The 52,885-nt window shown below is 67.9% G+C and carries 61 protein-coding genes and 1 pseudogene (1 of these 62 cut by a window edge); 40 read left to right on the top strand and 22 right to left on the bottom strand.

Annotated elements, in window-relative coordinates; translation table 11 throughout:
- The 4 genes and pseudogenes from B0I00_RS06105 to B0I00_RS06090 form a co-directional block, all read left to right on the top strand.
- Positions 1-120 (top strand): annotated as a pseudogene (locus B0I00_RS06105) (succinate--CoA ligase subunit alpha); the annotation flags it as partial.
- Between the two features lie 94 nt (positions 121-214).
- Positions 215-997 (top strand): SDR family NAD(P)-dependent oxidoreductase, encoded by a 783-nt coding sequence (locus B0I00_RS06100; protein WP_100866524.1) that lies wholly within the window; start codon positions 215-217, stop codon positions 995-997.
- A 21-nt stretch (positions 998-1,018) separates the two neighbouring features.
- A complete protein-coding gene (locus B0I00_RS06095; RefSeq protein WP_100866393.1) occupies positions 1,019-2,278 on the top strand; it encodes an acetyl-CoA C-acetyltransferase in 1,260 nt (419 codons plus the stop codon).
- A gap of 26 nt (positions 2,279-2,304) precedes the next feature.
- Positions 2,305-4,353 (top strand): 3-hydroxyacyl-CoA dehydrogenase NAD-binding domain-containing protein, encoded by a 2,049-nt coding sequence (locus B0I00_RS06090; protein ID WP_100866392.1) that lies wholly within the window; start codon positions 2,305-2,307, stop codon positions 4,351-4,353.
- A 35-nt stretch (positions 4,354-4,388) separates the two neighbouring features.
- Here B0I00_RS06090 and B0I00_RS06085 read toward each other — a convergent pair whose 3' ends face one another.
- From B0I00_RS06085 to B0I00_RS06075, 3 genes are all read right to left on the bottom strand, one after another.
- Positions 4,389-6,137, bottom strand: coding sequence for a DEAD/DEAH box helicase (locus B0I00_RS06085; RefSeq protein WP_100866391.1), 1,749 nt, complete (start codon positions 6,135-6,137; stop codon positions 4,389-4,391).
- Positions 6,138-6,205: 68 nt separating this feature from the next.
- A complete protein-coding gene (locus B0I00_RS06080) occupies positions 6,206-6,697 on the bottom strand; it encodes a GreA/GreB family elongation factor (RefSeq protein ID WP_100866390.1) in 492 nt (163 codons plus the stop codon).
- On the bottom strand, positions 6,694-8,574 hold the full coding sequence (locus B0I00_RS06075) for an ABC-F family ATP-binding cassette domain-containing protein (protein ID WP_100866389.1): 1,881 nt from the start codon (positions 8,572-8,574) through the stop codon (positions 6,694-6,696). The genes B0I00_RS06080 and B0I00_RS06075 overlap by 4 nt, the downstream gene beginning before the upstream one ends.
- Positions 8,575-8,644: 70 nt before the next feature.
- On the opposite strand from B0I00_RS06075, the gene trhO reads away from it, so the two are divergent.
- Positions 8,645-9,613 carry an oxygen-dependent tRNA uridine(34) hydroxylase TrhO gene (trhO, locus tag B0I00_RS06070; RefSeq protein WP_100866388.1) on the top strand — a complete coding sequence of 323 codons (969 nt, stop codon included), beginning with the start codon at positions 8,645-8,647 and terminating at the stop codon, positions 9,611-9,613.
- A 65-nt stretch (positions 9,614-9,678) separates the two neighbouring features.
- Positions 9,679-10,257 carry a PAS domain-containing protein gene (locus B0I00_RS06065; RefSeq protein WP_100866387.1) on the top strand — a complete coding sequence of 193 codons (579 nt, stop codon included), beginning with the start codon at positions 9,679-9,681 and terminating at the stop codon, positions 10,255-10,257.
- A 16-nt stretch (positions 10,258-10,273) separates the two neighbouring features.
- On the opposite strand, the gene ispH is transcribed toward B0I00_RS06065, so the two are convergent.
- Positions 10,274-12,148 carry a 4-hydroxy-3-methylbut-2-enyl diphosphate reductase gene (gene ispH / locus B0I00_RS17155; protein ID WP_198519146.1) on the bottom strand — a complete coding sequence of 625 codons (1,875 nt, stop codon included), beginning with the start codon at positions 12,146-12,148 and terminating at the stop codon, positions 10,274-10,276.
- A gap of 100 nt (positions 12,149-12,248) precedes the next feature.
- Here ispH and B0I00_RS06050 point away from each other — a divergent pair, with 100 nt between their 5' ends.
- Positions 12,249-13,721, top strand: a complete 1,473-nt coding sequence (locus B0I00_RS06050; RefSeq protein WP_100866386.1) for a phytoene desaturase — start codon at positions 12,249-12,251, stop codon at positions 13,719-13,721.
- A gap of 29 nt (positions 13,722-13,750) precedes the next feature.
- Entirely contained in the window at positions 13,751-14,254 is a 504-nt protein-coding gene (locus tag B0I00_RS06045) for a sterol desaturase family protein (RefSeq protein WP_100866385.1), read from the top strand.
- Here B0I00_RS06045 and B0I00_RS06040 read toward each other — a convergent pair.
- Complete coding sequence (locus B0I00_RS06040) at positions 14,251-15,174, bottom strand: phytoene/squalene synthase family protein (protein WP_100866384.1); 924 nt, start codon at positions 15,172-15,174, stop codon at positions 14,251-14,253. The two genes, B0I00_RS06045 and B0I00_RS06040, sit on opposite strands and share 4 nt — an antisense overlap.
- Positions 15,171-16,319 (bottom strand): lycopene beta-cyclase CrtY, encoded by a 1,149-nt coding sequence (gene crtY, locus B0I00_RS06035; protein ID WP_100866383.1) that lies wholly within the window; start codon positions 16,317-16,319, stop codon positions 15,171-15,173. Before crtY ends, B0I00_RS06040 begins: the two co-directional genes overlap by 4 nt.
- A gap of 83 nt (positions 16,320-16,402) precedes the next feature.
- Between crtY and B0I00_RS06030 the strand changes: the two genes are divergently transcribed.
- The 3 genes from B0I00_RS06030 to msrA all read left to right on the top strand — a co-directional run bounded on the left by B0I00_RS06030 (position 16,403) and on the right by msrA (position 18,124).
- Positions 16,403-16,879 carry a DUF2141 domain-containing protein gene (locus B0I00_RS06030; RefSeq protein ID WP_100866382.1) on the top strand — a complete coding sequence of 159 codons (477 nt, stop codon included), beginning with the start codon at positions 16,403-16,405 and terminating at the stop codon, positions 16,877-16,879.
- Between the two features lie 76 nt (positions 16,880-16,955).
- Positions 16,956-17,453, top strand: coding sequence for a peptide-methionine (R)-S-oxide reductase MsrB (msrB, locus tag B0I00_RS06025; RefSeq protein ID WP_100866381.1), 498 nt, complete (start codon positions 16,956-16,958; stop codon positions 17,451-17,453).
- On the top strand, positions 17,453-18,124 hold the full coding sequence (msrA, locus tag B0I00_RS06020) for a peptide-methionine (S)-S-oxide reductase MsrA (RefSeq protein ID WP_100866380.1): 672 nt from the start codon (positions 17,453-17,455) through the stop codon (positions 18,122-18,124). The genes msrB and msrA overlap by 1 nt, the downstream gene beginning before the upstream one ends.
- 3 nt (positions 18,125-18,127) lie before the next feature.
- Here msrA and B0I00_RS06015 read toward each other — a convergent pair whose 3' ends face one another.
- Complete coding sequence (locus B0I00_RS06015) at positions 18,128-18,610, bottom strand: TlpA family protein disulfide reductase (RefSeq protein ID WP_232730125.1); 483 nt, start codon at positions 18,608-18,610, stop codon at positions 18,128-18,130.
- 115 nt (positions 18,611-18,725) lie between these two features.
- Here B0I00_RS06015 and argH point away from each other — a divergent pair, with 115 nt between their 5' ends.
- The 4 genes from argH to B0I00_RS05995 are packed head-to-tail and all read left to right on the top strand — an operon-like array spanning position 18,726 to position 22,387.
- Entirely contained in the window at positions 18,726-20,099 is a 1,374-nt protein-coding gene (gene argH, locus B0I00_RS06010; RefSeq protein ID WP_100866521.1) for an argininosuccinate lyase, read from the top strand.
- 8 nt (positions 20,100-20,107) lie between these two features.
- Positions 20,108-20,347 (top strand): hypothetical protein, encoded by a 240-nt coding sequence (locus B0I00_RS06005; RefSeq protein WP_100866520.1) that lies wholly within the window; start codon positions 20,108-20,110, stop codon positions 20,345-20,347.
- Positions 20,348-20,361: 14 nt separating this feature from the next.
- Entirely contained in the window at positions 20,362-21,627 is a 1,266-nt protein-coding gene (lysA, locus tag B0I00_RS06000; RefSeq protein ID WP_100866379.1) for a diaminopimelate decarboxylase, read from the top strand.
- Positions 21,628-21,631: 4 nt separating this feature from the next.
- Positions 21,632-22,387, top strand: coding sequence for a precorrin-2 dehydrogenase/sirohydrochlorin ferrochelatase family protein (locus B0I00_RS05995; protein ID WP_100866378.1), 756 nt, complete (start codon positions 21,632-21,634; stop codon positions 22,385-22,387).
- On the opposite strand, the gene B0I00_RS05990 is transcribed toward B0I00_RS05995, so the two are convergent.
- Positions 22,368-22,769 carry a PaaI family thioesterase gene (locus tag B0I00_RS05990; protein ID WP_198519145.1) on the bottom strand — a complete coding sequence of 134 codons (402 nt, stop codon included), beginning with the start codon at positions 22,767-22,769 and terminating at the stop codon, positions 22,368-22,370. The two genes, B0I00_RS05995 and B0I00_RS05990, sit on opposite strands and share 20 nt — an antisense overlap.
- On the bottom strand, positions 22,766-23,242 hold the full coding sequence (locus B0I00_RS05985) for a PaaI family thioesterase (RefSeq protein ID WP_100866377.1): 477 nt from the start codon (positions 23,240-23,242) through the stop codon (positions 22,766-22,768). The genes B0I00_RS05990 and B0I00_RS05985 overlap by 4 nt, the downstream gene beginning before the upstream one ends.
- Positions 23,243-23,362: 120 nt before the next feature.
- On the opposite strand from B0I00_RS05985, the gene B0I00_RS16995 reads away from it, so the two are divergent.
- Genes B0I00_RS16995 through B0I00_RS05975 form a run of 3 tightly spaced genes read left to right on the top strand, consistent with a single transcriptional unit; the run spans position 23,363 to position 25,396 of the window.
- Positions 23,363-23,515 (top strand): hypothetical protein, encoded by a 153-nt coding sequence (locus B0I00_RS16995; protein ID WP_157812477.1) that lies wholly within the window; start codon positions 23,363-23,365, stop codon positions 23,513-23,515.
- Positions 23,516-23,528: 13 nt separating this feature from the next.
- A complete protein-coding gene (locus B0I00_RS05980; RefSeq protein WP_100866376.1) occupies positions 23,529-24,509 on the top strand; it encodes a hypothetical protein in 981 nt (326 codons plus the stop codon).
- Complete coding sequence (locus tag B0I00_RS05975) at positions 24,494-25,396, top strand: transposase (protein WP_100866375.1); 903 nt, start codon at positions 24,494-24,496, stop codon at positions 25,394-25,396. The genes B0I00_RS05980 and B0I00_RS05975 overlap by 16 nt, the downstream gene beginning before the upstream one ends.
- Here B0I00_RS05975 and ruvX read toward each other — a convergent pair.
- Genes ruvX through pyrE form a run of 7 tightly spaced genes read right to left on the bottom strand, consistent with a single transcriptional unit; the run spans position 25,393 to position 30,705 of the window.
- Entirely contained in the window at positions 25,393-25,872 is a 480-nt protein-coding gene (gene ruvX / locus B0I00_RS05970) for a Holliday junction resolvase RuvX (RefSeq protein WP_100866374.1), read from the bottom strand. The genes B0I00_RS05975 and ruvX overlap by 4 nt on opposite strands.
- A complete protein-coding gene (locus B0I00_RS05965) occupies positions 25,860-26,969 on the bottom strand; it encodes a DUF3089 domain-containing protein (RefSeq protein ID WP_100866373.1) in 1,110 nt (369 codons plus the stop codon). The genes ruvX and B0I00_RS05965 overlap by 13 nt, the downstream gene beginning before the upstream one ends.
- A gap of 2 nt (positions 26,970-26,971) precedes the next feature.
- Positions 26,972-28,075, bottom strand: a complete 1,104-nt coding sequence (locus B0I00_RS05960; RefSeq protein WP_100866372.1) for an AI-2E family transporter — start codon at positions 28,073-28,075, stop codon at positions 26,972-26,974.
- A complete protein-coding gene (gene lepB, locus B0I00_RS05955; protein ID WP_232730124.1) occupies positions 28,075-28,995 on the bottom strand; it encodes a signal peptidase I in 921 nt (306 codons plus the stop codon). Before lepB ends, B0I00_RS05960 begins: the two co-directional genes overlap by 1 nt.
- Positions 28,992-29,396 (bottom strand): holo-ACP synthase, encoded by a 405-nt coding sequence (gene acpS / locus B0I00_RS05950; RefSeq protein ID WP_100866371.1) that lies wholly within the window; start codon positions 29,394-29,396, stop codon positions 28,992-28,994. The genes lepB and acpS overlap by 4 nt, the downstream gene beginning before the upstream one ends.
- Entirely contained in the window at positions 29,393-30,121 is a 729-nt protein-coding gene (locus B0I00_RS05945; RefSeq protein ID WP_100866370.1) for a pyridoxine 5'-phosphate synthase, read from the bottom strand. Before B0I00_RS05945 ends, acpS begins: the two co-directional genes overlap by 4 nt.
- The gene (gene pyrE / locus B0I00_RS05940) at positions 30,121-30,705 is read right to left on the bottom strand and encodes an orotate phosphoribosyltransferase (RefSeq protein WP_100866369.1); all 585 of its coding nucleotides are present in this window, start codon (positions 30,703-30,705) and stop codon (positions 30,121-30,123) included. Before pyrE ends, B0I00_RS05945 begins: the two co-directional genes overlap by 1 nt.
- Before the next feature lie 193 nt (positions 30,706-30,898).
- Here pyrE and coxB point away from each other — a divergent pair, with 193 nt between their 5' ends.
- From coxB to B0I00_RS05865, 16 genes are all read left to right on the top strand, one after another.
- Positions 30,899-32,038: a cytochrome c oxidase subunit II gene (gene coxB / locus B0I00_RS05935; protein WP_100866368.1), complete on the top strand. Its 1,140-nt coding sequence runs from the start codon at positions 30,899-30,901 to the stop codon at positions 32,036-32,038.
- Positions 32,039-32,067: 29 nt separating this feature from the next.
- Positions 32,068-33,762: a cytochrome c oxidase subunit I gene (ctaD, locus tag B0I00_RS05930; protein ID WP_100866367.1), complete on the top strand. Its 1,695-nt coding sequence runs from the start codon at positions 32,068-32,070 to the stop codon at positions 33,760-33,762.
- Positions 33,763-33,835: 73 nt separating this feature from the next.
- The gene (locus B0I00_RS05925) at positions 33,836-34,795 is read left to right on the top strand and encodes an alpha/beta fold hydrolase (protein ID WP_100866366.1); all 960 of its coding nucleotides are present in this window, start codon (positions 33,836-33,838) and stop codon (positions 34,793-34,795) included.
- 26 nt (positions 34,796-34,821) lie between these two features.
- Positions 34,822-35,733 (top strand): heme o synthase, encoded by a 912-nt coding sequence (locus B0I00_RS05920; protein ID WP_100866365.1) that lies wholly within the window; start codon positions 34,822-34,824, stop codon positions 35,731-35,733.
- A 4-nt stretch (positions 35,734-35,737) separates the two neighbouring features.
- Complete coding sequence (locus tag B0I00_RS17150) at positions 35,738-35,878, top strand: hypothetical protein (protein WP_198519144.1); 141 nt, start codon at positions 35,738-35,740, stop codon at positions 35,876-35,878.
- The gene (locus B0I00_RS05915; protein WP_100866364.1) at positions 35,875-36,465 is read left to right on the top strand and encodes a cytochrome c oxidase assembly protein; all 591 of its coding nucleotides are present in this window, start codon (positions 35,875-35,877) and stop codon (positions 36,463-36,465) included. The genes B0I00_RS17150 and B0I00_RS05915 overlap by 4 nt, the downstream gene beginning before the upstream one ends.
- 64 nt (positions 36,466-36,529) lie before the next feature.
- Positions 36,530-37,351, top strand: a complete 822-nt coding sequence (locus B0I00_RS05910) for a cytochrome c oxidase subunit 3 (protein ID WP_100866363.1) — start codon at positions 36,530-36,532, stop codon at positions 37,349-37,351.
- Between the two features lie 5 nt (positions 37,352-37,356).
- On the top strand, positions 37,357-37,752 hold the full coding sequence (locus tag B0I00_RS05905) for a DUF983 domain-containing protein (RefSeq protein WP_100866362.1): 396 nt from the start codon (positions 37,357-37,359) through the stop codon (positions 37,750-37,752).
- A complete protein-coding gene (locus tag B0I00_RS05900) occupies positions 37,749-38,342 on the top strand; it encodes an SURF1 family cytochrome oxidase biogenesis protein (protein WP_100866361.1) in 594 nt (197 codons plus the stop codon). Before B0I00_RS05905 ends, B0I00_RS05900 begins: the two co-directional genes overlap by 4 nt.
- 53 nt (positions 38,343-38,395) lie before the next feature.
- A complete protein-coding gene (gene thrC, locus B0I00_RS05895; protein ID WP_100866360.1) occupies positions 38,396-39,799 on the top strand; it encodes a threonine synthase in 1,404 nt (467 codons plus the stop codon).
- Positions 39,800-39,821: 22 nt separating this feature from the next.
- On the top strand, positions 39,822-40,682 hold the full coding sequence (locus B0I00_RS05890; protein WP_408635215.1) for a class I SAM-dependent methyltransferase: 861 nt from the start codon (positions 39,822-39,824) through the stop codon (positions 40,680-40,682).
- A gap of 9 nt (positions 40,683-40,691) precedes the next feature.
- Positions 40,692-41,063, top strand: a complete 372-nt coding sequence (locus B0I00_RS05885; protein WP_100866358.1) for a dihydroneopterin aldolase — start codon at positions 40,692-40,694, stop codon at positions 41,061-41,063.
- The gene (locus tag B0I00_RS05880; RefSeq protein ID WP_100866357.1) at positions 41,063-41,392 is read left to right on the top strand and encodes a Rossmann fold domain-containing protein; all 330 of its coding nucleotides are present in this window, start codon (positions 41,063-41,065) and stop codon (positions 41,390-41,392) included. The genes B0I00_RS05885 and B0I00_RS05880 overlap by 1 nt, the downstream gene beginning before the upstream one ends.
- Positions 41,389-42,381 (top strand): GTP 3',8-cyclase MoaA, encoded by a 993-nt coding sequence (gene moaA / locus B0I00_RS05875; protein WP_100866356.1) that lies wholly within the window; start codon positions 41,389-41,391, stop codon positions 42,379-42,381. The genes B0I00_RS05880 and moaA overlap by 4 nt, the downstream gene beginning before the upstream one ends.
- Positions 42,382-42,384: 3 nt before the next feature.
- The gene (locus B0I00_RS05870; RefSeq protein WP_100866355.1) at positions 42,385-42,621 is read left to right on the top strand and encodes a MoaD/ThiS family protein; all 237 of its coding nucleotides are present in this window, start codon (positions 42,385-42,387) and stop codon (positions 42,619-42,621) included.
- A 3-nt stretch (positions 42,622-42,624) separates the two neighbouring features.
- A complete protein-coding gene (locus B0I00_RS05865; RefSeq protein ID WP_100866354.1) occupies positions 42,625-43,068 on the top strand; it encodes a molybdenum cofactor biosynthesis protein MoaE in 444 nt (147 codons plus the stop codon).
- A 160-nt stretch (positions 43,069-43,228) separates the two neighbouring features.
- Here B0I00_RS05865 and B0I00_RS05860 read toward each other — a convergent pair whose 3' ends face one another.
- Positions 43,229-43,732: a hypothetical protein gene (locus B0I00_RS05860; RefSeq protein WP_232730123.1), complete on the bottom strand. Its 504-nt coding sequence runs from the start codon at positions 43,730-43,732 to the stop codon at positions 43,229-43,231.
- A 187-nt stretch (positions 43,733-43,919) separates the two neighbouring features.
- Between B0I00_RS05860 and rplU the strand changes: the two genes are divergently transcribed.
- From rplU to B0I00_RS05845, 3 genes are all read left to right on the top strand, one after another.
- Complete coding sequence (gene rplU / locus B0I00_RS05855; protein WP_100866353.1) at positions 43,920-44,342, top strand: 50S ribosomal protein L21; 423 nt, start codon at positions 43,920-43,922, stop codon at positions 44,340-44,342.
- Positions 44,343-44,361: 19 nt separating this feature from the next.
- On the top strand, positions 44,362-44,628 hold the full coding sequence (gene rpmA, locus B0I00_RS05850) for a 50S ribosomal protein L27 (protein WP_100866352.1): 267 nt from the start codon (positions 44,362-44,364) through the stop codon (positions 44,626-44,628).
- 221 nt (positions 44,629-44,849) lie between these two features.
- Positions 44,850-45,425: a GNAT family N-acetyltransferase gene (locus tag B0I00_RS05845; RefSeq protein WP_100866351.1), complete on the top strand. Its 576-nt coding sequence runs from the start codon at positions 44,850-44,852 to the stop codon at positions 45,423-45,425.
- A gap of 69 nt (positions 45,426-45,494) precedes the next feature.
- On the opposite strand, the gene B0I00_RS05840 is transcribed toward B0I00_RS05845, so the two are convergent.
- Positions 45,495-46,400 (bottom strand): metal-dependent hydrolase, encoded by a 906-nt coding sequence (locus tag B0I00_RS05840; RefSeq protein WP_100866350.1) that lies wholly within the window; start codon positions 46,398-46,400, stop codon positions 45,495-45,497.
- Between the two features lie 28 nt (positions 46,401-46,428).
- Here B0I00_RS05840 and B0I00_RS05835 point away from each other — a divergent pair, with 28 nt between their 5' ends.
- The gene (locus B0I00_RS05835) at positions 46,429-47,025 is read left to right on the top strand and encodes a TetR/AcrR family transcriptional regulator (protein ID WP_100866349.1); all 597 of its coding nucleotides are present in this window, start codon (positions 46,429-46,431) and stop codon (positions 47,023-47,025) included.
- Here B0I00_RS05835 and ygfZ read toward each other — a convergent pair.
- The gene (gene ygfZ, locus B0I00_RS05830; protein ID WP_100866348.1) at positions 47,013-47,723 is read right to left on the bottom strand and encodes a CAF17-like 4Fe-4S cluster assembly/insertion protein YgfZ; all 711 of its coding nucleotides are present in this window, start codon (positions 47,721-47,723) and stop codon (positions 47,013-47,015) included. The two genes, B0I00_RS05835 and ygfZ, sit on opposite strands and share 13 nt — an antisense overlap.
- A gap of 38 nt (positions 47,724-47,761) precedes the next feature.
- Between ygfZ and pyrC the strand changes: the two genes are divergently transcribed.
- Positions 47,762-48,805: a dihydroorotase gene (gene pyrC, locus B0I00_RS05825; RefSeq protein WP_100866347.1), complete on the top strand. Its 1,044-nt coding sequence runs from the start codon at positions 47,762-47,764 to the stop codon at positions 48,803-48,805.
- Here pyrC and rarD read toward each other — a convergent pair.
- Positions 48,802-49,701, bottom strand: coding sequence for an EamA family transporter RarD (rarD, locus tag B0I00_RS05820; protein WP_100866346.1), 900 nt, complete (start codon positions 49,699-49,701; stop codon positions 48,802-48,804). The two genes, pyrC and rarD, sit on opposite strands and share 4 nt — an antisense overlap.
- 302 nt (positions 49,702-50,003) lie before the next feature.
- On the opposite strand from rarD, the gene B0I00_RS05815 reads away from it, so the two are divergent.
- Positions 50,004-50,732, top strand: coding sequence for a hypothetical protein (locus B0I00_RS05815; protein ID WP_100866345.1), 729 nt, complete (start codon positions 50,004-50,006; stop codon positions 50,730-50,732).
- On the opposite strand, the gene astD is transcribed toward B0I00_RS05815, so the two are convergent.
- Together astD and B0I00_RS05805 are read right to left on the bottom strand one after the other, a co-directional pair.
- A complete protein-coding gene (gene astD / locus B0I00_RS05810) occupies positions 50,719-52,134 on the bottom strand; it encodes a succinylglutamate-semialdehyde dehydrogenase (protein WP_100866344.1) in 1,416 nt (471 codons plus the stop codon). The genes B0I00_RS05815 and astD overlap by 14 nt on opposite strands.
- 78 nt (positions 52,135-52,212) lie before the next feature.
- Positions 52,213-52,885, bottom strand: the end of a protein-coding gene (locus tag B0I00_RS05805) for a protein adenylyltransferase SelO family protein (protein WP_100866343.1). The gene runs 740 nt beyond the window's last position; only the last 673 of its 1,413 coding nucleotides appear in the window; its start codon lies off the right edge, out of view — the gene reads right to left on this strand; its stop codon occupies positions 52,213-52,215.

Genomic DNA, 52,885 nt, shown 5'->3' with positions numbered 1-52,885 from the left:
GTGTCGGGCGGCCAGGGCGATGCCGAAAGCAAGATCGCGGCGATGGAACAAGCGGGCATCCGCGTCTCCTCCTCGCCCAGCCTGCTCGGCGAAACCCTCGCCGAAGCGCTCAAGGGCTGATCGGCCGGGATGGCCGGAATTCGCGCATCGGCACTGTCGCGCCTTGCCGAACACGGGCTGGGGCGGCTGCGAAGCCATTGAGAAGGAGTTCCAGATGAAGATCGACAATTCGACCGCTGCCGTCGTCACCGGTGGGGCATCTGGCCTGGGCCGGGCGACCGCCGAGGCGCTCGCTAAGGCGGGCGTCAAGGTGGCCATCTTCGACCTCAACGAAGAAGCCGGCGAAGAGGTCGCGAGCGCGATCGGCGGCCTTTTCTGCAAGGTCGACATCATGGACGAAGCTTCGGTCGTCGCCGGGTTCACCAAGGCCCGGGCCGCCCACGGGCAGGAGCGCATCTGCGTCCACTGCGCGATGGCCAACCGCAAGGGCAAGACAGTCGGCCGCAACAAGGAAACCGGCGAACTGCAACGCTTCTCGACCGAGGATTACGAGTTCGCCATTCGCGGCATCCTCGTCGCCACCTACCGGGTCGCTTCGCTTTCGGCGCTTGGCATGGCGAGTCTCGAGCCGCTCGACGACGGGGAACGTGGCACCATCGTGCTGACCGCCTCGGTCGCGGCGCAGGACGCACAGATCGGCCAGGTCGCTTATGGTTCGGCCAAGGCCGGAGTCAACGGACTGACCCTGCCGATGGCACGCGACCTGATGGACCTCGGCATCCGGGTCAATGCGATCATGCCCGGGATCTTTGGCACGCCCCTGCTTGGCAAGCTTCCCGAAAAGGTGTTCGACAACCTGAATGCCTCGGTTCCGTTCCCCAAGCGCCTCGGCAAGCCCGAGGAGTTCGCCAGCCTGGCGATGGAACTCGTCCGCAACAGCTACTTCAATGGCCAGGCAATCCGGCTTGATGGCGCGATCCGCATGGCTCCGCGCTGATACTTGAAAGGACACCCAATCATGGCCGAAGCTTTTATCGTCGATGCGGTACGTACCCCCCGCGGGATCGGCAAACCGGGCAAGGGCGCACTGGCGCACCTCCATCCCCAGGACCTGGGCGCGACCGTGCTGCGCGCGATCCGCGACCGCAACGCCCTCGACACTTCGCGGGTCGACGACATCGTCTGGTCGTGCAGCCAGCAGCGCGGCAAGCAGGGCGGCGACCTCGGCCGGCTGTCCGCCTTGTGGGCTGGCTTCGATGTCAAGGCCAGCGGGACCACGATTGACCGGTTCTGCGGCGGCGGGATCAGCAGCGTGGCCTTTGCCGCCGGGCAGATCATGGCCGGATTCGAGGATGTGCTGATCGCCGGCGGGACCGAGATGATGAGCTATCACTTCGAACTCGAAGCGCTCGAAAGCCAGACCGATCTGGGCAAGCTCGGCCGGGCGCGCGGAAACGAGGACCTCTACCGCGAGCACCCGATCTCCGCGGTGGGCGTCGCGGCCGACGCGATTGCCGCGATGGAGGGAATCAGCCGCGCCGACCTCGAGGCGCTGGGCGTCGACAGCCAGCGCAAGGCCAAGCAGGCAATCGACGAGGGGCGCTTCGCTGGCAGCATCGTGGCGGTGCGCAACCGCGACGGCACCCTTGCGCTGGATCATGACGAGTATCCTCGGCCCGAAACCACGGCCGAGACGCTAGCCGCGCTGAAACCGGCCTTCGTCGCGATGGAACAGGTCCCCGCCGCATCCGACGGCACCACAATGCGCCAGATGATCGAGCGCAAGTATCCTGACCTGGAATGGCAGCCGACCCACCATGTCGGCACCAGCTCTGGCGTGGTCGATGGTTCGGCGGCGCTGCTGCTGGCCTCCGAGCAGGGCCTCAAGGACAATGGCTGGACCCCCCGAGCGCGCATCGTCACCGCAGTCAACGCGGGTGACTGTCCGACGCTGATCCTCAACGCTCCGGTCCCCGCCGCAAAGAAGGCGCTCGAGCGGGCCGGGCTTGGCGTAGAGGACATCGACGTCTGGGAAATCAACGAGGCCTTTGCAGTCGTCACCGAAAAGGCGATCCGCGACCTCGGGATCGACCGCGCCAAGGTCAACATCAACGGCGGCGCGATCGCGCTGGGCCATCCGATCGGCGCGACCGGCTCGATCCTCATCGGCATGGCGCTCGACGAGCTCGAACGTTCGGGCGGGCGCTATGCGCTGGTGACGATGTGCGCCTTTGGTGGCATGGCTCCGGCGATCATCATCGAACGCATCGACGCCTGACGCGCGCTACGAGAGGAACCGCAACCATGAGCCAGGTCGGCACCACCGAAGTCATCGACGGCATCGGCATCCTAACCATCGACTATCCGCCGGTGAACGCGCTGTCGGCCCATACCCGCAAGGCGCTGGACGAGGGTTTCCGCCAGTTCGCTGCCGATGACAGCGTCAAGGCGATCGTCCTGATCTGCGCCGGCCGGACCTTCATCGCCGGCGCCGACATTTCGGAATTCGGCAAGCCTTCGAGCGGACCGAACCTGCAGGAGGTGTTCGACATCATCGAAGGCGGCAGCAAGCCGGTGGTCGCCGCGATCCACGGAACGGCGCTGGGCGGCGGTTATGAACTGGCGTTGATCTGCCACTACCGGATCGCGGTTCCCTCGGCCAAGGTCGGCCTGCCCGAAGTCGCGCTGGGCCTTCTTCCCGGAGCCGGCGGCACCCAGCGCCTTCCGCGAATCGTTGGGATCCCCGCGGCGCTCGACCTGATCACCGGCGGCGCGCCGGTAGGGGCGAGGAAGGCGCTGGAACTGGGGATGATCGATGCCCTCGCCGATGAGGGCAAGTTGCGTGAGGACGCGATCGCCTTTGCCCGCAAGCTGGTGGCCGAAGGCGGCCCCTTGTTGCGGGTGCGCGATCGCCAGGACAAGGTCGAACCCTATCGCGGGCAGAGCGAGCTCTATGCCGACTATCTGAAGAAGAACGCCCGCGCGTTTCGTGGCTTCAAGGCGCCGTTCAACATCGTCAAGGCGATCGAGGCGGCGGCCGAACTGCCGTTCGACCAGGGCATGGCGCGCGAACGCGAACTGTTCGGCGAACTGATGACCAGCACCGAAAGCGCGGCGCAGCGGTATTACTTCTTCGCAGAGCGGGAGGGCGCGAAGGTTCCGGATCTGGCCAGGGACACTGCGGCACTGCCGGTCAAAGCCGTCGGCGTGATCGGCGCGGGCACCATGGGCGGCGGGATAGCGATGAACTTCCTCAACGCTGGCATCCCCGTCACCCTCGTCGAGATGAACCAGGCCGCGCTTGACCGCGGTCTCGGAGTCATTCGCAAGAACTACGAGAACAGCGCCGCCAAGGGCCGGATGACTACCGAGCAGGTCGAACAGCGCATGGCCCTGATCACCCCGGCGCTCGAGCTTGACGCGCTGAAGGACGCCGATCTGGTGATCGAGGCGGTGTTCGAGGAAATGGGCATCAAGAAGGATGTGTTTGCCCGGCTGGACGCCGTTGCCAAGCCCGGCGCGATCCTGGCCTCGAACACCTCGTTTCTCGATCTGGACGATATCGCCAGCGCCACCGCGCGACCCGAAAGCGTCGTCGGCCTGCATTTCTTTTCGCCCGCGAACGTCATGCGGCTGCTCGAAATCGTGCGCGGGGCCAGGACTTCGGACGCGGTGCTGGCAACTGGGCTCAGGATCGCGAAGACCATTGCCAAGGTGCCTGTCGTCAGCCGAGTCGGCCCCGGCTTCATCGCCAACCGGGTGATGAGTCCGCGCAGCCGCGCGGCGACCGAACTGGTGCTTGAGGGCCCGAGCCCGCAGGATATCGACAAGGCGCTCTACGATTATGGCTTTGCCATGGGCCCCTTCGCGATGAGCGACCTTGTCGGTCTCGACGTGATCGGTCGCGGGTCGAACGAGCGGACCCTGCAGGGCGACCTCGTCAAGCTAGGCCGCCTCGGGCAGAAGCAGAACGGAGGGTTCTACGACTACGACGACAAGCGACAATCATCGCCCAGTCCTGTCGCTGCGCAGGTGATCGCGGATTTTGCCAAGTTCAAGGGTGTCGAGAACAAAGGGCCGCAAAGCGCCGAACAGATCGTCGCGCGCCTGCTCTTCCCGGTGGTCAACGAGGGCGCCAGGGTTCTGGAGGAAGGCATCGCCATCCGCGCCAGCGATATCGATGTGGCCTGTATCCTCGGCTACAACTGGCCAGTCTATACCGGCGGTCCCATGTTCTGGGCCGACACTGTCGGACTGCCGAAGATCGTCGAGGGGCTCAAGGCAATGGGCATCGAGCCGGCACGGCTGCTGGCCGAAAAGGCTGCGGCGGGCGGCACCTTTACACGCGGCTGACCGCGCGTCGCGACCAGGCTCGCGACCCTGCCGCGCTACCCCTTCGGTGCGCGGCCCTTGAACGGCCCCTTCTTGCGAAACGGCTTGCCATCGCCGGGTGCAGTCCGGTCGGCGCCCTGCGCCTTGCCCCGGTGCGGGCGCGGCGCCGGACGCGGGCCACCAGCGTTGTCGCGGCGCGCGGCGCGGGCGGCTTCACGCGGGGCGCCGTCGCTCGGCGTGATCTCGACCCCGTCGTCTTCCTCCGCCGTGCGCCGCACCGCATCGAGGAAGCGTGCGGCCACCGGCCCGGCCACCTCGAACAGCGTTTCGTTGGCCGCAAGCCGGATCGCGCCGATATCGGCCCGGCTGACGTGGCCGCGGCGGCACAGCAGCGGGAGGATCCAGCGCGGATCGGCGTTCTGCCGCCGTCCGACATTGAGCCGGAACCAGGTGCTGCCCTCGAAGCCGGGGCGGGGGCCCTTGGGCGGCGGCGCGTCGCTGGCCAGCAGATCCTCGGGCACCGGCAACCGCGCGCGGTGCGCCTGGACCAGGGCCGCGGCGATATCCTCGGCGGATTTCAGCGTCATCAGCTTGGCGGCCAGGTGGCGGTCCTCGTCGGTAAGGTCGACCGGCGCGAGCAGGGCTTCCATCAGCCGTTCGGCATCAGCGGCGCGGATATCGGCGGCGGACGGCACATCGGTCCATTCGGCGGCGATGTTGGCGCCGCGCAGCATGCCCTCGACCCGGCGGCGGCGCGGATAGGGCACCAGCAGGATTGCCGTACCCTTCTTGCCGGCGCGGCCGGTGCGGCCCGAGCGGTGCTGGAGCGTTTCGGCATCGCGCGGGATCTCGACATGGATCACCAGCGACAGGCTGGGCAGGTCGATGCCGCGCGCGGCGACGTCGGTTGCGACGCAGACCCGCGCGCGCCGGTCGCGCAGCGCCTGGAGCGCGTGGTTGCGCTCGTTCTGGCTGTGTTCGCCCGACAGTGCCACGGCAGCAAAGCCGCGCTCGGTCAGGCTGGCGTGAAGATGACGCACGTTGTCGCGGGTGGCGCAGAACAGCATGGCCGTCTCCGCCTCGTGATAGCGCAGCAGGTTGACCACGGCGTTTTCGATATCGGCGGGCGCGATGGCCATGGCCTGGTAGGCGATGTCGCCGTGGCCGCGGCTCTCCGCGACGGTCGAGATGCGCAGCGCGTCCTGCTGGTAGCGCCGGGCCAGCGCCACGATCGGCTTTGGCATGGTGGCCGAGAACAGCAGGGTGCGGCGCCCGTCGGGGGTGGCGTCGAGCAGTTCCTCGAGGTCCTCGCGAAAGCCCATGTCGAGCATCTCGTCCGCTTCGTCGAGCACGGCCACCCGCAGATCGCGCAGGTCGAGCGCGCCGCGTTCGAGATGATCGCGCAGGCGTCCCGGGGTGCCGACCACGATCTGCGCGCCGTGATTGAGCGCGCGGCGTTCCTTCGATGGATCCATCCCGCCGACGCAGGTCGCCACGCGCGCGCCGGTCGGTCCGTAGAGCCAGATCAGTTCGCGGCTGACCTGCAGGGCCAGTTCGCGCGTGGGGGCGACGATCAGCGCGGCAGGCGCCGTGCCACCTTGCGCGCGGCCATCGGCGTCAAGCACCTGCTGCGCCATGGCGAGGCCGAAGGCGACGGTCTTGCCCGAGCCGGTCTGGGCCGAAACGATCAGGTCGCGGCCTGCGGCCTCGTCCTCCAGCACGGCAGACTGGACGGGGGTGGGCGCGGCATAGCCACGCGCGGCAAGCGCTTCAGCAAGAAGCGCGAAAGGGGTCTGGAAGGTCATGGTCTCTTATCTTGATCGGGGCGGCGGAGCGCCCGCTGCGGACCTGCGTCCGCGGTTCTGCGGCCCCGCTAGGCTTTTTGGCTGTCCGGCACAACGCTTATCGCCACAATCGTTATTGCGCCCTCGCGTCCGTTGAAGTCGATGACCTCGTCCACTTCGGCGCCGATCAGCGCCCGGGCCAGCGGCGCAGCAAAGCCGATCAGCCCTTCTGCCGGGTCTGCCTCGTCGTGACCGACGATGGCAAGGCTGCGCTCCTGCGCGTTGAGGGTGAAGGTCACGCGGGTGCCGATCTGCACCGTTTCGCCATCAGGAAACGGGGCAAGTTCGGCGGTGATCTGCCGCGTCTGCCAATAGCGCAGGTCGCGGCGCGCCGCCTTCACCGCGCTGTCATCGGCCGGACGGTCGGCGAAGGAGGCAAGCACGGCTTCCAATGCAGCGATGCGGTTTGCGATCAGCGCCAATCCGCGCGGCGTGACCAGATTGGGGCCAGGCGGGATCGGCAGTTCGAAACTGGGTTCGAGATGCTCATCGTCCGATTCGCGGCGAAAAGCGACGCTCATGCCGCGACGATCGCTTCGAGCGCCTCGCTCGCTTCAAGCCAGGCAGCCTCGGCGTCATCGATCTTCGCCTCGATCTCGGCGCGGCGCTTCATCAGGTCGGTCATGGTCAGCCTGGCAAGGGCCGGCTCGGCCCCCTTGGGATCGAACATCGCGTGGTCGATCGCGCTGCGCAGTTTCTGCAGGCGCTCCAGCTCGGCCTCCGCCGTCTTGGCCGCCTTGCGCAGCGCCTGACCCTTCTCGCGGGCATCGGCTGCAGCCTTGCGCTGGTCCTTCTTGTTGACGCTGCGGGTGCCGTCGTCGCGGCGCGCGGCCTGGGGCTCCTTCGCCAGGACGAAGGCGATATAATCGTCGATCGTGCCGTCGAATTCCTTCGCCGTGCCGCTGTCGACAAGGACCAGCCGGTCGGCGGTCATTTCGAGCATGTGGCGGTCGTGACTGACGATCACCACCGCGCCGGCATAGCCGTTCAACGCCTGGATCAGCGCTTCGCGCGCATCGACGTCGAGGTGGTTGGTCGGCTCGTCGAGGATCAGCAGGTGCGGCGCTTCGCGCGTGATCAATGCAAGGGCGAGCCGCGCCCGCTCGCCGCCCGACAGCTTGCCGACCTCGGTCGTCGCCTTGGGCCCGGAAAAGCCGAATCGGCCCAGTTGCCCCCGCACCGCGGCGGGGGTCGCGCCCTTCATCAGCACGGTCATGTGCTGGAGCGGCGTTTCGCCGCGGTCCAGTTCCTCGACCTGGTACTGGGTGAAATAGCCGACGCGCATCTTCGCGCTGGCATTCATCGCCCCCGCCATCGGCGACAGTTGCGCGGCGAGCAGGCGGGCCAGTGTGGTCTTGCCGTTGCCGTTGCGACCGAGCAGCGCGATCCGGTCGTCGGGATCGAGCCGCAGGTTGAGGCGGCTCAGCACCGGCTCCTCGCCATAGCCGACCGAGGCCAGATCAAGCGTGATCAACGGCGGGCGCAGTTCGTCGGGACTGGGGAAATCGAAGCTGAGCGAGGGATCGTCGATCAGTTCGGCGATCGGTTGCAGCTTGGCCAGCGCCTTGGCGCGCGACTGGGCCTGCTTGGCGGTCGAGGCACGCGCCGAATTGCGCGCGACGTAATCCTGCAGGCGTTCGCGCTCGGCCTGCTGCTTGGCCCGGGCCGAGGCGATCTGGGCCTGCCGCTCGGCGCGCTGGCGTTCGAACTGGTCGTAGCCGCCGGGGTAAAGCGTCAGCTTGCCCTGGGCGAGGTGCAGGATGTGGTCGACGACGTTGTTGAGGAAATCGCGCTCGTGGCTGACCAGCACGATCGTGGCCGGGTAGGAGCGGAGGAAATCCTCGAGCCACAGCACGGCCTCGAGGTCGAGGTGGTTGGACGGTTCGTCGAGCAGGAGCAGGTCGGGCTGCGAGAACAGCAGCGAGGCGAGCGCCACGCGCATCCGCCAGCCGCCCGAAAAGCTGTCGAGCGGACGATGCTGCGCGGCCTCGTCGAAGCCGAGGCCGTTGAGGATCCGCGCCGCCCGCGAAGGGGCGGAATGCGCGTCGATCGCGATAAGCCGCTCGTGGATCTCTGCGAGGCGGTGGGCATCCCCGCAGGTCTCGCTCTCGGCCATCAGCGCGGCGCGCTCGCTGTCGGCGGCCAGCACCGTCTCGAACGGGGTGGCCTCGCCCGCCGGCGCTTCCTGCGCGATATAGCCGAGGCGGGCGCCGCGCGGCATGGCGACCTCGCCGTTGTCCGGTTCGAGCATGCCGGCGATCACGCGCACCAGCGTCGACTTGCCGGCGCCGTTGCGGCCGATCAGCCCGATCCGGCCGCGCGGCGGCAGGCTCGCGCTCGCCTCGTCGATGATCGTGCGTCCGCCAAGGCGCACCGTGATGCCGGAAAGGGTAAGCATGGGGCATGGCGCCTAGCAGCAGGCGCGCGGGGCTGACAAGCGCGGCGGGCAGGGCTAAGGCGCGGCCTCCATGCCGCTCTCTCCGCCTTCCGCCGTGCCGTTGACCGTGGCCGCGCTCTACAAGTTCGCGCGTTTCGCCGATCCTGTGGCCCTGCGCGCGCCCTTGCTGGCGGTCTGCGCGGCGAACGCGGTCAAGGGCACGCTGCTGCTGGCGGGCGAGGGGATCAACGGGACGATCGCCGGTCCGGCGCCGGGTATCGCGAAAGTGCTAGACCACATACGCGCACTACCAGGCTGCGCCGACCTCGACGTGAAATGCGCCGGGGCCGCCATCATGCCGTTTCACAGGCTGAAGGTGCGCATCAAGCGCGAGATCGTGACCCTGGGGGTCGAGGGAATCGATCCGGCGGCAAGCGTTGGCACCTATGTCGATCCGCGCGACTGGAACGCGCTGATCGCCGATCCCGATACCGTGGTGATCGACACGCGCAACGATTACGAGGTGACCGCAGGGACCTTTGCCGGCGCGGTCGATCCTCAGACCGTCAGTTTTCGGGACTTTCCCGACTGGTTCCGGCGCGAGGGCCACGCCCTGGTGGCACAGGGCAAGCGCGTCGCGATGTTCTGCACCGGCGGGATCCGCTGCGAGAAGTCGACCGCCTTCCTGAAGCAGGAGGGCGTGGACGAGGTCTATCACCTCAAGGGCGGGATCCTTCGCTATCTCGAGGAGGTCCCGGCCGAAGGCAGCCTGTGGCGGGGCGAATGCTTCGTCTTCGACGAGCGGGTCAGCGTGGGCCACGGCCTTTCCCCGGGGAGCCATGCGCTGTGCCGCGCCTGCCGCCGCCCGGTCGATCCCGCCGGCCAGGCCTCTCCGCTCTACGAGGAGGGGGTCAGCTGTCCCGCCTGCCATGACGAGCGCAGCGACGAACAGCGCGCCGGTTACCGCGAACGGCACCGCCAGGAACGGCTCGCCGCCGCGCGCGGCATGGCGCATGTCGGCGCGCGCCAGTCGCAGGGCCCGGCAACCGATCAGGGGTGAGCTAGGATTTCGCCGCTGCGTCTGCGATATGGACTGACAAGGCTAGGCTGGGATAGGATTGGACCATGTCACCCGAAGACCTGATCGCGAACAGCAACGTTGCTGCCGTGGTCAGCGATCCACGCTTGCCCGACAACCCGATCGTCGCCTGCAACGCCGCCTTCATTGCGCTCACCGGCTATGACCGCGCCGAGATCCTCGGCCGCAACTGCCGCTTCCTGCGCGGCGCCGGCACCGAGCCCGAACAGACCGAGATACTGCGCCGGGCCATAGCCGACCGCCGGCCGGCGATGGTGGAGCTGACCAATTACCGCAAGGACGGCACCCGCTTCCGCAACGCGGTGATGATCGCCCCGCTGTTCGGCGAGGATGGCGAACCGCTCTATTTCATCGGTTCGCAAATGGCGATCGACGAGGCCGGTGCCAACCGCAAGGATCAGGCCTGCGCACGCATTGCCGCGTTGACCCGGCGCCAGCAGCAGATTCTCGAAGCCTTGGCCAAGGGACGGCTCAACAAGCAGATCGCCTGGGAACTGGGCCTGACCGAACGGACCATCAAGATGCACCGCGCCGCGACTCTCAAGGCGCTGGGCGTGCGCACCGTGGCCGAGGCGATCCGCGTGGCGATCGAGGCAGGGCACTAGGGCTCCCTGCAGCGGATCAGTGCATCCGGTTGACGGCAAATCGCGCCAGGTCGCGCAAGGGACTGGCTTTGGGCCCGAAGTTGTCGAGCGCCTCGTGGCACATGCTTTCGAGCCGGCTCGCGTGCCGCGCCGCGCCATCGAGGCCGAGCATCTCCGCCGCGTTCTTGCGGCCGGCCCCGGCATCCTTGCCCACAGCCTTGCCGACCACGGCGGCATCGCCGATCGAATCGAGCATGTCGTCGCGGATCTGGAACACCAGGCCGAGGTTTTCGGCAAATGTCAGCAGCCGTGCGCGCTCATCCGTCGAACAGTGGCCGAGCATGGCCCCGGCCTCGACCGCAAAGCGGATCAGCGCGCCGGTCTTGCGCTGCTCGCAGTCGAACAGGTCCTGGCGGCTGGGTCGGGCCGGGGGGAAGAGGTCCATCATCTGTCCGCCGGCCAGTCCGTCCTGCCCGACCGCACGGGCCAGCGACAGGACCAGCCCGGCGCGGACCGCGGCGTCGGGGTGGGTTGCCTCGTCGGCAAGGATCTCGAAGGCCAGTGCGATCAGGGCGTCGCCGGCCAGCACCGCAGTCGCTTCGTCGAACTTGCGGTGGAGGGTCGGCACGCCGCGCCGCAGATCGTCGTCGTCCATGCAGGGCAGGTCGTCGTGGACCAGCGACTGCGCGTGGATGCATTCGATCGCTGCGCCGACCCGCAGCGCCTGGGCATAGGAGCCGCCGACAAGATCGGCCACCGCCGCAACCAGCAGGGCGCGAAACCGCTTTCCCCCGCCGATCGCAGCATAGCGCATCGCTTCGGCGAGGCGCCGGTCGCGGCCGCGCGCGGTGCCGATCGCACGGTCGATTTCAGCGTCGATATCGGCGCGCAGCCGGGTCAGCCGGTCGTCGAGCGAGCCTGACAGGGCGGATTCGCGCAGCGCTTCGAACGACACCGGGCGGAAGCTTACCCGTTCGCTTTCGCCCGGTGCTTCCTCGATCGAGAAGCCCAGCGCGCGCAGGGCCTCGCAGACCCCGGCGATGGCAGTTTCGGGGGTGGATGCGGCGGCTGTCAGGCCGATGCTGCGCGCCCCTGCGGCCTCTGCAGGCAAGGCGTCGGCTCCTGCGATCAGGCGCGCTTCGCGGCAGCCGGCGGTGCGGGCCACCTCGACCAGGCGACGGGCGTTGGACGACATCTCGTCGCCGACCACAAGCACCAGGTCGCAAAGTGGCGCGATCGCCTCGATTGCCTGCTGGCGGTTGGTGGTGGCATAGCAGATGTCACTCGAGCGGGGGCCGGCGACGTCATGGAAGCGGGCCTTGATCGCGGCGATCAGCCCATCGGCCTCGCGCGCGGCAAAGGTGGTTTGCACGGCATAGGCGATCGAGGTGTTCGGCGCGAGGTCGAGCGCGTCGAGATCGCGCGGCGAGGCAAGGACCGAGATTGCTCCGGCGGGCACCTGGCCGAGCGTGCCGACCACCTCGGGGTGGCCGGCATGGCCGATCAGCAGAATATGGCGGCCGGCGCGGTACCAAGTCTCGACTTCGGCATGGACCTTGGCGACCAGCGGGCAGATGGCATCGATGACGCGCAAATGCCGGCCTTGCGCGGCAAGCTTGACCGAACGCGCGCTGCCGTGCGCCGACAGCACCGTCACGGCGCCTTCGGGAATCTCGGCCACGTCCTGGACGAATACTGCGCCCCTTCGCTCGAGGGCCTCGACCACCAGTCGGTTGTGGACGATGGCGCGGCGCACATAGACCGGCGCCCCGGCGCGCTGCAGCGCCTGTTCGACCGCTTCGATCGCGCGCTCCACCCCGGCGCAAAACCCGCGCGGGTTGGCCAGCAGCACGCGGCGGGAGGCGTTAAGCGGCTTGTCGCCTTCGGCCTGACTGTTAGAGCGTGCTGCCATGTCGATCCTTCAAGTCTCCACAGTGGCGCGCGTGTCCGCGTCGTGCCATCCGCCCATTGGGACATGTTGTGTGCCCCCCGGCGCAGCATAAGTGCAAGACATGACGGCAAAACGTTCGGCGATAATCATCGGTTCCGGGTTCGGTGGGCTGGCGCTGGCGATCCGCCTGCAAAGCGCCGGCGTGGCGACCACCGTGGTCGAGGCGCGCGACCGGCCTGGCGGTCGGGCCTATGTCTGGAAGAAGGACGGCTACACCTTCGATGCCGGGCCCACGGTGATCACTGATCCGGCCTGCCTCGAGGAACTGTGGGCGTTGTCGGGGAGCAAGCTTGCCGACGATGTGACGCTGCTGCCGGTCCAGCCGTTCTACCGCCTGCTGTGGAGCGACGGCACGGCCTTCGACTATTCGAACAACGAAGCCGCGCTGAACGCCGAGATCGCGAAGCTCGATCCGGCCGATGTCGCGGGCTATGCGCGCTTTCTCGACTACAGCAGGGGCGTGTACGAGGAAGGCTACCTCAAGCTTGGCGCGGTCCCCTTCCTCGATTTCACCCAGATGCTGAAAGCCGCGCCGGCGCTGGCGAAATACCGCGCCTGGCGCTCGGTCTATTCGGTCGTCGCGGGCTTCGTCAAAAGCGAAAAGCTGCGGCAGGCGCTGTCGTTCCACACCCTGCTGGTCGGCGGCAATCCGATGAACACCAGCAGCATCTATGCGCTGATCCACCAGCTCGAGAAACTGGGCGGGGTGTGGTTCGCCAAGGGCGGGACCAACGCGCTGGTCAGCGGCATGGTCGCCCTGTTCGAACGGCTCGGCGGCACGCTGGTGCTGGGCGACAAGGTGACGCGGATCACCCATGCCGGTCGCCGCGTCACCGGGGTCGAAACCGCCAGCGGGCTTACCCTCACCTCCGACATGGTCGCCACCAACGGCGACCTGGTGCACAGCTACGGTCTGCTCGACGGGTCGGGCTACGCGGCGGGCAAGGTGCGCTCGCTCAGGCGCAAGCGCTTCTCGCCCAGCCTTTTCGTCGTGCATTTCGGGCTCGAGGGAGCGTTCCCTGGCATCGCCCATCATTCAATCCTGTTTTCAGATCGTTACGGGCCGCTGCTCAACGATATCTACAAGACCGGTGCCCTCGCCGGGGATCCATCGCTTTACCTCCATCACCCCAGCGCTACCGATCCGGCCATGGCCCCGCCGGGCAAGGCGGCGTTCTATGCCCTGGCACCGGTGCCGCACATGGGCCGCGCGCCTATCGACTGGGCGGTCGAAGGACCGCGCTACCGCGAGGTGGTGCTCAACCGGGTGCGCGACTTGTTGATCCCCGATCTTCACGAGCGGCTCGACACCTGTTTCCACTACACCCCGCAGGACTTCCACGACGATCTGGGCGCGCATCTCGGCAGCGCCTTCAGTCTTGAGCCGGTGCTGTGGCAAAGCGCCTGGTTCCGCGGCCACAACCGCGACGACCACTTCGCCAACCTCTATTTCGTCGGCGCGGGCACCCATCCGGGCGCCGGCATTCCGGGCGTGGTCGGCAGCGCCAAGGCGACCGCCAGCCTGATCGTGTAAAGCCGGCGTCAAACGGCTATAGAGATCCGATGCACGCCCTGACGCTCGCCCTGATTGTCCTCGGCACGGTCGCCTCCATGGAGCTGTTCGCCTATGTCATGCACCGCTGGGTGATGCACGGCCCCGGCTGGTTCCTCCACGCCAGCCACCACCGTGCGCGGACCGGGCCGTTCGAATGGAACGATCTGTACGCGGTGATCTTTGCCGGTCCGTCGATCTTCCTGCTGTGGCAGGGGGTGCAGGGCACCTGGGGCGACGTGTCGACGGCGGTCGGCGCGGGGATCGCCGCCTATGGCGCGATATACTTCGGTTTCCACGACTGGATCGTCCACCGCCGCCTGCCGCACCGGATCGTGCCGCGAAGCGCTTATTTCAAACGCATCGTCCAGGCCCACCGACTGCACCACGTGGTCGAAAGCAAGCACGGCACGGTCAGCTTCGGGTTCCTCTGGGCGCCGCCCGTCGACGATCTCAAGGCCGCGCTGAAGCAATCGGGCGAAGCGCGGCTGCGCGCGCCTGTTCAGGCAGACTAGGCGGGACGCTGCCACAGCCCGTTGCGCGGGCTTGCCGGCGGGTCGCTCAGTCCGCGCACAATCGCCTGGCCGAGCAGGACCAGCTTGCCCATGCCGCTGACCCGGACCCGCTCGTCCCAGGCAGCAGTGCCCGCATCGCGGACCTTTTCCCCGATCGCGCCGTAGATCCCGTCGGCGGCCAGCACGGCGAGGCGCGAACGCGGAGCAAGGCGCGCCGCGCCGATCCGGGCCGAAAGCCGGTAGGGTTGGGCCATGCGGACCAGCCGCGCCGCCATTTCCGCGACGGCGGCGCGGTGCTGGGGCGCGGCGAGGTCCGCTTCGCGCAGGCCGAAACGTTCGAGCCAGGCCATCGGCAGGTAACAACGCCCGACCTTGGCATCGGGCACCACGTCGCGGGCGATGTTGGCGAGCTGGAAGGCCAGGCCAAGGTCGCAGGCCCGGTCGAGCGTGTCGGCATCGTCGGGCGCCACGCCCATGACCACGGCCATCATGCAACCGACCGATCCCGCGACGTGATAGCAGTAGCGCAGCAGATCGTCCTCGCTGCGTGGCCGCCAATCCGCCGCATCGAGCGCGAAGCCCGCCAGATGATCGGCGATGAAGGCGCGCGGCATGGCAGTCTCGCGCGCCACCTGGCGCAAGGCGGCGAAGGGCAGGGGAACCGGAGCGTCGCAGTCGAGCGCAAGGTCGGTCAGCGTCTGTAGCTGCGCCTGAGCGGCCAGCGGGTCATGCACACTTCCGCCGCCTTGGCCCAGGTCCTGCCCGTCGGTCATGTCGTCGGCGGCGCGGCACCAGGCGTAGAGCAACCAGGCCTTCTCGCGCGTGGCAGGCGCGAACAGGCGGCTCGCCGCAGCGAAGCTTTGCGATCCCCTGGCAATGGTGTCGCGCGCGGCGGCGACCAGTTCGGCACGCTCGGTCATCGCCCGAGCAGGGCCTTCAACGCCGCGCCGATAGCGACCGGCGGCTTGCCCGAAAGGATGCGCAGCTTGTCCGCCGCGGTCGGCACGCCGCCATAGAAGCGCGCGACGAGGGCGATCGGCAGGCGGTAGAAGTGCTCGAACACGCGGTAGCGCTCGAGCGGCGGCGCAGCGCGGAACAGCATGCGGTTGAGCACGCGGAAGAAGCGCATGGCCTGCCAGTGGCGTTCGAACCGGCCTCGGGACCATTCGGCCAACGCGGCGCTATCGAAGCTCTCGCTGCCCCGCGACAGAGTGACCGCGTTCTGAAGGGCAAGGCCGAAGGAATAGCCGGTCGTCGCGTGGAAAAAGCCGCCGCGCATGCCCAGGCGGGGGATGGGATCGCCCTTCGGCCAGAACGCATCGGGATCACCCCCGATCAGAATCGGCAGCACGCCGTGCTCCTGTCGCAGTTCCGGTCCGCTCAGTCCCCGCTCGGCAGCAAGTGTGCGGACCCGGTCGGCCACCTCGGCCACGTCGAGGTCGGGCCCGTCGGTGTAATAGGTGTCCTCCACCAGCACCTTGTCATCGGCCATCGGCAGGACATAGACGAATCGGTAGCCGTCGATTTGGGGCAGGGTCGCGTCCATCACCGTCGCGCAGGACGGGTCGGGCGCGCGTGCGGCGAACTCGATCCCGACGAAGCATTGCCAGCCAAGATCAAGCCCCGGCATCGGGCCATCGGGCCCGCGCGCGTCGATGACGCCAAGCGCTGCGATCCTCTCGCCGCTGGCCAGCGTTACCCCATCCGCATCGAGCGAGGCGACGGCCGCCCCGGTGCGCCATGCATTGCGGGGAAGCCGGTCGCGAACCAGGGCGTCGAGCGCGCCCGATGTCACCGCGTTATAGGCAAAATCGAACTCGCGCCGGCGGCCCGGGAAGGCAACCGTGTGGCGCGGCCACCGAACGGGGTTCAGCGCGGCGATCAGATCACGCGCCTCTTCCGGAACGTCGCTGTCGAAAAAGGACCAGGTGTGGTTGCCCCCGAAGCGTTCGTCGGCTTCAAGCAGCAGCATCGGCACATCGGGTCGCCGCTGCGCCAGGCACAGCGCGGCGAGCGCCCCGGCGAGGCCGCCACCGACGATAACCACGGGCAACGCTGCGTTCATTTGTCCGCCCTAAACGAACCCCTTCCAAGAACATAGCCTCACCATCGACCAGTGCCGGGCACCGACGCCGCCCTTGGCCGTTCATGCAATCGAGATCCATGCCGATGCCGTTAAATTCCAGGACCCTGTTGATCGCCGCCAGCCTTGCGGTCGCGGGCGTGCCTGCCCTTGCCGGGGGCAGTGCTGCGGGCGGCGCCTCGCTTGCGGTCACGATCAGCGGGATCAAGTCGTCCAAAGGCGTGATCCGCCTGGCCGTCTGCCCGCCGGCAGCGGGCTTTCCCGAATGCAAGGGCCACATGGTCAAGGCGGCAGACCTTGCGATCGACAAGGGGAAGGCCCACGCCGTGTTCTCGGGCCTCGCGCCGGGAAGCTATGCGATCAGCGTGTTCCACGACGCCAACGGCAATGGCAGGCTCGACACCTTCGCCGGCATCCCGCGCGAAGGCTATGGCTTTTCCGCCAATCCCGGGTTCAAGCCCCGCGCCCCCCGGTTTGACGAGGCGAAGATCGACCTCGACGGCGATGCAGCCACCGAGATACGGATGCGCTACATCCTTTAGGGCAGTCGCCCTTCATATCCCGCTCATCTGCGGCCATATAGGCAGGCCTGGAGAGGCTTTCCGAAGGGACGCGATGATGAGCAAGCCCGTTGCCACCCGCCGCTGGATCATCGGTGCCGCGCTTGGCGGGGTCGGCGCGCTGGCGCTGTCGCAGCATCTCGCTGCCGGTCGCCCCAATGCGCCGCTCAAGCTGAGCGACGCCCAGTGGCGCCAGCGCCTGTCGCCTGCCGCCTACAAGGTGCTGCGCGAGGCCGATACCGAGCGGCCCGGAACCAGTCCGCTGCTGAAGGAACATAGGAAAGGCATTTTCGCCTGCGCCGGCTGCGGCAAGCCGCTTTTTGCCTCGACCACCAAGTACGACAGCGGCACCGGCTGGCCCAGCTTCTGGCAGCCGCTGCCCGATGCCATCGCCACGATGACCGACTATGAAACGGGTTATCCGCGCACCGAGGTCCATTGCCGCACCTGCGGCGGCCATCTCGGCCACGTATTCAACGACGGACCCAGGCCGACCGGCAAGCGTTATTGCATGAACGGGCTGGCGCTGGTGTTCCGCCCGGCGGCCCGCGCCTGATGCGCGCCGCGCCGTGGATCGGCATCACGGCCGCGCTGGCGATCGCCTTCGCGACCTTTTCGCAGCCCAAGGCGGCGGCACCCGTCAGCGCCGCCGCGCGGGTCGCACCGCCAGCCGCCACTGCCGAAAGCGGCCGGCAGACCGCGGTTCTTGCCGGCGGCTGCTTCTGGGGGATAGAGGCGCTGTTCGAACACGTCCGCGGCGTGACCGGCGTTGTCAGCGGTTACGCCGGCGGTACCCGCCAGACCGCGACCTACGACCAGGTGTCGAGCGAGCGCACCGGCCACGCCGAGGCGGTGCGGATTACCTATGACCCGGCGCAGATCAGCTATGGCCAGTTGCTCCAGATCTTTTTCTATGCCGCGCACGATCCGACGCAGTTGAACCGCCAGACCCCGGACGAAGGGCCGAGCTACCGTTCGGCGATCTTTCCGCAGAACGCGCAGCAGCGCGCGACCGCCGAGGCCTATGTCGCGGCGCTGAACAAGGCCCGCGCCTTCGGCAAGCCGGTTGCGACAAAGGTCGAGAGCGGCCAGTTCTTCGCGGCCGAGCGCTATCACCAGGATTTCATGCGCCGCAATCCCGTGCATCCATATATCCTGCGCTGGGACGCACCCAAGCTCAGGGCCTTCCGTGCGGCCTTCCCGGCCCGCTACGTCGCGGCGTTCTGAGGTTCAGACCGTTTCGGCCAGCAGGGCGGCCGCCTTGTCCCGGTCCCATTCGAGCGGGCCGACGTAGCGCCACACCTCGCGCCCTTGCGCATCGTAATAGATGGAAGTCGGCAGCACGGTGACGTCGTAGAAGGTGCCAAGTTCGCCTTCGGGATCAAGCCAGGGTTCGAGCAGCGGTGCCTTGGGCTTGAGGAACGGGGTGACGGTCTCGAGCTTGGCCATGTCCTGGCTGACGGTCACGATCCGAAGGGACTTGCCGCGCTTTTCCGCCAGGCGGTTCAGGGCCGGAAGCTCTGCCACACAGGGCGCGCACCAGGTCGCCCAAAGGTTGATCAACACCGGCTGGCCCTTGAGACTGGCCAGCGCCAGGTCCTTGCCCTCGGCGTCGCTGACCGAGATCGACGGCATCGCGCTGCCGCGACGGGTGCGGTCGACCGTGCCGTCCAGCGCGGCGGAATCGCCGGTTTCCTTCGCTTGCGGTTGCACCTCTCCCGCGGTTTGCCTATCGCACCCCGCGATCAGCACGGCACAGCCAAGGATAGCGACGGTGAGCGAGCGGGACGACAGCAAGGGCGGCTCCGGGCCCGAGACGGGCAACAAGATGTGGGGCGGACGCTTTGCCGAAGGGCCGAGCGCGATCATGCGCGAGATAAACGCCTCGATCCCCTTCGACAAGGCGCTGTGGCGGCAGGATATCCGTGCCAGCAAGACCCATGTCGCCATGCTGGCGGCGCAGGGGATCGTCACCGCTGCCGATGCCGCCGCGATTGCCGGCGGGCTCGACACGGTCGCGGCGGAATACGAAACCAGCGGCGTTCCCGAGAACTGGGACCTCGAAGACATCCACATGACCACCGAAAGCCGGCTGGCCGAACTGATCGGTGCGGCCGCCGGCCGGCTCCACACCGCGCGCAGCCGCAACGATCAGGTGGCGACCGATTTCAAGCTGTGGGTGCGCGAAGCCTGCGTTGCCGCCGACGCCGCGCTTGGCGCGCTGCAGGTCGCGCTGGTCACGCGGGCGGAGGAACACGCCGCGACCATCATGCCTGGCTTCACCCACCTGCAGACCGCGCAGCCGGTGACATTGGGCCATCATCTTATGGCCTATTACGAGATGCTGGACCGGGATCGCTCGCGCTTCGTCGATGCGCACCGCCGTGCCAGCCAGTGCCCGCTCGGTTCGGCGGCGCTGGCCGGCACCGGCTTTCCCATCGACCGCGAGGCGACCGCCAGCGCCCTTGGCTTTGCCATGCCGACCAGGAACAGCCTCGATGCCGTGTCGGACCGCGACTTCGCGCTCGACTACCTGATGGCCGCCAGCCAGTGCGCGCTGCACCTGTCGCGGCTGGCGGAAGAACTGATCATCTGGGCCAGCCAGCCGTTCGGCTTCGTCGTCCTGCCCGATGCGCTGTCGACCGGCAGCTCGATCATGCCGCAGAAGAAGAATCCCGATGCGGCCGAACTGGTGCGCGGCCATGCCGGGCGCATCGCCGGCTGCCTGACCAGCCTGATGATGACGATGAAGGGCCTGCCGCTGGCCTATTCGAAGGACATGCAGGACGACAAGCCGCCGGTGTTCGAAGCCGCGGGCCTCCTCACCCTGTGCCTTGCCGCGATGACCGGGATGATCGACGGTGCGGCCTTCCGGACGGATCGGATGCGCGCGGCGGCAGAGCTTGGCTTCGCCACCGCGACCGATCTGGCCGACTGGCTGGTGCGACAGGCCGACATCCCGTTCCGCGAAGCGCACCACATCACCGGCGCGGCGGTCAAGCTGGCCGAAAGCCGCGGCCTTGCACTCGACAAGGTGCCGCTCGCCGACCTGCAGGCAATCGATCCGCGGATCGACGAACGGGTCTTTGCCGCGCTCTCGGTCGACCAGTCCGTAGCGTCGCGCGCCAGCTATGGCGGAACCGCGCCCGAGCAGGTAAGGGCTCGAGTCGCCGAGGCCCGCCGCGACCTCGGGCTGGAGTGACCCCGCCGATGCGCCGACTTGCCGTCCTTGCCCTGGTTCTTGCGCTTGCCGCCTGCGGCCAGCGCGCCAAGCTGTCGCCGCCGCCGGGCAAGGCGCTGCCGGTCGCGGCCTATGGCGCCGATGCCCAGGCCGATGCGGACACCTTGCTCACGCCTCCACCCCAGGCTGCCCCGGAACGCAGCGTCGAGCTTCGAAAACGGTCCGAGGACCGTACCGAAGACCCGTTCGACCTGCCTCCGCCCGAGTGAAAGCCTGATACCCGATGAACCATTTTGATTACCGCGACGGCGACCTTTACGCCGAGGACCTGCCGCTGAGCGCAATTGCCGACGCCGTCGGCACGCCCGTCTACGTGTATTCCCGCGCCACGCTGGAACGCCACGCAAGGGTCTTCCGCGATGCCCTGTCGATCTTGCCGCGCGTCCACATCGCCTTTGCGATCAAGGCCAATCCCAACCTCGCCGTGCTGAACGTGATGGCGCGCGAAGGGCTGGGCGCCGACGTCGTATCGGGGGGTGAACTGGCCCGCGCCCTGGCAGCGGGGATGGCGGCAGAAGACATCGTCTTTTCGGGGGTCGGCAAGCAGCACCACGAAATGATCCAGGGCCTCGAAGCCGGGATCGGCCAGTTCAATCTCGAAAGCGAGGAAGAAGGCATCGAGCTGGCCGAGATCGCGGCCGAGCGCGGCCTCGTCGCCAATTGCGCGCTCCGGGTCAATCCCGACGTCGATGCGCGCACCCACGCCAAGATTTCGACCGGCAAGGCCGAGAACAAGTTCGGCGTGCCGATCGACCGCGCGTGCACGATCTATTCGAACCTCGCCGCCCTGCCGGGGCTCAAGATGCGCGGCGTGGCCGTCCACATCGGCAGCCAGCTCAGCGAACTCGAGCCGTTCGAGGAAGCCTTCGCCAAGGTCGGCGCGCTTATCGCCGAGCTGCGCGCGGCGGGCCAGACGGTGACCCATGCCGATCTCGGCGGCGGACTGGGCGTGCCGTACAAGGCGGGCGACGTGTTTCCGACGCCCGAGGCCTATGCCCAGATGGTCGCTCGCGCGACCGAGGGCTGGGACGTAACACTGATGTTCGAGCCGGGGCGCGTGATCTGTGGCAACGCGGGGGTCCTCCTGACCCGCGTCGTGCGGGTGAAGCGCAGCTCCAACCAGGTGCCCTTCGTCATCGTCGACGCGGCGATGAACGATCTGGCGCGGCCTGCCATGTACGGCGCCTGGCACGATTTCGATGCCGTCGCACCGACCGGCGAGAAGATGACCGCGCACATCGTCGGCCCGATCTGCGAAACCGGCGACACGTTCGCGATGGACCGCGAATGCGACGCGCTGGCACCCGGTGACCTGGCGGTGTTCCGCACCGCCGGGGCCTATGGCGCAACCATGGCGAGCTCGTACAACAGCCGCGGCTTCATTGCCGAGGTGATGGTCGATGGCGACAAGTGGGCCGTGGTCGCCGATCGCATCGTTCCCGAAGCGATCAGCGCCGCCGAACGCGTTCCGGACTTCCTGAAGGACTAGGGCGATGCACAGCCTGCCCCTGTTCCACCGTGTTGCGGGCCAGCCGGTGATCGTGGTGGGCGAGGGCGAGGCGGCGGCCGCCAAGGCCCGGCTGATCGAGCGAGCCGGCGGGACGATAGTCGGCGCCGCGAGCAAGGAGGCACGGCTGGCCTTCGTCGCGCTCGACGATCCGGACGAAGCGGCGGCGGCGCTCAAGGCGCGGGGGCTGCTCGTCAATGTCGCCGATCGCCCGGACCTGTGCGACTTCACCTTGCCCTCGGTGCTCGACCGCGATCCCGTCCTGATCGCGGTGAGCACGGGCGGGGCCTCGGCAGGGCTGGCCAAGGTGCTGCGCTTGCGGCTCGAACAGATGCTGCCCGCCTCGCTCGGGCGGTTGGCCAGTGGCCTTGCCGCGGCGCGCGAGGCGATGCGCCGCCGCTGGCCCGAGGCGGGCGCGCGGCGTCATGCGCTCGATGCCGCACTGGCGCCGGGCGGTCCGCTCGATCCCCTGGACCAGGCAGCGGCGGACCGGATTGATGAATGGCTTGAACGGGACAGCCTATCTGCCTCGCAAACAATCGAAATCACTCTTGCGAGCGACGATCCGGACGACCTTACCCTGCGCCAGGCGCGCTGGCTGGGCAGCGCCGATGCGATCTTGTGCGATGACAACTTTGCGCCGCAAATCCTCGCGCGCAGCCGCGCCGATGCGCTGCGCCTGCCGGTCGATGCCGCGCCGCCCGCAGACGCAAGGCTGACGCTTATCCTTCGGACGGGCTGAGCAGGATCTTCATCTGCGCCAGCGCGATCGGCTTGGTGCGATCGTCCTGCCAGCATTCGGCGTTGACCAGAGCCACGCGCCGTCCGGCGCGGGTGACCGTGCCCATTGCGAAGGTGCGCTGCTCGGTTCCGCCGCGCATGAACTCGACCTGCACGTTGACCGGTTTGAGGCGCATCGCCTCGCCCCGCCGGTCCATCTCGGCGTGGAGCGCGGCAATTGCTGCCATTTCCATCAGCCCGCTCATCGCGCCGCCGTGGAGGAAGCCGGGCCGGCCAAGGATGCGGTCGGAAAAATCGACTCCGAGCACCGGCGTGCCGTTCTCGACGCGGTCGATCTCGATGCCCAGCGCCTTGGCGTAGGGGGGAAGCTCCGCGCCGGTCACAGGTAGGATCCGTGGGTTGCCATGAAGGTGCCGATCACGTGGGCGACGGGATCGTCGGGATCGCCGTCGTGCGCGATGCCGCGGACGAAGCTTATCGTACGGGTCAGCTTGTAGCACTCGCCGTGGCCGATCACGCTGCGACCCGGCACCGCGCCGCGCATGTAATCGACCCTGAGGTCGAGCGTCGCGTGCGGCACGAACTTTCCGGTCATCGTCCAGACCGACATCGAGGTGGCGTTGTCCATCAGGCTGATGATCGGGCCGGACGCGATCACGCCGGTTTCGGTGACGCCGACCAGCTCCTCACGCCACGGCAGTTCGAGCTCGAACCAGCCGTCGCCGTGGGCATGGTAATTGAGGCCGAGCCAGCCGCCGTGGCCATGGCGCGTCATCAGCCTCGACCCGCGTTCGGGATCGAACTCGAAGCCGGGGGGCAGGGCAGTGAACGCAGGAGGCCGGTCGGGCGTGGTCATCGTCCGATCCTGTGCTGACTGCGCCGGCCGATTACAATGTTTTAATTTCAGTCCGGGCGGCGAAACCGCGACCTGTCACCGCGCGGAGCACGGGGCTCCGCCTTCGCAAAGGGACGCTTCATGAACCTTCCGAAAATCGATCTTTCCGCTCTTCCCAGCCTCGACACGCTGACCGGTGTGTTCGGCAGCCTGGCTCGCCCGGTACAGTCGGTGGCCATGGACGACTCGACCGTCATCGTGATGGTCTTCGTCTACGAATGCACCAACGTCTAGGGGCCGGTCAGGGATGCTGATCCGTCCCGAACTGGCGGCGCTGCGCGGCGACGATACCGCGCAGCGCCGTGCCCAGAGCGCCATGGGCGCCGCGCTGGACAGATGGCGCGCCCTGCCGGTGGTCCGCGCGATCGACGACGATCTGGCCCGGTGGGCCCGCGGACACGATCTGGACGAGCTTCCCGCGCTGTCCGCGCTGGTGGCACCCGGCGGTGCGGACGCCGTCCGGCTCGCTGCCGGCGTGGTGGACGCGTTCCTTGCCGAACTGGTTCGGGCCCCCCTCGGGCAATCGCCGCTGCGGCACTACCAGGATGACGTCATGGCCTCGGTCACGGGACTGCGCCAGGGCATGGCGGCACTGACGCTGCTGACGATCGACGGGCAGCGCTTGCAGCCGGGCGGTGCCGACGGATCGGCCCGCTTTGCGCCGACCGAAACCATCGACGTGGTGCTTGCGGGGACGGCGCGGGCAGATCGCGTGCTGCTGCGCAGCATCGAAGGCAAGCGCGCCGATCTGGCGATCGAGCCGGTCACTCTTTGCGCCGGCGATGTCAGCCACCGCCTGGGCCGAGAGGAGAGCTTGCAGTTCCGTACGGCACCCGCCGGCGTCACCCTGCTGCGCCTGCAACGCCGCGTAGAGGGCGACGGCATTACCCGCGAATACGCGCTGGACGACGGCCGCCTGCTGCACCAGGCCGCAGCCACCCCGCGCGACAGCCGGCTCGAACTGGCTGCCGCGCTGCTCGGGCGGATGGGGCGCGCCGATGCCGCCCCGCTGCTCGCGGCCATGGCCGAGGAAAGCGGCAGCCCGGCCCTGCGCTGGCAGGTGCTGCGCGAATGCCTGGCCCTCGATGCGGGCGAAGGCTTTGCCGCGCTGTGCCGGATCGCGGCTAACCCGACCGATCCGCTCGCCGTCACTGCCGGCGCGCTGCGCGCCCAACTGATCGAGACCTATCCCCAACTTGCCGGACTGGCGCCATGCCCCGCGAATTGACCATCGCCGATCCCGCTACCGCCTCGCTAGACGAGTGCACCGATGCGCTTTGCGCCGAGGGCTTCGATCCGCGCGACGAGGGCAGTCTGATCCACGCTGCGACGTGGCTGCGCAGGCTCGGCAACGACCGCGCCTTTCTCGGCGATCTGCTGATCGAGGAACTGGCCTGCCGTCACCGCGACAACATGCCGGGCAGCGCCTACGGCCCGCAGGTGGTCATGCTTGTGCCGCCCCAAGGCGAGTTCTTCATCCGCGCCAACATCTGGCCGTCGCAGGACGAACACATGGTCCGCGCCTCGGGCGGGGCCGCGTTCGTTTATGACCTGCCCCACGATCACAACTTCGATTTCCTGACCCTGGGCTATTTCGGGCCCGGCTACTGGAGCGACTACTACGAGGTCGATTACGAGCAGATCGTCGGCTGGCGCGGCGAGCCGGCGCCCTCGCTCCGCTTCGTCGAACGCTCGCGCCTCGCCGAAGGACGGATACTGCACTACCGCGCTCATCGCGACGTGCACGCCCAACATCCCGCCGACAGCCTCTCGGTGTCGCTCAACGTGATGCACACGGGTGCCGGGCAAGGCTGGATGGACCAGTACCGCTTCGATCTCGACCAGCGGCGCGTCGGGGCGATCCTCTCGCCGGGGCCGACCGAGGCCCTGCTCAAGGTTGCCGTCGGGCTTGGCGGGGACGAAGCGCTGGATTTAGCCCACCGGTTTGCTCGCCATCACCCAAGCGACCGGCTGCGGCTCACCGCGTGGGATGCGCTTGCCGCGCGGACGAGCGTTCCGGCAGACAAGGACGCGCTGTGGCGCATGGCCGAAGCGTCGGGAAGCCGGCTCGTCGAAGCCGAGGCGCGGGCTCGCCGGGCCGAGCTTACCCCCTAGGCAAACCCACCGGCCAGCGCATCGATCGCGGCCTGGAGGATGACCGCCGCAGCGTGCGAATCGATCCGCTCGGCTCGCTTGGCGCGGCTCATGTCCTGGGCGATCAGCGCGCTTTCGGCGCTGGTGGTGGACCAGCGTTCGTCCCACAGCAGCACCGGCAGGGCCAGCGCCTGGGCGACGTTGCGGGCATAGGCGCGGCTCGATTGGCTGCGCGGGCCTTCGCTGCCGTCCATGTTGAGCGGCAGGCCGATGACCATGCCCTTGACCGAGCGTTCGCGCACCAGTTCGGCCAGCGCCTCGCGGTCGGCGCCGAACTTGCCGCGTTTCAACGTCTTGCCGGGCGAGGCGAAGCGCCAGCCCGCGTCGCAGAACGCGGTGCCGATGGTCTGGGTGCCGAGATCGAGGCCGAGCAGCGTGCCGCCACCAGGGAGCGCGGCGCGCAGGGCGGCCGCCTGGGTGGTGATCAGGGTTTCCATGCACGGACCCGGCCGAGGAAGTCGGTGCGCAGATTGCTCCAGAACAGGAGGTAATCGTAGACGTGGTAGTTGCCGCCGGGCAGCACATAGGGGCCAAGGTCCGGCCCGTCGCCGATGCGCAGCGTGCCGTCGGGGGCGCAACTTGCCCCGGCCAACTGCGGGATCAGCTTGGCGTTGCTCAATTGGGCATCGGGAACGAGGCCGCCGGTGTTGGCCTCCTTTGTCGCCGTGCCGCCAAGCGCGCCGGTCAGCGGATTGACGCAGAGGATGTCTGGCGCGGAGCCGGCGGGTGCGGCCACGCCTTCGATCGTGGCATAGGCCGCACGCATCATCGCCGTGTCGGCATCGCGGGTGAACGACAGGTAGCTGACGACGCAGCCGGTCTGGCCGGCGCGTTCGCAAGCGGGCAGGCCCATCGCGGCAAGGTCGTGTTGACGGTCGATTATCCAGCCGACCGCATAGACCGCCAGAACCCGCGCGGCGAGCGGCGTGCCGCGAACCTTCTCGGCCATCAGGCGCTTGACGTGGTAGGAGCCCTGGCTGTGCCCGGCGAGGACGAAGGGTTCGCCCGGCTTCAGTTGCGCGGCGAAGCTGTCGAAGGCTTCGGCCACGTCGCGATAGGCCAGGTCGACCGCCTGGCGCGCCTCGGGCTTGTTCGTGACGAAGGCGCCCGCCGTTGCCTGGCGATAGCGCGGGGCCCAGATACTGGCGCTCCCGTTGAACACACTGGCTTCGCCGCGGACCATGGTCTCGGCCACGCGGCGCGATTGCGCGTCGTCGAGCGGCGCATTCCAGTGCTTCTTGCTGACGTAGCTGGTCGGGTGGACGAAGAACACCGGCACGCTCAGCGCCGGGGCATCCTCGACCGGTCCGGCTGGCGCCCACAGCGCCGGGTTGCTCCCGCCCATGCCGGGCCGCGCGATCCACAGGCCGGGATCGTCGTAGGCGTTCTTCGCCAGCGCCGGCTGCGGCTTGAAAGCGACCGACGGGGTGAAGGCGGCCTGGGTCAGCGCGCCCGGATAGAACTGCAGCGCGGCCCGCCCCGCGACGTAGACGACGATGCAGAAGGCGATGAAGAACAGGAACTTGCGAGCCACTGCTAAGCCGTCGCCTCCTCGTTGCGGGCCGAACGGTGCTCGAGCATGATCTTGATCATCGCGACCAACGGGTCGGCCAGGGCCAGCCCGAGGATGCCGAACAGAGCCCCCATGATGAGCTGGGCGCCCATCACCAGCGCGGGAGCGAGATCGGCGGTCTTCTTGGCGACCATCGGCACGATCAGGTAGCCGTCGACCGTCTGGACGACGAGATAGACCGCTATGCAGAAGAGTCCCATTTCGGTTCCGCCAGAAAATCCGACCAGCACCATCAGCAGCCCCGAGATCGGCGCGCCGATGTTGGGCAGGAACGCGAGCAGGCCGGTCAAGAGGCCGAGCAGCGCCGACATCGGCACGCCATAGACCGCGAGCAGGATCCAGGTCGCGACCCCTTCCACCGCCATGCCGATCAGGCGCCCGAACAGCAGGCGGCGCAGGGTCTGCCCCATGGTGGAGAACATGTCCTCGAACTGCGAGCGTTCCCGGGCCGGGATCAGCCAGGCAAAGCCGCGGCGGTAGAGGTCGGGCTCGACCGCGAAATAGATGCCGAGGACGACGATAAGAAAACCGGTGGTCACCCCGCCCAGCACGCCGCCGAGCGCGGAAGTCAGTTGCCCGATCCCGCCGAGCGCGCGTTCGGCAAGGCCCTGAAGAGAGGAGCCGTCGACCTTGAACCCGTGGGTCGACAGCCAGCCCACCACGCGATCGGCCTGGGTCATGACCAAGGCTGGAAATTCGGCTGCCTGCTGCGCGATCTGCGATCCGGCGAACAGCATCAGCCAGACCAGGAACAGCGCGGTCAGCAAAAGCACGATGGTCACGCGCCAGCCGCGGCCGATCGGCACGACCCGGCCCAGCAGACGCGACCCGCCATCGATCATCGCGCCGAAAACGACGCCTCCGAAGATCACCAGCAGCGCCTGTGCCTGGTAGATAGCGAGCCCGACAAGCACGATCAGGCCGATCCAGACCAAGGCGCGCTTGGCTTCCTGGCGGACGAAAGGATCGGCAATGTCGGCGGGGCTGGCGGTCTGCGGCACGTCGGCTGCCGCGGCTTGGGCGGTTGCCGGCTTGCGGGCGCGGCGGGGCTTGGCGGCTTCGGCCATTAGTGTCCCTTCGGTACGTGAATCGGGCGCAGGCTGGTCCAGCTTCGGCCCGGGCGCAAGGCCCGCCAGAGGCTCCAGGGGTTCCAGGTCTGGCTGCCGTCGAGCGAAAAGGTGATGAACTCGGCGCGGCCGCCCACGTCGGAGAGCGGCACCGGACCGCCCAGCCCGTCGCTGTCGAGCGGGAAGCGGCTGTCGGCCGAATGATCGCGGTTGTCGCCCATCAGGAAGACGTGGCCCGGTGGGACCACGGTTTCCGGCATCGTGTTGCCCGGGCCATAGCGGTTGTCGCGGATGATCAGGTAAGCCGCGCCGTTGGGCAGGGTTTCCTGCAAGGTTGGCGGCTCGATCACGGCTGTCCCGGATGGCAGACGAGTCTGGTAGGGGGCGAATTCCTCGTAACAGTAATAGGCCGGGGTGCGGTCCTTGCAGGTCAGCAGCAGGTCGGCGGGAAGCTGGACGGGCGGCACCTCGGCCTGGGGAACGGGCTTGCCGTTGAGGACGATCTGGCCGTTGATCACCGCGATCCGGTCGCCGGGCAGGGCAACGACGCGCTTGATCAGGTCGTCGGTCCGGTTGCGCGGCACGACGATGACGATATCGCCATATTGCGGAGTTGCGCCGAGCAGCCGCCCGTCGCTGCGCGGCAGCACGTGGAAGCTCGCCGAGGCCCAGTTCCAGCCATAGGGAAACTTCGACACCACCAGCCGGTCGCCGACCAGCAGGTTGGGCATCATCGAGATCGACGGGATATAGAACGGCTTGGCAATGAAGCTGTGGAAGGCCAGCACCGCCAGCAGCATCCAGGCCAGCCCGCGCAGCTCTGCCCACCAGTCGACCGGCGTCGCCTCCTCCGCATCGGGAGCAGGGACTGGCGCCGCCCGACTGGCAGCGCTTTGCAGGGGGCTGGTGTCGTCGGTCACAGGTGCGGCCGGGCCTCGATCACGACGAAGGCCTGGGCCCAGGGATGGTCATCGGTCAGGGTAAGGTGGACGATGGCTTCGTGTCCCAACGGAATGAGCGCAGCAAGCCGCGCCGCCGCGCCGCCGGTGAGGGCCAGCGTCGGCGCGCCAGAACGCGCGTTGATGACGCCGATGTCCCTCATGAACACCCCGGCCTTGAATCCTGTTCCGACCGCCTTCGAAAAGGCCTCCTTGGCGGCAAAGCGCTTGGCCAGGGTCCCGGCCCGGGTGAACGGGCGCCGTGCCGCCTTGGCGCGCTCGATCTCGGTAAAGACCCGGTTCTCGAACCGCTCGCCGAAGCGGTCGAGCGAGGCCTGGATGCGCTCGATGTTGCAGAGGTCGGAGCCGATCGCGACGATCACCGTGCCGCATCCATCAGTTCGCGCATCTTGAGCACCGCGGTTTCCAGCCCGCAGAAGATCGCCTCGCCGATGAGGTAGTGGCCGATGTTGAGCTCGGCCAGTTGCGGAATCGCCGCAACCGGCTGGACGTTCTCGTAGGTCAGGCCGTGGCCGGCGTGGGGCTCGATCCCGTTCTTGGCGGCGAGCGCGGCCATGTCGGCCAGCCGGCGCAGCTCGTGTGCGCGAGCTTCGCCTGTCGCATGGGCGTATTCGCCGGTGTGCAGTTCGACCACCGGGGCCTTCAACCGCATTGCCGCCTCGATCTGCCGCTCGTCGGGGGCGATGAACAGGCTCACGCGGATACCGGCGTCGCCGAGGCGCTGGACCATCGGGTAGAGGCGGTTGTGCTGGCCGGCGGCGTCGAGCCCGCCCTCGGTCGTACGCTCCTCGCGCCGTTCGGGCACGATGCAGGCGGCGTGGGGGCGGTGACGCAGCGCGATCTCGAGCATCTCGTCGGTCGCGGCCATCTCGAGGTTCAGCGGCAGGCTGGTTGCCGCCTGGATCCGGGCGAGATCCTCGTCGCGGATGTGGCGGCGGTCTTCGCGCAGGTGCGCGGTAATCCCGTCGCCGCCGCAGGCCGCGACGATCTGCGCCGCGCGGACCGGGTCGGGGTGATCGCCGCCGCGCGCGTTGCGGATCGTGGCGACGTGGTCGATGTTGACCCCGAGGCGCAGGCGCGGCGGCATCACGGCTGGGCCCGGCTGCCCGGCTTGGTCACCGGCACGGCGGCGAGTTCGGCCGGGACCTCGTCGTCGGCATAGGTCGGGAAGTTGAGCGCTATCAGCGGGTAGAACGGCACGCCCAGATCGACCGTGCCGCCCGAACGGTCGACCAGCGAAGCGCCCGCGACGACCACGCCGCCGGCTGCCTCGATCGCCTTGATCGCCTCGCGGCTCGACAGGCCGGTAGTCACCACGTCCTCGACCATAAGCACCTTTTCGCCCGGCTCGAGAGCGAAGCCGCGGCGCAGTTCGAAGGTCCCGGTCGGACGTTCGACGAACATCGCCTCGACCCCCAGTGCGCGGCCCATTTCGTGGCCGATGATGACCCCGCCCATCGCCGGCGCGACCACCTTGGCGATGTCCTTTCTGAGGTCGCGGGGCAGGGTCGCGGCCAGCGCGGCAGCCAGGCGCGAGGCGCGCATCGGGTCCATCAGCACGCGCGCGCATTGCAGGTAATGCGCGCTGTGGCGCCCCGAGCTGAGCAGAAAATGCCCTTCAAGCAGTGCCTTGCTGGCGCGGAACTCGGCAAGGACGTCTTCGGCTTGCATGTCTGGTATGGCCTTTGTGCGGATCGCGGGAAGCCCCTGCGTCAAGCGGGTGGGGGCGCTGTCATTTTTTCCCCTAGAGGCGCTTGAGGTGCCCTGCAAGCGCGCGTATAGGCCCATCCAAATTGTCTCCCACAGGGGCGGGAGGAGGCATGCCTGTCTTCTGCCGCACGGGAAAGCGAAAGCACGAGGAACGATGAGATTCGGCCATTTCGCCCGCGCCGCGGGTCACGCGTTCAAGGGTCTTGGACTCGCACTTGCCCTTTGCGCGGTTCCGCAGGTTGCCGCGGCGACGGCCCCGGGCGTGGGCACCGTCAGCGGCGCTCCGGCCAGTTCCGCCCCGGTTGACAAGCTGGCGACGCCGGCTCCCGCCGCCACCGCATCGGCTGCCGCGGCCGAAGCCGCATCGGCGCCTGCAGTTGCCGCACCGGCCGCGCCAGCCATCGATCCCAACGATCCGCACTTCAAGGTCGCTCCGGGCGGTTACGTCCCGATGAAGCCGACCGAAGGCAAGGGCATGCCGGTCAACGGCGGGATCAACGTCCAGGACCAGTATTCGCCCAACGGCGAGGTTGCGCTCGGCCTTCACCACTGGCTGTTCTGGGTCATGGTGGTGATCACCCTCTTCGTCCTGGCGCTGCTGGTCATCGTTGCCGTGCGCTTCAACAAGCGCGCCAATCCGACCCCGTCGAAGACCAGCCACAACACGCTGCTCGAAGTGGTGTGGACCGCGGTGCCTGTGCTGATCCTCGTGGTCATCGCCGTGCCGTCGCTGCGCCTCCTGGCCAAGCAATACACTCCGGCGCCGGAAAGGGCCGTGACCGTCAAGGCCACCGGCAACCAGTGGTTCTGGACCTACACCTATCCCGACAACGGCGGGATCGAGGTGATCTCGAACATGCTCGAGCATGACAAGGCGATCGCCAACGGCGAACCCTCGCAGCTCGCCGTCGACAACCGCATGGTCGTGCCCGTGGGCGAACCGATCCGTCTGCAGGCGACCGCCGCCGACGTGATCCACTCGTTCGCCGTGCCCTCGCTGTGGTTCAAGATCGACGCCGTTCCCGGCCGCATCAACGAACGCGTGATGGTGATCACCGAACCGGGCGTCTACTACGGCCAGTGTTCGGAACTGTGCGGCGCGCGCCACGGTTACATGCCGATCGCGGTCGAGGCGCTGCCCCGCGACAAGTTCAACGCCTGGGTGATTGCCCAGGGTGGCAAGATCGACGGCGCTCCCGAAGCGCCCGCCGCTCCGGCCGCCGCTCCGGCTCCGGCTCCGGCCAGTGCCGCTCCCGCCGCCGACGCTTCCGCTGCTGCCAAGCCGGCCGCCTGAGCCAGAATAAAAGAGGACCAGGGTTCATCATGGCTACCACCGCCGACCAGTTCCACGCTCACGAAGAGCATGGCCACGCGCACCACGATCATGATCACAAGCCGGCGTTCTTCGCCCGCTGGTTCATGTCGACCAACCACAAGGACATCGGCACGCTGTACCTGATCTTCGCCATCATCGCGGGGATCATCGGCGGCGGCATCTCGGGCATCATGCGCCTGGAACTGGCGCATCCGGGTATCCAGTACCTTGGCGCGATCGCCACCTGGATGGACGGCAAGCCGGCGGAAATGAACGACGCGCTCCACCTGTGGAACGTGCTGATCACCGCCCACGGCCTGATCATGGTGTTCTTCCTGGTCATGCCAGCGATCATCGGCGGGTTCGGCAACTGGTTCGTGCCGCTGATGATCGGCGCCCCGGACATGGCCTTCCCGCGCATGAACAACGTGTCGTTCTGGCTGACCGTGGCCGGGTTCTGTTCGCTGATGCTGTCGGCCTTCGTGCCGGGTGACGCGACGGGCAACGGCGCGGGCATCGGCTGGACCGCCTATGCACCGTTGTCGACCTACGGCTCCAACGGGCCGGCGACCGACTTCGCGATCTTCTCGCTGCACCTTGCGGGCGCGGGCTCGATCATGGGCGCGATCAACTTCATCACCACCATCTTCAACATGCGCGCACCGGGCATGACGCTCCACAAGATGCCGCTGTTCGTGTGGTCGGTGCTGGTCACCGCCTTCCTGCTGCTGCTGGCTCTGCCGGTCCTTGCCGCGGCGATCACCATGCTGATCACCGACCGCAACTTCGGCACGACCTTCTTCGATCCGTCGGGCGGCGGCGATCCGGTGCTCTACCAGCACCTGTTCTGGTTCTTCGGCCATCCCGAAGTGTACATCATGATCCTGCCGGCCTTCGGCATCATCAGCCAGATCGTCTCGACCTTCTCGAAAAAGCCGGTGTTCGGCTATCTCGGCATGGCCTACGCCATGGTCGCGATCGGCGTCGTCGGGTTCATCGTGTGGGCCCACCACATGTACACCACCGGCATGAGCCTCAACGTGAAGATGTATTTCACCGCCGCCACCATGGTGATCGCGGTGCCCACCGGCATCAAGATCTTCTCGTGGATCGCGACGATGTGGGGCGGTTCGATCGAGTTCAAGAGCCCGATGGTCTGGGCGATCGGCTTCATCTTCCTGTTTGTGGTCGGCGGCGTGACCGGCGTCTACCTCGCCAACGGCGGGATCGACGACGTCGTCCACGACACCTACTTCGTGGTGGCGCACTTCCACTACGTGCTGTCGCTGGGCGCCGTGACCGGCCTGTTCGCAGGGTTCTACTACTGGTTCCCGAAGATGAGCGGGAAGATGCACAGCGAGTTCCTCGCCCACGTCCACTTCTGGATCTTCTTCATCGGCGTGAACCTGATCTTCTTCCCGCAGCACTTCCTGGGCCTGCAGGGCATGCCGCGCCGCTATCCGGACTATGCCCCGGCCTACGAGCACTGGAACACCCTGTCGTCGTGGGGCTACGCGGTGATGGGGGTCAGCCTGATCGTCTGGTTCATCAACATCATCTACGCCTACACCGCCGGCAAGAAGGCCGAGGACAATTACTGGGGCGAAGGCGCGACGACGCTCGAGTGGACGCTGTCCAGCCCGCCGCCGTTCCACCAGTTCGAGACCCTTCCGGTCATCGAGGACGACAAGGGTCACCACTGATCCCTGCAATCGTCCACTGGACAAAAAGACGCCCCGGCCACACGGTCGGGGCGTTTTTCGTTGGGAGTGAACGATGCCTGATTTTCGCATGATCGATACCGGCGAGGTGACCCTGCGCTGTGCCATCGAAGGCAGCGGGCCGCTGGCCGTGATGGTCCATGGCTTTCCCGAAAGCTGGTATTCGTGGCGCCACCAGATCGGCCCTGTCGCCGAGGCCGGCTTCACCGCCTGCGCGATCGACGTGCGCGGCTATGGCGGATCGGACAAGCCGCCCCGGGTCGAGGACTACACGCTCGAAAAGATCGCCGGTGACCTCATCGGGCTGGGCGACGTGCTTTCTCCGAACGATAGCTTCGTCCTGATCGGCCACGACTGGGGCGCGCCGATCGTGTGGAACACGGCCTTTACCCGGCCCGACCGGATCCGCGCCGTCGCCGGTCTGTCGGTGCCGTTCTCGGGCGCGCCGCAGCGCCCCTTCACCGAGGTGTTCCGCGAACACTTCACCAGCAAGGGCCGGTTCTTCTACCAGGAATACTTCCAGGAACCGGGCGTGGCCGAGGCCGAGGCCGAGGCCGATCCGCGCCATTTCGTCGAGCGGATGATGTATTCGATCAGCGGCGATGTGCCGCCGGGCAATTACTGGGACAAGGCGCTCGGCGCGACCTTCCTCGAAGGACTTCCGGATCCGCAGGCCGTGCCGTGGCTGACTACGGAAGACCTCGATTACTACGGCAACGAGTTCGCGGGCTCGGGGTTTCGCGGGCCGCTCAACCGATATCGCAATCACGAACGCGACCACGCCTGGCTTTCCCCGATGCAGGGCCGGCAGCTCGAGCAGCCGTGTCTGTTCATCGGCGGCGATCGCGATCCGGCGACCACGCTGTTCGGCGCCGTCGCCGATCCGGTTGCCATGATGCGGATGTTCGCGCCCAGGGTCGAAGGTCACGTCCTGGCCGGGGTCGGGCACTGGACCCAGCAGGAACGGCCGCAAGAAGTGAACGCGCTTCTTATCGATTGGTTGAAGCGGCTGTAGCGCGCGCCTATAGCGCCGCCTGAATCATGACCGCTTCTGCTGCCCCCGCCGTTCCCTTGCCCGCCGACTGGCGCGATTTCTTCGCGCTGACCAAGCCGCGGGTGATGAGCCTGGTGATCTTCACCGGCCTGTGCGGCCTGCTCGCCGCGCCGGTCGCGATCGATCCGATCCTGGGCTTCACCGCGATTCTTTGCATCGCCGTGGGGGCGGGGGGCTCGGCCGCGCTCAACCAGTGGTGGGAAGCCGATCTCGACGCGCAGATGAAGCGCACCGCCCAGCGGCCGCTTCCGGCCGGGCGCATGGACCGGACGGTGGCGCGCGATTTCGGGATCGGCCTGTCGGTCGGCTCGGTGCTGGTCATGGGGCTGGCGGTGTCGTGGCTGGCCGCGGCGATCCTGGCGCTGTCGATCATCTACTATTCGGTGGTCTACACCATCTGGCTCAAGCCGCGCACCCCGCAGAACATCGTGATCGGGGGCGGGGCCGGGGCCTTTCCGCCGATGATCGGCTGGATCGCGGCGACCGGCGACGTGACGCTGATGCCGGTGCTGCTCTTCGCGATCATCTTCTTCTGGACCCCGCCGCATTTCTGGGCGCTCGCCCTGTTCGTCGAGACCGACTACGCCAAGGCGGGCATTCCGATGATGCCGGTGGTTGCCGGCCACCAGTCCACCCGCCGCCAGATCCTGGTCTATGCGGTGCTGTTGCTGCCGCTGACCATGGCGCCGTTCTGGCTGGGCGTGGCCGGCTGGCTCTACGGCATCAGCGCGCTGGTCCTGTCGGGTCTGTTCCTGCTGCTGGCGCTGCGGGTCGCGGTGTTCCGGGGCGGGGCGGCCGATGACGACATGCGGCCGGAAAAGCGCCTGTTCGGATTTTCGGTGATCTATCTCTTTGCCCTGTTCGCCATGCTGGTGGCGGACCGTTTCCTGATAGGATAGCGCAATGGAACTGCCCCCGACCCCCGAAGAGGAACGCGCCCGCATCATCCGCGGCCGCAACCGCGCCCTGGCACTGGTGCTGGCCGCCTTTGCCGTGCTGTTCTTCTTCATCACCATCGCCAAGATGAAGGCCGGCGCACCATGACCGCCGCCGCCACGCTCGAACGTGGCAAGCGTCGCACCGCGCTGATCATGGCCGGCGTGGCGCTGGGCATGCTGGGCCTCGGCTTTGCCGCCGTGCCGCTATACCGGATCTTCTGCCAGGTCACCGGCTTCGGCGGCACGACCATGCGGGTGAGCGAGGCGCGGGCCGCGACGGTCAAGGCCGGAACGCAGACCATTTCGGTGCGCTTCGACGCCAATGTCGACCGCGGGCTGGGCTGGCGCTTCCAGCCGCAGCAGGTCACCCAGGACATGCGCATCGGCCAGCGCAAGCAGGCCTTCTACTGGGCCGAGAACACCTCGTCCCAGTCGATCACCGGAGTCGCCAGCTTCAACGTCGAGCCCGAGCAGGCCGGCAAGTACTTCAACAAGATCCAGTGCTTCTGCTTCAACCAGCAGACCCTCCAGCCAGGGCAGAAGGTCGACATGCCGGTGATCTACTATGTCGACCCCGCGATCGCCACCGATCCGGAGACGAAGGACATCCAGCAGATCACGCTCAGCTACACTTTCCACAGGGCGGCGGACGGCGGCGCAAAGATACTGGACCGGGCCGATCCGGCGCGATAAGGGCGACGGGCATTACCGGCGGCCGCGCGCTGCCGACAGGGACGAAAGACAGGGACCAGAGCACATGGCCGGTACGAAGAACCACGAATACCACATCCTTCCGCCCGATATCGTCCCCCTGACGACCACCCTTGGCGCGCTGACCTTCACCAGCGGCATGGTCCTGTTCATGCACGACCTGCCCGGCGGCAAGTTCGTGCCGTGGCTGGGGCTGGCGCTGCTCCTGGCAAGCATGTTCAGCTGGTTCGGCAAGATCGTGAACGAGGCCCACGCCGGCGATCACACGCCCGTCGTCCAGCTTCACCAGCGCTACGGCATGATCCTGTTCATCGCATCGGAAGTGATGTTCTTCGTCGGCTGGTTCTGGGCCTTCTTCGACTTCGCGCTGTTCCCGTCCGACCTGACCGAGGTCGTCGGCGGGCAGTTCCCGCCCAAGGCGATCGAAGCGGTGATGGATCCCTTCAACCTGCCGCTGCTCAACACGCTGATCCTGCTGTGCTCGGGCACCACGGTGACCTGGGCCCACCACAGCCTGATCCACGGCGACCGCGAAGGCCTCAAGAAGGGCCTGTGGGCGACCATCATCCTCGGCGTCGTCTTTTCGATGATCCAGGCCTACGAATACGCCCACGCCCCCTTCGGCTTCGGCGGCAACACCTACAGCTCGGCCTTCTACATGGCGACCGGCTTCCACGGCTTCCATGTGATCGTCGGCACGATCATGCTGATCGTCTGTCTGATCCGCGCCTACCGCGGCGACTTCACCCCCAAGCAGCACTTCGGCTTCGAAGCCGCCGCCTGGTACTGGCACTTCGTCGACGTGGTGTGGCTGTTCCTGTTCGTCGCAGTCTATGTCTGGGGCGGCTGGGGTTACGCGATCCACTGATTGCCGTGAGCGACGATACCGTCACGAACAAGGGGCAGCCCGGCCTTGGCCAGGCTGCCCTTTTCGGTCTCTGCCCCGACTGCGGCGCCAGGACGCTGATGCAGGGCCTGGCCTCCTTCGCCCCGCGCTGCCGGGTCTGCGGGCTCGACTTCTCGCGCTACAATGTCGGCGACGGGCCAGCTGCCTTCCTGACCACCGTGATCGGCGCGCTGGTCGTGGTCCTCGCCATGGTTGTCGAGTTCAGCTTCGAGCCGCCGTGGTGGGTGCATCTGGTGCTGTGGACCCCGCTGATCGTGCTGGCCACGATCCTGGGCCTGCGGGTCAGCAAGGCCGCGCTGCTGATTGCCGAGCACCGCCGCCAGGCGCGCGAGGCGACGTCGAGCGACGTGGTCAAGCCATGACCCTGCGGCGCCTGCCGCTGCTGCCGACCGCACTGGTGCTGATTGCGGTCGCGGTGATGGTGCGGCTCGGGTTCTGGCAACTTGACCGGATGCACCAGAAGGACGCACTGCTGGTGCTTTATGCCCGCAATCAGGCGCTGTCGTCGGAGGCCTTGCTGTTGGCCGACAAGGCCTCGCGCGAACAGACGTGGTTCCGCCACACCACGCTTGACTGCAAGGGTGCCGGCATGACGCGGCCGATGGCCGGTCACAACGTCCAGGGGCAAACCGGCTGGGCGCAGTGGGGAAAGTGCTACGGACCCGATGGACGGACACCAGTGGCCGAGATCAACTATGGATGGAGCACCGACCCGCGCGCCGTTGCCTACGGCGCCGGAACGGTCGGCGGGATCATCGCGCCGGACGGAGCAAACGGGGCAAGGGTGGTGTCCGCCCGGCCGCTTCCCGGCCTGCAGCCCAGCGCTGCGCCCAATCCGGCAGACATGCCGAACAACCACCTGTCCTACGCGGTGCAGTGGTTTGCCTTCGCGGCAACGGCGCTGGTCATCTATGCGCTGGCCCTGCGCAAGAAAATGTCGTCGGTGGCCTGATCCCGATGCGCGGGGTTTCTTTATCGCCGCGTTGCCGCTAACGGCCCCGCTTGATGGAATACGTCTCGACCCGTGGCAGCGCTCCGGCGCTTGATTTCGAAGGCGCGACGCTGGCGGGGCTGGCCAGCGATGGCGGGCTCTACGTGCCGCGCGAATGGCCACGCTTCACCGAGGCCGAGATCGCCGGGCTGGCCGGACTGCCCTATGCCGAACTTGCCGCGCGGATCATGCAGCCGTTCGTCGGCGACAGCCTGACGCCCGAGCGGCTGCGCGAACTGACCGCCAAGGCCTATGCCCGGTTCGCCCACAAGGCGGTGACGCCGCTCAAGCAGCTCGACGAACAGCAATGGCTGCTCGAGCTGTTCCACGGACCGACGCTGGCCTTCAAGGATGTCGCGCTGCAACTGCTCGGCCTGCTGTTCGAAGAGTTCCTGTCGCGCGGCGGCGATCCGCTGACCATCGTCGGGGCGACCAGCGGGGATACTGGATCGGCCGCGATCGATGCCGTGGCGGGGCGCGCCCGCGTCGATATCTTCATGCTGCACCCCAAGGGCCGGGTCAGCGACGTGCAGCGCCGCCAGATGACCACGGTGCTGTCGCCCAACGTTCACAACATCGCGATCGAAGGCTCCAGCTTCGACGATGCCCAGGCCATCGTGAAGCGGATGTTCGGCGACACCGCGATGACCGGGCGCTTCGCCATCGGGGCGGTCAATTCGATCAACTGGGCGCGGCTGATGGCGCAGGTGGTCTATTATTTCGCCGCCGCGCTGCAGCTTGGCGCGCCGCACCGCAAGGTGGCTTTCGCGGTGCCGACCGGCAATTTCGGCGATGTCTTCGCCGGCTATGTCGCGGCGCAGATGGGCCTGCCGATCGAGCGGCTGATCGTTGCCACCAACGTCAACGACATCCTCCATCGCGCGCTCAGCACCGGCGACTATTCGGCCGGAACGGTCACGCCGACGGCGGCGCCGTCGATGGACATCCAGGTCTCGTCCAATTTCGAACGCCTGCTGTTCGACGTCGGCGGGCGCGACGGCAAGGCCCTGGCGGCGCAGATGACCGGCTTCGAAGCGACGCGGGCGATGCAGCTGACCAACGCCCAGCGTGAAGGCGCGGCAAGGCTGTTCACCAGCGCCCGCGCCGATCCGGACCAGATGGCCCAGGCGATCCGCTGGGCCTTCGATGCCAGCGGCGAGCTGCTCGACCCCCACACCGCGATCGGGCTTCACGCCGCGCGCACCGCCGGGATCGATCCGGCCGTGCCGGTGGTGACGCTGGCGACGGCGCATCCGGCCAAGTTCCGCGATGCTGTCGAACGGGCCACCGGGCACCGGCCGATCCTCCCGGCGCGGCTTGGTGACCTGTTCGAGCGCGAGGAACGGCTGGTCGACCTGCCCGGCGATTACGACGCCATTGCCGCCTACGTCGCGGCCCACGCGGTGCCGCGTGGCTGAACTGGTCGAAACGCCGGTCGTCATGGCTGGCGCGGCCTGGGATGACTACGGGCTGATCGATTCGGGCGACGGGCGCAAGCTGGAGCGGTACGGTCCGCACCGCTTCATTCGCCCCGATACCCAGGCCCTGTGGCGCCCCAGGCTGGAGCGCTGGGCCAGCGACGGCGAGTTCGTGCCCGGTTCGGACGAGGATGGCGGTGGCCGCTGGCAGTTCGCCCATCCCGTGCCGCAGGAAGGCTGGCCTCTGGCCTGGAACGAGGTGCGCTTCACTGCCAGTTGCACGCCCTTTCGCCACCTCGGTTTCTTTCCCGACATGGCCCCGGTGTGGGACTGGATGGGCGAGCAGCTTGAAGGCCGCGGCGATGCGGCCACGATGAACCTGTTCGGCTACACCGGGGTCGGCACCCTGGCGCTGTCGCGCTTTGGCCCCGTCACCCATGTCGATGCCAGCAAGAAGTCGGTCGCCCAGGCCCGCGCCAACGCGGCGCTGGCGGGGATGGACGATCGCCCGGTCCGCTGGATCGTCGATGATGCCGCCAAGTTCGCCGCGCGCGAGGTGCGCCGCGGCAAGCGCTATGACGGGATCATCCTCGATCCGCCCAAGTTCGGCCGCGGTCCCGAGGGCGAGGTCTGGCGACTCGAGGAGCACCTGCCCGGCTTGATCGAGCATTGCCGCGCGCTGCTCGATGACGACAGCCGCTTCCTGTTCCTGACGGTCTACGCCGTGCGGATGAGCAGCCTCGCTCTGGCCGGCCTGCTCGACGAGGTATTTGCTGACCTGCCCGGGCGGATCGAACATGGCGACCTTGCCATGCGCGAGGAAGGCGAGGGGGGGCGCCTGCTCCCCACGGCGATCTTCGCGCGCTGGTCCAATCCCGGCTAAGGGGCGCTCATGGCCGATTCGCTGATTCTCGAAGTTGCCGATTTCGAATACGATGTCCTGACCGGCATCTATTCGGAGGAGACCGGCCGTCCCCAGCCGCTGCGCTTCACCATCCAGGCCCGGTTGAAGCCGATCGATCGCTACGATCCCGACACCCCGCTGTCGGCCAGCAAGAATTACATGGACCTCAAGTTCGCGGCCGCCGAAGCGCTGCCCGAGGGCGTCCACTTCAAGTTGATCGAGGCGGTGGCCGATCACGTCTGCGAAACCCTGTTCCTCCAGGACGCCCGGGTCGAGGCGGTCACGGTAAAGATCGTCAAGCTGGCAATCAGCGAGAATGGCGAGCAGATCGGCATGACCCTGACGCGCGAGCGGCGCTGATGGAGCGGCGGGACGTCACTGGCCTTCCCGACGATCCAGTTTCCGCCGCGGCCGCCTTCTACGCTGCGATCGCTCCGACCCTTGCCGGCAGCGACGACGTTACCCTGGTTTTCGAGGCGGCCGATCACACGCATTCCGCCTGGCGGCTTGCGGCGGTGCAGTCACTCGCGCGGGCGCGGGTGCCGGGGCGGGTAAATGCCCTGTCGGGCGGCAGCGAGGCGGCCCGCGTTGCGGCCATCGCCTATCTGGCCAAGGCCCCGGGTTTGACCGGGCAGTATCTGCCGCTGGATGACAGCGGGGCCGGCGCCGTGATACCCGTTGCACCATGAGCCTTGTCGACCAGTTCCAGCGGCGCATCACCTACCTGCGCCTGTCGGTCACCGACCGCTGCGACCTGCGCTGCACCTACTGCATGCCCGAGCGGCAGACCTTCCTGCCGCGTGATCAGGTGCTAAGCCTGGAAGAACTGCACCGGCTGGCCCTGGGCTTCATCGCACGCGGGGTTACCCGCATCCGCCTGACCGGCGGCGAGCCACTGGTGCGCCGCGACATGATCGAACTGGTCCGGGCGCTGGGCCGCAAGCTGGGCGACGGGCTGGACGAGCTGACCCTGACCACCAACGGCATGGCGCTGGGCCGATTCGCCGAGGACCTAGCCGCGGCCGGGGTGCGCCGGATCAACGTCTCGCTCGACACGCTGGACCGCGATCGCTTCGCGGCGCTGGCCCGGCGCGACGGGCATGGCCAGGTGCTCGACGGGATCGCGGCGGCGCGTGCGGCGGGGCTGGCGGTCAAGATCAACGCCGTGGCGCTGAAGGGCATCAACGAAGGCGAGATCCCCAACCTGCTCGAATGGGCGCATGGGCAGGATATGGACCTGACCCTTATCGAGGTCATGCCGCTGGGCGAGGTCGAGGCCGATCGCGTGGACCAGTACCTGCCGCTTACGCAAGTGCGCGAACAACTCGATCGCCGCTATGCGCTCACGCCCAGCGCCCACCGCACCGGCGGTCCGGCGCGCTATTTCGACGCGGCCGAAACCGGCGGGCGGATCGGCTTCATCACCCCGCTGACAGGCAATTTCTGCGATGGGTGCAACCGCGTGCGGGTGACCGCGACCGGGCAACTGCACCCCTGCCTCGGCGGGCACGAGATGGTCGACCTGCGCGCCGCGCTGCGCTCCGCCGATCCCGACGCGCAACTGTCCGCTGCGCTCGACCGCGCCATGGCGATCAAGCCGGAGCGCCACGGCTTCGCGATCCGCGAGCGCGGCGCAGCGCCAGCGCTGGCGCGCCATATGTCCGCCACCGGAGGCTGAGCCGTGGCCCGGCTGGTCTTCCTCGGCCGCCTGGCGGACCTTGCCGGTGCGGGCGAACGCGCGGTCGAACCCGGCCCGCTCGCAGAGGTGCTGGCCCTGCTCCCGCCCGACCTTGCCATTGCCCTGCTCGACGAGCGGGTGCGAATAGCGCTCAACGGCGAGCTGGTCGGCGGTCCCGAATCGATCGTCCTGCGTCCCGGCGACGAACTGGCCTTCCTGCCGCCGGTCAGCGGGGGATAGGGCGTGGCGACCGAAGTTCACCTGCTGACCCATCCGTTTCATCCCGGCCAGTATGTCGGTCCCTTTACCACCGCGCACCCGGGACTCGGCGGGGTCTGCACCTTCGTCGGCGAGGTGCGGGGCGAGAACGGGGTCGAGGCGCTGGAACTGAGCCACTACGAGCCGCTGACCCTGCCCGGGATGAAGGCGCTGGCGCAGCGGGCTGTGGCGCGCTTCGGCCTGATGGGGATTCTCGTCGTCCACCGCAGCGGGGTCATGCTGCCGGGCGAACCGATCGTTTGCGTGTCCGCCGTCGCCAGCCATCGCCGCGCCGCTTTCGACGCGGTCGATTTCGCCATGGACCATCTCAAGAGCGATTCGTGGTTCTGGAAGCGCGAGAAGCGCTGCGGGACCTGGCGCTGGATCGATCCGCGACCCGACGATTACGCGGCGCGGGACCGCTGGTAGCCAAATGACGCCGCCGCCTTGATCCAGGTCAAGGCGCACCGCGCAGTTCTGCGGCAGGCAGGGGCGTGGTGATCGGCAAGCTTGTCGATCAAGGTCCCCCCGCCGCCAGGTGCGGCACTGGCCGTCCTGCTCCCCTTGGCAGGGCGGCCTTCTTTATCGATCAGGAGCGCAGCCGGCCCTTGAGATCGGCGAGGACCTGGTCCTGTTCGCTGACGATGGTGATCACCCGGTCGCGCGCCGCGGCAATCGCGGTGGTATCGGCGCGTTCGATTCCCTTGGCGGCGTAGAGCGCGTCGAGATCGGCCAACGCGATCATCGCCTGGCTGCGCTGCGATTCGAGATCGGCGAGGGCAACGGTCGCGACGGCCCACGATTCGCTCGCCACGGCAGACCCCGCGGCCGCGCCGACCAATGCGCGCGCGCGCGGTGCGTTGGCGCGGAACTTCGCGTCGGCGGCGCGGGCCTGGGCGACCATCCCGTCGAGGGTTCCCGCCAGCTGGGGGTCGACCGGGGCTGGCGCCGGGGCTTCGGTGGATGGCGCGACCGGCGCGGTTCCGCTGACCCGCTCGGCCGGACGGCGCGCGAGGCTGGGGAAATCGCCCTGCGCGCTGGAGCAGGCGGACAGCAGCAGCGGAACGGTGGCGGCAAGCAGGATCGGACGCATGGCAATGCCATAGCATGGACTCATCGAGTTGCCAGCGCGCGTCATTTTCAGCCAAACCACCGTTGACAGGAAGGGGCCGTTCGACTAGGCGCGGCGCTTCTTATCGGACCCTTGCCGTCAGGCCGGGGCCGGTGCGCTGCCCGCACTGTGGCTGGGTGGTTTGGAAAAACGAACGGATAGAAGCACCATGTTCGCAGTTGTGCGCACGGGCGGCAAGCAATACCGGGTTGCCGCCGGAGACAAGATCGCGGTCGAGAAGCTGGCTGGCGAAGCCGGTGACAAGATCACCCTGGGCGAAGTCCTGCTGGCCGGCGACGGCGGCGAGATCAAGGACGCCGCCGGCGTGCTCGTGTCGGCCGAGATCATCGCCCAGGCGAAGTCGGAGAAGGTGATCGTCTTCAAGAAGCGTCGCCGCCACAACTATCGTCGCCGCAATGGCCACCGCCAGCAGATGACCCTGCTGCGCATCCTGTCGGTCGGCGCCGAGGAAAAGAAGGCTGCCAAGAAGGAAGCCGCTCCCAAGGCCGAAGCCGCCACGGCAACTGCCGCCGATGCGCCGGCCAAGAAGGCTCCCGCCAAGAAGGCCGCCAAGGCCGCTGACGCAGAATAAGATTTCGGAGTAGTTCGACATGGCACACAAGAAAGCAGGCGGTTCGTCGCGTAACGGTCGTGATTCGGCCGGCCGTCGCCTTGGCGTGAAGAAGTTTGGCGGCCAGGACGTCGTCGGCGGCAACATCATCATTCGTCAGCGCGGGACCAAGGTGTACCCGGGCGCCAACGTCGGCATGGGCAAGGATCACACCCTGTTTGCGCTGACCGAAGGCCGCGTGCGCTTCCACGAAGGCAAACTCGGCCGCAAGTACGTCTCGGTCGATATGGCGGTCGCCGCCGAATAACCGGATGGTCGCTGATGGGCCATCCTTGATGGGATGGCCCCCGCCGGACATGCGCTCCGGCTGAACGAGGGAGAGGGGCCGACCCGTCTCCCTCTTTTCGTCTCTCCCTCTGCACGGCTTTCCGGACCGGACCTGCCATTCGGGCAACCGGTCGAAATCCGTAACGGCACTGTCACGCATGCGGGTTAGGGCCCGCGCGGGGCATGAATGGGAGATGTGACGTGTTCATTCGCAGCGAAAGATTGTTCCTGCGGCCCGGTTGGCCCGAGGACTGGCAGGAATTGCTCAGCCGGATCGCCGACGAATCGGTGGTTCGCAACCTTGCCAAGGCGCCGTGGCCCTATACGGCCGAGGACGCCCGCTGGTTTGCCAGCCAACCGCAGGACGAACGGCTTCCGCACTTCTTCGTGACGCTGCCGACCAGCGCCGCTCCGGCCGAACTCATCGGCTGCGTCGGGCTCGGCGAAATCGATGGCGAGGTGGAGCTGGGCTACTGGTTTGCCCGCGACCACTGGGGCAAGGGCTATGCCACCGAGGCCGCCCGTGCCGTGCTGCGGCTGGCCAAGGTGCTTGGTCATCGTCACCTGGTTGCCGGGCACTTCCTGGACAATCCGGCATCGGGTGCCGTGCTGCGCAAGGCCGGGTTCAGGCCGACGGGCCGCGTGCGCGAACGCTACAGCCTGGCGCGCGGGTGCAAGGCGCAGTCGGTGGAACACCGGATCGAACTTGGCCGTCCGAGCGACTGCGATGGCGGGGGCAATGACGCCGACCTTGCCAGCGCCATGCGAGCGGCATGAGGTTCCGAAAAGAATGAAGGCCCCGGCGACGAACCGGGGCCTTTTCATTTGCTGGCCGTGCGGTGCCGATCAGGCGGCTGCAAGCCGCGCGTCGGGAAACTCGCTTTCCGCCCTGCCGATCAGCGCGCGATCGTCATGCTTCCAGGGATGGAAGCCGGGCAGGAAATAGGCCACCCAGTGCGGCGCGATCTTGCGCAGCACGCCGGGCGTGCCGACCAGGTACCAGGCCAGTCGCGCCTTGACCTTCCACCCGGTCAGGCCATCCTGGGCGAGCAGGTCGAGCGTATCGGCCCAGCGGTTCCGGATGAAGTTGTAGGTGATCAGCAGCATCATGACGCTCTTCAGCTTCCAGCGCCGCCAGCGGCTCCAGTCGCGGGTCGCGTGCAAGTAGGTGTCGAAAGCGACGCCCTTGTGCTCGATCTCTTCCATCGCGTGCCAGCGCCACATCGCCGCGGTCTCGGCCTCGGCACCCTTGAAGTGGCGCGGGTTGCCCAGAAACTCGCTCGCCATGATCGCGGTGTAGTGTTCCAGCGCGATCGTCGCGGCCAGGTTGACGATCGGCGGGCGCGACTTGATCAGGGCGAAGATCTCGTCCAGCCGCGCGTCGATCTTCGACAGGTCGTATCCGGCCTCCACCGCCGCCTTGTTGAAGGCGATGTGCTCGCGGGTGTGGTTGATCTCCTGCTTGACGAAGGCGCGGATCTCGGCCTCCAGCTTGGGCGAGGCGCCGTCACGGAAGGCCTTCACGGCTTCGATGAACATGGTCTCGCCGCGCGGGAAGGTGGCCGACAGCGCGTTGTGCCACGCCGTGCCGATCGGATCGCCGCCCAGCCACCAGCGGCCCGGCTTTTCGCCGCGGCCAAAGCGCGCATCACGCACGGTGATGACGAGATCGTCGGGCGTGGGAATCGCGGAAACCTTGCCTGCAAGGGCGGTCGGTTCTACGGCAAGGGGGATCTTGGCGGGAGCGTTCATGCTCCACAATGTAGTTTAACTTACATCGATGTCAATAAGGAAGCGCCTCAGCCAGGAAGAAAGCCGCACCGTGGCTCTGGAAGCCGCGCGCTCGATACTGATCGAACTGGGCCCGCAGGCGGTGACGCTGAAGGCCGTGGCGGCGCGAATCGGGCGCACCCATGCCAACCTGCTGCACCATTTCGGATCGGCGGCGGGTCTGCAGAAGGCGCTGGCGCGGCACCTGGCCGAAACGATCTGCGCCACGATCGAGGATGCGGTGATCGCCAGTCGCAGCGGGTCCGGTTCGGCGCGCGAAGTGGTCGACCTGACCTTCGACGCCTTCGACAAGGAAGGCGGCGGCGCGCTCGCCAGCTGGATGCTGGCCAGCGGCAACGACGACGCGCTCGATCCGATCATCGACGTGATCCACGATCTGGTCGATGACCTCGACGAGAACGGTTCGGGCCAGATGCGCGAGACCACGCACACCCTGGTTCTGATGGCGCTGGGCGATGCGCTGATGGGCGGGCCGCTGGCCGCCTCGCTCGAACTGCCGCGCAACGCTGCGCGCGGCATGGCCGAGGCCATGCTGGCCGAAGCGGCGGTGAAGGCCGGGCTGGTGCCGGGGCCTCAGTCGCCCTGAAGCCACGCGGGCCGCGCGTCCGCCGGGATATCATCCGCGCGCCGATGATCGACGGCAAGGCCCAGCGCCGGATAGGCGGCGCGCTGCCGGGCCGGATCGCTGTCTGCCAGAGGCACCACCACCAGCCGCCGGTTGACCTTCTGCCGCCAGTTCATTCGCGCGGTGTTTTCCTGGCCGACATAGCAGCCCTTGGTGAAGCTTACCCCGTTCAGCTCCGCCGCGTTGCATTCCAGCCAGAGGAGGTCGCCAAGTTCGGCCTTGCCTTCGCAGACACCAAGCGAAAGACGGTGCGCAAGCCATTGATCCGACGCATCGTCATCGCCCAACCGTTCGATCCAGCGCTGGCCCAGCGTGGCCAGCCGCGGATCGGGCGAGGGGCCGTCGCCGGCGCGCCAGTGGACCCCCAACGCCGGATCCCGGGCGATGCCGATCTTGCGGCGCAGGCGGTAGAGCGACAGCCGCCTGCCAAGCCCATCTGCTTCGGCCGTCTCGCAATCGAGCAGCAGGTCCGCGCCATCGGCCCAGACCAGGAAATCGAACAGCACCTTGCCCTGCGGGCTGAGCAGCGCGGCCCAGACCGGCAGCGAGCCGGTCACGTCGTTGGTGACCAGCCCTTGCAGGAAAGCGGCAACGTCTTCCCCCGGTTCGAGCGGAGTGAGGCGGATCACGGCGCGGTCGGCCAGCAGCGTTGCAGTCATGGGTGACAGATAGGGTGCGTCGTGACTAAGGGAAAGGCATGACGCCGCCTGCGACTCTCACCATCCGCCGCCCCGACGACTGGCACGTTCATTTGCGCGATGGCGCAATGCTGACCGGGGTGCTGCCCTACACCGCGCGCCAGTTCGCCCGCGCGATCGTCATGCCCAACCTGTCGCCGCCGATCTCGACCGTTGCGGCCGCCGCGGACTACCGGGCGCGGATCCTGGCGGCGCTGCCGGCCGGCAGCGATTTCACGCCGCTGATGGTTGCCTACCTTATCGACGGGATCGATCCAGAGGAACTGGCTCGCGGGCACGAGGAGGGCGTCTATACCGCGGCCAAGCTCTATCCCGCCCACGCCACCACCGGGTCGGCCCACGGGGTCACCGACGTCGCAAGGATCCGTCCGGCTCTGGAACGCATGGCCAAGATCGGCATGCCGCTGCTGGTCCACGGCGAAGTGACCGAGCACGACGTCGACGTCTTCGATCGAGAGGCCGTCTTCATCGAGCGCACACTCGCGCCGCTGGTGCGCGACCTGCCCGAACTGCGCGTCGTGTTCGAACACATCACCACCGAGGAGGCGGCGCAGTTCGTCCTTGCCAGCGGACCGAACGTCGCCGCGACGATCACCCCGCAGCATCTCCACATCAACCGCAACGCCATGCTGGTCGGCGGGATCCGCCCCCATGCCTATTGCCTGCCGGTGGCCAAGCGCGAAAAACACCGTCTGGCGCTGCGCCAGGCGGCAACGTCGGGGAGCGCGAAGTTCTTCCTTGGCACGGATACGGCGCCTCATGCCAAGCACCTCAAGGAAGCGGCGTGTGGCTGCGCGGGCATCTTCAACGCGCCCCATGCGCTTGAAAGCTATCTGGCGGTGTTCGACGAGGAGGGCGCGATCGACCGGTTCGAGGGCTTTGCCAGCCTCCATGGCCCGGCGTTCTACCGTTTGCCGGTCAACCAGGGCACGATCACGCTGGAGCGCGCACCGGTCACCGTTCCCGAGGTGATCGACGCCAATGGCACGGCGATCGTGCCGTTCCATGCCGGCGAAACGCTTGGCTGGCGTTTGGCGAACTAGGCAGCGGCGGAGCGGCGCTGGACGATCAGGTCCCAGACGAACAGCGCTATCGCCGACCAGATCAGCATGAAGCAGATCAATTGCGCGGGGCGCAGCTCTTCGCCGAACACGGTCAGCGCCAGGACGAAGCTGATCGTGGGCGAGAGAAACTGGATCATGCCAAGGGACGAATAGTCCATCCTTCGCGCCGCGCCCGCAAACAGCAGCAGCGGCGTTCCCGTGAGCACCCCGCCCAGCGCCACGAGCAGCCCCTGCGACGGCGAAATCGCCATGCCCGACCCGCTCGGCCCACTGGCGTACCAGGCGGCGACGGCGAGGGCGGCGGGCAGCAGGATAAGCGTTTCGATGGTCAGGCCGGGCAGCGGCGCGACGGAGGCGGTCTTGCGGATCAGGCCGTAGATGCCGAACGAGAGGGCCAGCGACAGGCTGACCGCCAGCATCTCGCGCGCGCCGAAGGCCAGCACCGCAACCCCGGCCGTGGCGAGGCCGACTGCAATCCATTGCCGCGCGTTGAGCCGTTCCTTGAGCACGAGAGTGCCCAGCGCGACGTTGACCAGCGGGTTCATGTAGTAACCCAGGGCGGCGGCAAAGACGTGGCCGCTGTTGACCGCGGCGGTAAAGACCACCCAGTTGATCGCGATCAGCCCTGCGCTGGCGACCAGCCGCAGCCGCGTTGCCGAATCGCCCAGCGCGGCCTGCAGATCGGCCCAGCCGGAGGTGACGGCGAGGATCGCGAAACAGAACGGCAGCGTCCAGACGATCCGCCACGCGACGAACTCGACCGCGGGCAGGGCCCGGACGGTCGTCATGTAAAGCGGTAGCAGGCCCCAGATCACATAGGCGCCGAGCGCCATCGATAGGCCGCCGCCGGGCCGGGCTTGTCGGGGTGCGTGCATGGTGACGCGGCGCTAGACGGCGCAGCAAGGCGCGGCAAGCCCCCCTTCTCCAGCCTGTCGGTCCTGTTGCACCCCGTTCAGGCACGCTTTGCTACGGGTGGGCGGATAACGCTGTATCGGATCTGGCCGCACATGCTGCGGCCCCGCGATGCGAGGCGGAAAATGCCCCTCGATCCTCGTGCAGTCCGACCGTTCCGCAGCCGCGGGTCGCACTTGGTGCGCTGCGGGGAAACGCCCCCGGCCCCATTGCCGGGGGCGTTTCTTTAACCAACGCACAAGGCCAAGGCGTTACAAGGCGCGCGATGTGCAAGCCGATCCTGTTCACCATGCTGGCCCTTTCTGCCTGCACCCGCCCGGACGAAGAGCCTGGCGAAACGGTGGACCGCGATCCAGTGATCGCCGCGGCGCTGGCCGACCCGCTGCTCGCCGATCCGGACCTGACCGGCCAGAACATGGGCGGCGCGGCGCTGACCGGTGGCGGACCGGCGACGGCGCCGATCCCACCCGACAAGCGTGGCCGGGACGAAAGCGACGCGGCCCTTGCTGCCGCGCGCGACCTGCTGGGCGGAACGATCGAACCGGCCCCGCCTGCGGCCACCAAGCAGACCGCCTCGCGCCTGGCCGGCGCGCTCACCGCGCCGGCGATCGCCAGGGCGCTGGGCCTGGGCACGCCGGCCTGCGCCGATCGTGTCGATTACAGCGCGATCTGGGCCGCGCGGCTCGCGCCGCCGTTCGAGGTCTATCCGCGCGGCCATGTCGGCCAGTCGGCGGGGACCGACGCGCCAGGCTGCCGCTTGCGGGTCGTTGGGTTCTCGACACCAGTCGCTCCCGACGAGGTACTGGCCTTCTACGCCACCCGCGCGCGGCGCGCGGGATTTGCCGTGGCGCGCCGCGACGAAGGCGCCGACTCGGTGCTGAGCGGCGGCAAAGGCACGGCGCGCTATGCCGTCGCGGCACGCGACCGAGGCGATGGCCTGACCGAAGCGATTCTGGTGGTCAGCGCGCCCGGGAGCGCCGCTACCCCTCGCTGAGGCCAACGCCGATCGCGGCGCGCGGCTGGTCCATTTCGGTCGAGGCGACCGGATAGGCGCAGTAATCCGCCGCGTAATAGGCGCTCGGCCGATGGTTGCCCGACAGGCCTACCCCGCCGAACGGCGCGGCCGACGAGGCGCCGTTGGTCGGGCGGTTCCAGTTGATCACCCCGGCGCGGATATTGGCCCAGAAGCGGTTGTAATCGGCCGGACTGCCGCCGATCAGCGAGGCCGACAGCCCGAAACGGGTGTTGTTCGCCTCGGTAATGGCCTCGTCGAAATCGTCGACCCTGATCACCTGCAGCATCGGCCCGAAAAGTTCGACATCGGGCCGGTCCTTTACCCCGGTCACGTCCATGATCGCGGGCGACAGGAAGGGCAGGTCGCCCTGGGGTCGGACCATGTGCTTGATCGCCTTGCCACCATGGCTGAGCAGGTAGAGGAAGCTTTCGGTCAGCCCGTCGGCCGAGGCATTGTCGATCACCGGGCCCATGAACGGGGCGGGATCGTCGAACGGTGCGCCGACGATGATCCGGTCGGCCAGGCGCTTCACCTCGCCGATCATCGAATCGTAGAGCGATGCCTTGACGATCAGACGGCGACCGGCCGTGCAGCGCTGCCCGGCGCTGGTGAAGGCCGACTGGACCACCAGGGCCGCCGCATCGGCGATCTTGGGGGTATCCCACAGCACGATCGGATTGTTGCCGCCCATTTCGAGCGCGACGATCTTGTCCGGGCGGGCGGCCAGCTTGCGGTTTATTGCAATCCCGGCGTGCGCCGATCCGGTGAAGAGAACTCCGTCGATCCCCTCGTTCGCGACCAGCGCCTGGCCTTCCTCCGGACCGCCGATCAGCAACTGGACAGCGGCGGCGGGCACGCCGGCGCGATGAAAGCACTGGACCAGCGCCTCGCCGACGGCCGGGGTCTTTTCGCTTGGCTTGAAGACGATGGCGTTGCCCGCGATCAGCGCGGGCACGATGTGGCCGTTGGGCAGGTGGGCCGGGAAGTTGTAGGGGCCGAGCACGGCCATCACGCCGTGCGGTTTGTGTCGCAGCGCCGCGCTGCCCTGGATTGCGCTGTCCAGTTTGCGCTGGCTGGTCCGCTCCGCATAGGCACGGATCGAGATTTCGACCTTGTTGACGACGCTTTCGACCTCGGTCCGTGCTTCCCACAAGGGCTTGCCGGTTTCGCGCGCAATCAGCGTGGCAAGCTTTTCGCCATCCTTGCGTACTTCGTTGGCAAAGCGGCGGACCAGTTCCATCCGCGTTGACAGCGGCTGGGCGGCCCAGGCCGGCCAGGCTCGGCGGGCGCGACCGACGATATCGGCAACGTCGCCGCGCGGGGCGCGCCACAGCTCTGCCCCGGTGGCCGGTTCGAACGAAACGATGTCTGACGTATTCAAGCTGGCGTCCGCCCCCGTTTGCGATCCCTTGCGCCCATGTGGTCCTCTAGCCCGCGATAGGGCTGGGTCAAACCCTTCTCAAGGGCAGACCGCACCATTTTCGTCCAGCGGCAACGGCGGCGGCCCGAGCGCCGCGCCGAGCCGCCGGATCGCCGCGATGGCATCGTGGAAAGGTGTCCAGTCATCACGCTCGGCAATGGCGGACCACAGCGCCTCGACGCGGTCGATGACCAGCGTGGGCGGTTCCTGCTCGCTCCACAACGCGTCGTCGGCACCGGCCCGCTCGTGCGCGGAAATCGCTTCGGCAAGGGCCCCGTCGGCATGGCGGCCGAAGCGGTGGCGGTGGAAAAAGACGTCCGGGGATGTTGCGCTATCGGCCATCGCCCGTTCGGCCGCCGCGACCGCGGCACCGTCCGCCGCGAACCCGCGCGGTTCAAGCCCCAGCCTCCAGACGAACTGCCGCGCCAGCGCCTGCTGAAAGACCTCGCCGAAGCGGTTGAGCGCGAAGATCAGCGGCTCGGCTTCGGCCAGGGGGCGCAGCGCGACGGCAAGCTGCCCGCAGTTCCAGTGCAGGGTTTCGGGCTGTCGGCCGAAGGCGTAAAGGCCGCCGTGATCGAAATAGGCCGCAGTGAAGCTCGCATCCCATCGCGGCAGCCAGCGCCAGGGGCCATAGTCGAAGCTTTCACCCGACACGTTCATGTTGTCGGTATTGAGCACGCCATGGACGAAGCCCGCGACGGCCCACTGCGCG

Source organism: Novosphingobium kunmingense (genome assembly GCF_002813245.1).
In the GTDB taxonomy this organism is placed as follows: Bacteria; Pseudomonadota; Alphaproteobacteria; order Sphingomonadales; family Sphingomonadaceae; genus Novosphingobium; species Novosphingobium kunmingense.
This window is presented reverse-complemented; position numbering and strand designations above follow the sequence as displayed.

Coding starts and splice junctions, on each gene's coding strand:
- B0I00_RS06100 (WP_100866524.1), top strand. CDS start 215: ATGAAGATCGACAATTCGACCGCTGCCGTCGTCACCGGTGGGGCATCT.
- B0I00_RS06095 (WP_100866393.1), top strand. CDS start 1,019: ATGGCCGAAGCTTTTATCGTCGATGCGGTACGTACCCCCCGCGGGATC.
- B0I00_RS06090 (WP_100866392.1), top strand. CDS start 2,305: ATGAGCCAGGTCGGCACCACCGAAGTCATCGACGGCATCGGCATCCTA.
- B0I00_RS06085 (WP_100866391.1), bottom strand. CDS start 6,137: ATGACCTTCCAGACCCCTTTCGCGCTTCTTGCTGAAGCGCTTGCCGCG.
- B0I00_RS06080 (WP_100866390.1), bottom strand. CDS start 6,697: ATGAGCGTCGCTTTTCGCCGCGAATCGGACGATGAGCATCTCGAACCC.
- B0I00_RS06075 (WP_100866389.1), bottom strand. CDS start 8,574: ATGCTTACCCTTTCCGGCATCACGGTGCGCCTTGGCGGACGCACGATC.
- trhO (WP_100866388.1), top strand. CDS start 8,645: ATGCCGCTCTCTCCGCCTTCCGCCGTGCCGTTGACCGTGGCCGCGCTC.
- B0I00_RS06065 (WP_100866387.1), top strand. CDS start 9,679: ATGTCACCCGAAGACCTGATCGCGAACAGCAACGTTGCTGCCGTGGTC.
- ispH (WP_198519146.1), bottom strand. CDS start 12,148: ATGGCAGCACGCTCTAACAGTCAGGCCGAAGGCGACAAGCCGCTTAAC.
- B0I00_RS06050 (WP_100866386.1), top strand. CDS start 12,249: ATGACGGCAAAACGTTCGGCGATAATCATCGGTTCCGGGTTCGGTGGG.
- B0I00_RS06045 (WP_100866385.1), top strand. CDS start 13,751: ATGCACGCCCTGACGCTCGCCCTGATTGTCCTCGGCACGGTCGCCTCC.
- B0I00_RS06040 (WP_100866384.1), bottom strand. CDS start 15,174: ATGACCGAGCGTGCCGAACTGGTCGCCGCCGCGCGCGACACCATTGCC.
- crtY (WP_100866383.1), bottom strand. CDS start 16,319: ATGAACGCAGCGTTGCCCGTGGTTATCGTCGGTGGCGGCCTCGCCGGG.
- B0I00_RS06030 (WP_100866382.1), top strand. CDS start 16,403: ATGCAATCGAGATCCATGCCGATGCCGTTAAATTCCAGGACCCTGTTG.
- msrB (WP_100866381.1), top strand. CDS start 16,956: ATGAGCAAGCCCGTTGCCACCCGCCGCTGGATCATCGGTGCCGCGCTT.
- msrA (WP_100866380.1), top strand. CDS start 17,453: ATGCGCGCCGCGCCGTGGATCGGCATCACGGCCGCGCTGGCGATCGCC.
- argH (WP_100866521.1), top strand. CDS start 18,726: ATGTGGGGCGGACGCTTTGCCGAAGGGCCGAGCGCGATCATGCGCGAG.
- B0I00_RS06005 (WP_100866520.1), top strand. CDS start 20,108: ATGCGCCGACTTGCCGTCCTTGCCCTGGTTCTTGCGCTTGCCGCCTGC.
- lysA (WP_100866379.1), top strand. CDS start 20,362: ATGAACCATTTTGATTACCGCGACGGCGACCTTTACGCCGAGGACCTG.
- B0I00_RS05995 (WP_100866378.1), top strand. CDS start 21,632: ATGCACAGCCTGCCCCTGTTCCACCGTGTTGCGGGCCAGCCGGTGATC.
- B0I00_RS05985 (WP_100866377.1), bottom strand. CDS start 23,242: ATGACCACGCCCGACCGGCCTCCTGCGTTCACTGCCCTGCCCCCCGGC.
- B0I00_RS16995 (WP_157812477.1), top strand. CDS start 23,363: ATGAACCTTCCGAAAATCGATCTTTCCGCTCTTCCCAGCCTCGACACG.
- B0I00_RS05980 (WP_100866376.1), top strand. CDS start 23,529: ATGCTGATCCGTCCCGAACTGGCGGCGCTGCGCGGCGACGATACCGCG.
- B0I00_RS05975 (WP_100866375.1), top strand. CDS start 24,494: ATGCCCCGCGAATTGACCATCGCCGATCCCGCTACCGCCTCGCTAGAC.
- ruvX (WP_100866374.1), bottom strand. CDS start 25,872: ATGGAAACCCTGATCACCACCCAGGCGGCCGCCCTGCGCGCCGCGCTC.
- B0I00_RS05960 (WP_100866372.1), bottom strand. CDS start 28,075: ATGGCCGAAGCCGCCAAGCCCCGCCGCGCCCGCAAGCCGGCAACCGCC.
- B0I00_RS05945 (WP_100866370.1), bottom strand. CDS start 30,121: ATGCCGCCGCGCCTGCGCCTCGGGGTCAACATCGACCACGTCGCCACG.
- pyrE (WP_100866369.1), bottom strand. CDS start 30,705: ATGCAAGCCGAAGACGTCCTTGCCGAGTTCCGCGCCAGCAAGGCACTG.
- coxB (WP_100866368.1), top strand. CDS start 30,899: ATGAGATTCGGCCATTTCGCCCGCGCCGCGGGTCACGCGTTCAAGGGT.
- ctaD (WP_100866367.1), top strand. CDS start 32,068: ATGGCTACCACCGCCGACCAGTTCCACGCTCACGAAGAGCATGGCCAC.
- B0I00_RS05925 (WP_100866366.1), top strand. CDS start 33,836: ATGCCTGATTTTCGCATGATCGATACCGGCGAGGTGACCCTGCGCTGT.
- B0I00_RS05920 (WP_100866365.1), top strand. CDS start 34,822: ATGACCGCTTCTGCTGCCCCCGCCGTTCCCTTGCCCGCCGACTGGCGC.
- B0I00_RS17150 (WP_198519144.1), top strand. CDS start 35,738: ATGGAACTGCCCCCGACCCCCGAAGAGGAACGCGCCCGCATCATCCGC.
- B0I00_RS05915 (WP_100866364.1), top strand. CDS start 35,875: ATGACCGCCGCCGCCACGCTCGAACGTGGCAAGCGTCGCACCGCGCTG.
- B0I00_RS05910 (WP_100866363.1), top strand. CDS start 36,530: ATGGCCGGTACGAAGAACCACGAATACCACATCCTTCCGCCCGATATC.
- B0I00_RS05900 (WP_100866361.1), top strand. CDS start 37,749: ATGACCCTGCGGCGCCTGCCGCTGCTGCCGACCGCACTGGTGCTGATT.
- thrC (WP_100866360.1), top strand. CDS start 38,396: ATGGAATACGTCTCGACCCGTGGCAGCGCTCCGGCGCTTGATTTCGAA.
- B0I00_RS05890 (WP_408635215.1), top strand. CDS start 39,822: ATGGCTGGCGCGGCCTGGGATGACTACGGGCTGATCGATTCGGGCGAC.
- B0I00_RS05885 (WP_100866358.1), top strand. CDS start 40,692: ATGGCCGATTCGCTGATTCTCGAAGTTGCCGATTTCGAATACGATGTC.
- B0I00_RS05880 (WP_100866357.1), top strand. CDS start 41,063: ATGGAGCGGCGGGACGTCACTGGCCTTCCCGACGATCCAGTTTCCGCC.
- moaA (WP_100866356.1), top strand. CDS start 41,389: ATGAGCCTTGTCGACCAGTTCCAGCGGCGCATCACCTACCTGCGCCTG.
- B0I00_RS05860 (WP_232730123.1), bottom strand. CDS start 43,732: ATGCGTCCGATCCTGCTTGCCGCCACCGTTCCGCTGCTGCTGTCCGCC.
- rplU (WP_100866353.1), top strand. CDS start 43,920: ATGTTCGCAGTTGTGCGCACGGGCGGCAAGCAATACCGGGTTGCCGCC.
- rpmA (WP_100866352.1), top strand. CDS start 44,362: ATGGCACACAAGAAAGCAGGCGGTTCGTCGCGTAACGGTCGTGATTCG.
- B0I00_RS05840 (WP_100866350.1), bottom strand. CDS start 46,400: ATGAACGCTCCCGCCAAGATCCCCCTTGCCGTAGAACCGACCGCCCTT.
- B0I00_RS05835 (WP_100866349.1), top strand. CDS start 46,429: ATGTCAATAAGGAAGCGCCTCAGCCAGGAAGAAAGCCGCACCGTGGCT.
- ygfZ (WP_100866348.1), bottom strand. CDS start 47,723: ATGACTGCAACGCTGCTGGCCGACCGCGCCGTGATCCGCCTCACTCCG.
- pyrC (WP_100866347.1), top strand. CDS start 47,762: ATGACGCCGCCTGCGACTCTCACCATCCGCCGCCCCGACGACTGGCAC.
- rarD (WP_100866346.1), bottom strand. CDS start 49,701: ATGCACGCACCCCGACAAGCCCGGCCCGGCGGCGGCCTATCGATGGCG.
- B0I00_RS05815 (WP_100866345.1), top strand. CDS start 50,004: ATGTGCAAGCCGATCCTGTTCACCATGCTGGCCCTTTCTGCCTGCACC.